This is a genomic window from Arthrobacter sp. 135MFCol5.1 (assembly GCF_000374865.1).
Lineage (GTDB): Bacteria > Actinomycetota > Actinomycetes > Actinomycetales > Micrococcaceae > Arthrobacter.
In genome coordinates this window covers 1-48,509 of record NZ_KB895472.1, presented here as the reverse complement: position 1 = coordinate 48,509, position 48,509 = coordinate 1, and the positions used below count along the sequence as shown (strand labels likewise).

Genomic DNA, 48,509 nt, shown 5'->3' with positions numbered 1-48,509 from the left:
GGTTGCGTTTCTTCAGCTCCCGCATCTCAGCCGACTCAGCGGCCGCCGGGCCAGCCCCGGAATCTTTACGCTCAGAGATGGCAATCCATCGCTTCAGCGTGGTGATCGAAAGCCCGAAATCCTTCGCAATCTGCGCCAGAGGCGCCTCACCCTTGCGGGCCACATCAATAACATCCTGGCGGAACTCCGCCCCATAAGGCGTGGGCATGGTCAACATCCTTCCACGAGCACAAGCTCGCTAGGTCAAGGAGTCAACAAAACCGGGGGCAGTCCCGTCCCTGCTGGCTAGGAGCACGGAAGGGCATGTCGGATCAAGGGCCCCAGGTGCCGCCCTGACTGCGGCGGGGAACGGCCCAGTGAAGAACAGAAGGATAAAGGCGAAGCAGGCTTGGCTGCAGGTCGCACAAAATTGTGGGGGAGCGGGCCACTACGATGCCCAGGAACGGGCTCGGCCTTCTGACACACCGAGAGCTTGGACCAAGCGCCGGGGATTGGGCCTACGGTCGTCCCGGCTCGAGAGACTCCGCGTTGCAGTTTGCAGTGATCGGGACCCGACGGGGTCAACGTTGCGCTAAGCCAGAAGTGGCAGGGTTCGATCTAAGAGCTTTTCCAAGACAACGTGGGAAATGAACGACCACACCTCATTCAAGCCCTGCCTGACGTGCGGCCTTACGTCAACTTAGGGTCTAACTCCATCTTGGAGCCGGCCCTAGCGGGGAAGGGGAAAGCCCTCGACCGGAGTCGGTCGAGGGCCTTCCTCACGTCCAGACTTGTGGAGGAGATGGAGGTCTACGGCTTGGAATTATGCGCCTGGATCCCGCTGTGGGGAGTCTCGGCGAGCAGGTGCTCGCCCTTCAGCACTTCGGGGTCTGCCGGAGCGACGGTGGCACGTCCGCCCCGGCTGCCGGTCTCGGGGAGTGTGAAGTAAACGACGAGGCAGAGGGCGACGATGGCGATCATGTATACCGCGACGAACATGGGCTGTCCGGCGCCGACGAACGCGGCGGCGATCAGTGGTGCGGTGCCGCCAAAGACGGCGATGACGATCTGGTGTGCGAAGCCGATTCCGGAGACCCGGACAGAGGCCGGGAACAGCTCGGCCTGGATTGTCGGGTAACTGACCGAATACGAAGTGACATACCTGACCCTTCACGTCGCCCGGATGGTCGAAGCCTTCCGGCTTCGCTGACATCCGCCGACCCAGGAGACGTTGTGAGGGTGGGGTGTGCTCCACACGCGGGAGCGTCCCGTTTTAGTTTATCCGTCGTTGGCATTTAGTTGACGTTTCCGGCGATGCTGATGGCAGAGGCATTCAGGCCGGCTTCCATCGTGTGGACCATCGTGCCCCTGCCTTTCCCTCCGGCGGCGTCCGGTGCCCTGGCCTAGTGCGCGGTGAATGCATTTCAAGCTGCTGCGCGCGGACGCAAAGGGCGTTAGCGGGGGAGGAGTCCCGCGAATTCATGGTTTTGGAAGACCAAGGGATCTTTGGCGTTCCCGGTGTTGAGGCCCAGGACCCTGGCCAGGACAAAGGCGTGGTCCCCGATGGGCGTGACGTTCTCGATTTGGCATTCCAAGGCCGCGACTGCGCCTGCGACCAGTGGGGCACCGTATGCTCCTTGGATCCAGAAGCTGTCATCGAAGCGGTCCGCGTCCTTTTTACCCAGCTTGCGGCAGAACTGCGCCTGTGTTGATGCAAGAGCGCTGATGCCCAGCACGGTGGCCTTGTTGAGTTGTGGCCAGCTGGAAGACTCGTGGCCGATGAAGAAGCCGACCAGGCACGGGTCCAGGGAGATAAAGACGAACGATCCGACGATCATTGCGGCACGGTCACCGGTGAGTTCAGACTGTCCGGCGACGACGGCGACGCTGGTGGGCACCATGGACATGGTGTCCCGCACGTGGGTGGGATCGAGAGTGCCGGGCCGTTCGGTAACGATAGTCATGGCTGCCTCCTTCGGTTACCGGTGTTGCTGGATGTAGTAGAGCTGCTCGGCGTCAATCCACACTTCGTATCCGTCGAGTTTGTCGATGAGGATGCGTGAGTCGACGCCTTCGGGTGCGAGCCACAGCATTCGGGAGTCGGGGGTGGCATCTTCGATGCGTGCGAATCTGACGTATGTGCCGTTTCGGCGGATTTCAACTGTTGCTGTTGTCGGGAGATGGAACCAGTCATCGAGCCGGTAGGACTGTGGCGGTTGGGGGGTGACGGTTCTGCGTTCGATCGGGAAGGACCCGGCCGCAGCATGGGCTGTTGGTGCGTTCATCACGGTTCCTCAGGTGGCGGCGGGCAGGGGTGGGGTCAGGTGCCACCGACCGCCGGGGAGCTGGCCGGTGGCACCTGAGAGGGGTTGGCGGGTCGAGCAGGCTTGCTGTGGTTCAGGCGACGGGTTGCGTGTCCGCGACCGGGACGGATGCCTGGTCCTTTTTAGCCGTGGTGAGGAGCCCCGCGGTGGATTCGGAGAGCCACCCAAGGCAGGCGCCGACGATCAAGGCCAGACAGGTGCCGGCCGCGTCGAAGGTGGCGCCAAAGTAGGCGGCGCATCCGGCAAACGCTCCGGGGATGAAGCAAAGGAGGCTCCAGCGGGCCTGGACGCACATGGCGAACGCTGCGACGGCGACGGAGATGCCGAGCGCGCCGGGGATGGGGAGGTTCGCCGCTCCCCAGACGATGATGGCGCCCCAGAGGACTCCGGAGAGGTTGGCAGGGATCGTTTTGAGGAGTGCGGCGCGTTTTCCGCCGGCTGCGAAGAAGCATGCCCAGGAGAGGAATCCGACCCAGGTTATAAGGCCCAAGGGTGTGCTGAATTGGGTCCAGAGCCCGGCGAGGACGCCGGCGGTGATTCCGATGATGACAAGGGGCTTCATGGGTAGTTCCTTAGGGTCAAAATGGCGTCATTGTCTTTTTGAAAAGGAAAGCTGAGGGAGTGTGAATGTGCAGGCTTCGCTGAAGTGCGCAGAACGCGGAGCGGGTGTCAGCTCTTTCGGGTGCGGGTGAATCTGGCGGTACGGCCCCGGCAAGGACGCCGGGGCCGTACTACGTGGGGAGTGTTTAGAGGTGGGTCAGGGCGAGGTCGGCGGGGTCCGCGTTGTCGGGAGTCGCGGGCGTGGGTTCCACCGGTGCGCGGTGGAACTCGCCGTTCTTCATCACTGCGGTGATCTTGTTGATGTCCTGCAGGATGGTGATGTCTTCGAGCGGGTTGCCGTCGACGAGGATCATGTCGGCGTAGAAACCGGGCAGGACCTTGCCGAGTTCGTTGGGCTTTTCGAAGAGTTCCCCGCCGAGGGCGGTGGCAGCGATGATGGCTTCCATTTCGGTGTAGCCGAAGAGCTTCACGAAGTGGTCCAGGTCCCGGGCGTAGGTTCCGCGGGGCGTCCAGGCGAAGCCGTAGTCTCCGCCGGGCAGCACGCGGATGCCGCGGCGGCGCATCTCCTGCATTGCCTTGACGGCGATGTCGAGTTCGCGGGCGTAGCCGGCCTGTTCGGCCGCCTCGTGGGAGTAGCCGAACGCTTCGGCGTCCTGGAGCGTTGCGACCAGCCAGTTGATGGCAGGGGCGACGAAGACGCGGTCCTTGGCGGCCTCGAGGAGGTCCATGCCTTCGTCATCAATGTAGGAGGCGTGGTAGATCATGTCGACGCCGGTTTTCAGGGAAATGAGCACAGAGTCGCGGCTGCGGGCGTGGGTGCAGACGCGCACGTGCCGGCGGTGCGCCTCGTCGACGGCGACCTGGAGTTCTTCTTCGGTGATGTAGGTGTCGGTGGCTGCCTTGGTGCCGGTGATTTCCTCACCGGAGATGCTGAGTTTGATCTGGTCCACGCCCAGTCCGATGGTTTCACGGACCACTTTGCGCATTTCCTCCACGCCGTCGGCGATCTGGGTGATGCCGGGCACGAGGTCCCCTGCGGTGGTCGCGATTTCCTGGCCGTTGGCCAGGTAGCGGGGGCCTGGGATCCGGCCGGCGTTGATGGCGTCGCGTACGACGACATCGAGCCGCTTCTTGGCGCTGGCCGCGCCGAAGCACATGGTGTACCCGTAGTCGATGTAGTACTTGGCTGACTCGACGGTGTGCAGCAGGTGTTCCTCGACGTTCATCGTTTCCAGGCTGTTGAGGTCGCCGTCGTTCCAGGTGAAGTGGGTGTGTGCGTCGCACAGTCCCGACATCAGGGTCTGGCCGCGGCCATCGATGACCCGGGAGCCCTCCCGGGGCAGGTTGCCCGTGCCCGGACGGACGTCGGTGATGCGCTCATCGACGACGAGCACTTCCCCTAGGAAGGGCTGGGCGCCGGTGCTGTCCAGGATGTTGACGTTGGTGAAGAGGGTTTTCGACATGACTTCGTTGTCCTTATCTTGAGCTGGAACGGTGGAGGTGTTCTTAGGGGGCTTTGCGGATCTGCATGGTGATGGTCTGCTGGCGGCGTGACTGACAGCCGGGGCTGGCGCTGCTGCAGGCACACGTCTTCTTCGTCTCCGGCTTGAGCGTGGAGCCGGTGAGGAAGTCCAGGACCGCGGCGGTGACGAAGTCCGGCGCCTCCGGCACCGTCCAGTGGCCGGTGCCCGGGGCGACCAGGAGTTCGGCCTGGCCCAGCTCCCCTGCGATGGCCTCGTTCGATTCCGGGGTGCTGACTTTGTCTTCGCTGCCGGTCAGCAGCAGCACCTTGGACTGGATCCTGGCCAGGTCCGGGTTGGTTGCTGAGGCCAGGGCTTCGCAGGCCTGCGCGTAGGCTTCCGGGTCCTGGCCCAGGAGCAGTTCACGCACGAAGGGGCGCACCAACGGGTTCCCGATCGCTGCATGATCGGCCGTGGCGGCGGTCGCGACGGTGTCGGCCACCGCGGCCATGCCCTTTTCGCGGACGAGGGCCGCCCGTGCCCGGGTGGCTTCCTTGGCCGCCTGGGCCTGTTCCCGGACCGCGCCCAGCAGGACGACTTCCCGGACCAGGTCAGGACGTGTTGAGGCCAGCTGCTGGACGATGAGGGTTCCCATCGAGTGGGCAACAAGGTGGGCGCGGCCTGTCGGGGTCTGGGATTCGATGACCAGGGCCAATTCAGCGGCCAGGGATTCCAGGCTAACTTCCCCCACCCGGGGCGAGCGGCCGTGTCCGGCGAAGTCGTAGCGGGTGACCCGGAACCGTTCGGCCAGTGAGGCGACGAGCGGTTCATAGAAGCTGGTGGTGCCGCCCAGTCCGTGGACCAGGACAACATCCTCGCCGGTGCCCGTGCTTTCGACGAAAAGGTGTTTCGTTCCGACGGCTGTCAGCCCTGCGGGGATGGTCGCGGTGCTCATCGGCCTTCTCCGATCCGGTTCCGCAGCGTGCCGAGCTTGCTGATGGTGATCTCGACGACGTCTCCGCTGGTCAGGAACCGCGGCGGAGTGAAGCCGATGCCGACGCCGACCGGGGTGCCGGTCGCGATGATGTCCCCAGGCTGGAGCGTGATGCCGGCGCTGATCGTTTCGATGATGGTGGGGATGTCGAAGATCAGGTCCGCTGTCGTGGCCTTCTGGCGGGTTTCACCGTTGACGGTGCAGAGCAGGTCCAGGGGGCCGTCGCCGACTTCATCGCGGGTTACGGCCCAGGGCCCCATGGGGCAGTGGGTGTCGAGGCTCTTGCCCAGGAACCACTGCTTGTGGTCTTTCTGCAGGTCACGGGCGGTAACGTCGTTGATGATCGTGTAACCCCAGACGTGGTCCAGCGCATCCGCCTTGCTAATGCCCCGGCCGCCCGCGCCGATGATGACACCGAGCTCGGCTTCGTAGTCCAGTTCGGAGGTGACGCCGGTGTGCGGGTCAACCTCCGCGCCGGTGCCGATGACCGTGGAGGGTGCCTTAGTGAACACCACCGGGTATTCCGGCTGGGGTGTGGCGCTTGCGGTTGCGTCGTAGCCGGAGTTGGCGAATTCCTTGGCGTGTTCGACGTAGTTGCGACCCACGCAGAAGATGTTGCGGCGGGGGAGCGGGATGGGGGCCAGCAGCTCGACGTCGGTCGCGGGGACTGCTTCTCCGGTTGAGGCGGCGAGCTGGGCAGCTGCGCTGTCCCAGTTGTCGATGAGTGAGAGCAGGTCCTGCCCGCCCGGCACTGCAGTCACCGTGGTGGCGTCGGTGTTGAGGACGCCGGTCTGCTGGGTGCCGTTGTGGCGAAACGTAACGAGTTTCAAAGTGATTCCCCTTCGAATCGATTATCGATAATGGATGAGCTGACTCTACATGACCGTGACTGGCATCACAAGCGATTATCGATAATTGCTTTTGGAGGAGGTGCGGGCCCTTCCGGGGGGGAGGAAGGGCCTATTCCTGGGGGAGGATGGAGTACTCGTGCTGGTGTTCGGTGACGAGCTTGGTGCAGAGGTCCGGTGTGCCGCTTTCGAAGGCTTCCAGGATCGGGACGTGGGCTTCGGCCGCTGCGTGCAGGTCGACGTGGCCGCGCACGACGGTGGCCATGGTGCGGGCCTCGACATACAGGGAATCCCAGATCTCCAGCATCAGCCGGTTCCCGGTCGCAACCACAACAGCCCGGTGGAAGTCGGTACTGTACTTGGCGATGCCGTGGGCGTCATTCGTCGCCGCGGCTTCGCGCATGCCGGCCAGGGCCTCCCGCAGCGGTGCCGGGTCGGCGTGCAGTGCCGGATATGCGGCGGCGGCGGCGGTTCCCTCGAGCGCGAGGCGGACGAAGTAGACTTCGGCGAGGTCATCCTGGGAGGCGGACCGGACGAAGGTTCCGCGGCGGGGGATGTTTTCGACCAGCCGTGTGGAGGACAGCTCCCGCAGGGCCTCGCGGACCGGCGCTTGGCTGACGCCGAATTCTTTGGCGAGCTGGAGCTCCACGAGGCGCATACCGGGAGGGTAGGTGCCGTCAACGACCCTGTCCACGATGGTGCGCTTGACCTTTTCCGAGAGGCTCTCGTTCTCAAATGCTGCTGATACCGCCATTTCCCCAGTCTTTCATGATGCTCTCGTGGCGCCCGTCCGTTCAGGCCGTTTCGGGGCATGTTCTGGATCTCGCGGTGCGGGCTTGGGGTCCCTGAAGGCCAGGCTGGGGACAATGGCCAGCGCTGCCAGGGCCGCGGCGAGGAGAAAGGCGCCGGCATATCCGGAACCGGGGCCGTTGGTACCGTTCAAGGCATTGAGGGCAGCAGCGGCGGCGGCGACGCCGACCGCCATGCCGATCTGCCGGGCCATGTTCACGATTGTCGAACCGTCGGCCAGCTCCGGACCGTGCAGTCCGGTGACGGTAGCCGTCTGCAGCGGGACGATGGTTGTGCCGAAACCCGCACCCGCAACCAGAATCGCGGCTGCCGTCAGCCACCCCGGCATTGCTTGGCCCGTCAGTGACAGTGCCCCCGCTCCGGCTGCCATGAGAGCCAACCCTGCAGCCAGCGGCGCGCGCGGGCCCGTGCGCCGGGTAAATCGGGTGGTGACCGGGGTGGCCAGCAGGATGCCGACGGCGTGCAGGGACCTCATGAGTCCGCTGTCCAGCGGGGACATCCCGCCGTGGCCCTGGAGATACAGCGGGAGCAGGAACAGCAGCGCCCCATAGGACAGGGCGGTCAGGAGGAAGGCGAGGTTGCTGCTCCAGATCTCCCGCTTGACGAGCAGCCGGACATTGAGCAGGGGATCTTCGCGGCGGAGCTGCCGCACGGCGAATCCGGCCAGGAGCAGCACTGCGGTGGCGATGGCGATCAGGGGCAGAGCGGCGGGGTATCCGTTTTCGGCTCCGGTAAGACCCAGCACCAAAAGCACAAGGCCTGCCGAGACAAGTACAAGGCCAACGCCGTCGAACCGGGCACCGGGGGTGGCCGGCCGTTGCGCCGGCAAACGCAGGCCGGTCAGAATGGCGGCGAGGGCGATGGGCACGTTAAGCCAGAAGACCCACCGCCAGCCGATGTCCTGCACAAACCACCCACCGATCAGCGGGCCCAGGACCGGGGCGAGGGCCGCCGGCACCGAAATGAGCGCGGAGGCCTTCGCCCGCTGGTCGGCGGGGAACGCGGCGAAAAGCATGGCCATGCCGATCGGGAGGATCAACCCTCCGCCGAGACCCTGTAGAGCCCGGAACGCGATGAGGACCGGCAGGGACCATGCCAAGGCAGTGAGGGCCGAGGCCATCCCGAAGATTCCCAGCGCGATCAGGAATGCCCGGCCCTGGCCCAGACTGCGGCTGATCCAGCCACTCATCGGCAGTGACACCGCGATCGCCAAAAGATAGGAGGTGATCACCCACTGGACCGGCCCAGGGCCGGCGTCGAACTCCTCCTGAAGGGTGGGCACCGCGATATTGACCACGGTGGTATCCAGCAGGTCCATGACGACAGCCAGGGTCACGGCCACGGCCGTCAGCCGGGAAATGCTTCTTTCAGGCATTAGCTTGGCGTTCCTTTCGGATCGGGATCCGCATTGTCGGACGTTGATCCGCCGCAGGCGTCCGATCGATGTGTGGTCAGTTATTCGGGATCGGATTTTGTGGTCTGCACAGTGCCGTGCGGGTGTTCCGGTGGTGAATAGATCGAGTAGAGCTTAGGGGGGACAGCGCCGACGGCTGTGACGTTGTGCCAGGTTCCGGCCGGAACAAAGATCGCATCGCCGTCCCGAGCGTCCCATTCATGGATCAGGTTCCCGGCTGCCGGACCCATCTGGACCTTGCCCTGTCCACTCTCCACCCGCAGGAACTGGTCCACGTCCTGGTGCACTTCCAGTCCGATGTCGTCCCCCGGGGCAATGGCCATGACGGTGACCTGCAGCCGGCCGCCCGTCCAGATTGTCCTTCGGTAGTCATCGTTGGCCTCCGTAGCACTCTCGATGTCCAGGACATAAGGCGCGGGACCATGGTCGGTGAGCGTGGGATCGATCTCTTCTTCAGTCACAAATCAATTATCCATTATCGATAATGTAGTATCTAGGTTGGTAAGGCTCATCTAAGGGAGGTAAGCAACAAATGACAGTGACAGCGGGGGAGTCCACCGTGAAGGATCCGGACTCCTCTTCCGGCGGCCCCCTGGTTGCCACGCCCTTGCGCGTCCGCGTCCGCGACCACATCGCGGCCAGGATCGTGGATGGGACCTACGTCCCGGGCCAGCGCCTGACAGAACTGGAGATAGCCCGGAGCCTGGGCACCAGCCAGACACCTGCGCGGGAGGCGCTGCGGGACCTTGCGGGCATGGGCTTTGTAGAGTCCGAACCCAATAAGGGCTGCCGCGTTCGGGAACTGGACAGCGAGGACCTGCGACAGGCCCACCCCGTCCGGGCCGCCCTCGAGGAAATCGCCGGACATTCCGCTGCACGTCATCTGAAGGGCAAGACAACGGACTTGGCCAGCGCGCTGGACGGAATGCGGGCCGCGCAGGAAAACGGCGATCTCATCGCGCTGTGCTTCCACAGCACACGCTTCCATCGCCACATCGTTGAAAGCGCCGGCAACGATGCACTCACCCGGGCCTGGAACGCCCTGGGAATCGAAATGCTCACCCTCGTAGGCGCTGCCCACAACCAGGTGGGCTTCCCCAACTCGGTGGAAGAACACGCCGCAATCATGGCAGCCCTCGAAGCGGGTCAAGCCGCCGCGGCGGCCCGCCTCTTGAAAAGCCATGCCTGCTCATACGTCACCAGGGATCCGGGTTCCACCGGCGCCCTGTGCACCACCCCGTAACTGACCAATTTGCCTTCACGGCCCGAACCCAAAGGAACATCGGCATGAGCACCTCGCAGACAGTACTGATTATCGGCGGAACCTCCGGCATAGGTCGCGACACCGCGAAACTGCTGGCATCACGCGGTGACGCGGTCATCGTTGCCGGACGCACGCAATCCCGCGCGCAGGCCACGGCCCGGGACATTGGCGGCGGCGCCGTCGGCCTCGAGATTGACCTCACTGACATGGACAGCATCCGGGCAGCCGCTGCGGCAACAGGCCCTATCGACCACCTGGTCCTCTCCGCCGCCGCCCTGGCCTATGCCCCTTTCCGGGAACTTGCCATCGACGACGCCCGGAACGTCTTCGAAGCAAAATTCTGGGGTTACTACCGCGCCGTCCAGGTCTTCGGGCCGTTGCTGCCGGACACCGGCAGCATCACTTTCTTCTCCGGCGTCGCCGCCGACCGCCCCGCGCCCGGCACGGTCGCCGTGACAGCAGTGAATGCCGCCGTCGAAGGCCTCACCCGTTCTCTCGCCGTCGAACTAGCTCCCGTCCGGGTTAACGCCGTCAGCCCGGGCATGACCGACACCGAGGGCTGGTCCCACCTCCCCGACGACCAAAAAGCAGCAGCTTTTGAACAGCAGGCCAAATCCTTGCCGACCGGCCGCATCGGACGTCCTGAGGATCTCGCCTCTACAGTCCTGCACCTGATCGATAACGGCTTCACGACCGGAACAATCCACCACGTTGACGGCGGAGCCCGCCTTGTCTGAGCAGCACCTCAGGGATCCGGACCAGCCCCGCCGGAAGGGCAGCGTGCTTGTTGCCGGGGCCGGGGGAGTGATCGGACGGCATGCCGCCGATGAGTATGCACGTCAGGGCTGGCAGGTTCGCGGCATCAGCCGGCGCCCCGTCCAGGGCGCCTATTGGGACCACTTGTCGGTAGATCTCAGCGATCCTGAAGCCTCCGCGTCAGGTCTGGCTGAGGCCGAAGACACAACGCATCTGGTCTTCGGCGCTTACGCCGAGCGCCCGACGTCCCGGGAGCTTTCAGAGGCCAACGTCGGATTGCTGCGCAATACCCTTGACGGCCTTTACAGCGCCGGTGCCCCACTGCGTCACGTCACCCTGTATAAGGGCGGAAAGGCCTACGGGGCGCATCCGGGTTACTTCAACACACCGGCCAAGGAGCGGGACCCGCGCCTCGTGCAGCCGAACTTTTACTACGACCAGGAGGACCTGCTGCGTCAAACCGCAGCGGAGCGCGGCTTTGACCTGACCATCCTGCGTCCCGAAGGGGTAGTCGGTTACGCTGTCGGCAACCCAATGAACCTGCTGATGGTGATCGCCGTCTACGCCAGCATCTGTCGTGAACTGGGCCAGCCGCTACGGTTTCCCGGCACGATTGCCGCCTTTGACGCCCTCTATCAGGTCACCGATGCAGGCCTGCTTGCCCGGGCCACAGTATGGGCGGGCTCGGATCCACAGGCCGCCGGCGAAGTCTTCAACATCACCAACCGTGACCAGTTCCGTTGGCGCCAGCTGTGGCCGGCCTTCGCCCGTCACCTCGGCATGGATTACGCCGAACCCCAGCCGGTGCCCCTGGCTGACGCGATGCCTCAGCTCAAAAACGTCTGGGAGCGGCTGGTGGCCCGGCACTCGTTGGTCCCGACTCCGTATGAAGACCTGGTCGGATGGGAATTCGGCGACTTCCTGCTGCGGTCCGGGTTCGACAACGTCTCCTCCACCATTAAGGCCCGCCAGGCCGGCTTCACCGACTGCCTCGACAGCGAAGACCGGTTCCTGGAACTCTTCCGTGAACTTGAGGCCGATCGGATCATTCCGCCCGTTGTGCTAAGCAGCCAGTCATCTGAAAGGTACGTGCCCTGATGGGAAATGCGCGGGAATGGTCCTGGGCCGCCAGACTGATCGTTCTCGCGGTCGCCGCAGCTACAGCGGTCAGCGTTATTTACCTGCCACAGGCCATGCTGACGGTGCTGGCGGCTGGTTTTGGCGTGGCCCCGGCAGCGGCCGGTGTCATCGCGACCAGCGTTCAGGCCGGTTACGCCATCGGCATATTCCTGCTGGTTCCCCTCGCTGACCGCGTTCAGCCCCGGCGGCAGGTCACGATTCAGTCGGTTCTCCTTGCCGCGGCCCTTGCGGTAACGGCGGTGCTGCCCGAGATTGTGGGAGTCACATTGGGATTCCTGGCAGTGGGCCTGGTGGCAAACATTGCCCAGATCCTCATCCCGGCCGCGAGCCGGTTAGCCCCCAAAGGGAAGGCGGGCGCTGCCTTGGCAACAGTGGCCGGCGCCCTGCTGATCGGAATTTTTGGCGGCCGGATCATCGCAAGCCTGCTCGTCCAGACCACCGGATGGCGGTGGGTCGTCTTGTCTTTCGCCGTCCTGGTCCTGGCCGTGCTGCCGTTCCTGCGCACTGCCCTGGCCACAGAGCTCCAGCTGCACGCCGCCGGCGGCAAGTACCGGCACCTGCTGGCCTCGACCCTTCAGCTGAGCCGGCGGAGCCCTGAACTGATCCAGTCTGCGCTGATGCAGTTCTTCGTGTTCGCCACCTTCAACTCCCTGTGGACGGTCACGGTGCTGCACCTCACCGGACCTGGATTCGGCTGGAGCGTCCTTTCGGCCGGCCTTTTCGGGGCCGTCGGACTTGCCGCCGGAATCGCTACCCCATTCAGCGGCCGCTTCGTTGACCGTTTCGGGCCCCTTCCGGTCGGTCTCGTGTTCTTGCTGGTCCTGCTCCTGGGCGTGCTGTCGGTGATCATAGATCCCTCGTCGGCCGTCCTGTTTGGTGCGAGCATGTTCGTCATCACCTGGGCCAACCAGACAGTCCTCTCCGCTAACCAGGCCCGGACCCTGGCGGCGAACCCGGTCCAATCAGCCCAGGCCAACACGGTCTTCATGTTCGCAGTGTTCCTGGGCGGCTCAGCCGGAGCCTTTACGGGCACGGTCGCCTTCAGCGCCGGAGGGATGCCCCTCGTCGGCGTGCAGGCTGGCGCCTTCGTTCTCATCGCCCTCGTTATCTGGCTCGCGTCCGCAACGCACCAGAAACGCACCACACCAAACCCTGGCAAGAAAAGGATCACAGCATGACCACCGCAGGAAACATCCAGCTGAATACCGGAGCGAGCATCCCACCGGTCGGATACGGATGCTGGCAGACCGCCCGCGCCGATATTGCCGCCGCCGCGCGCGCCGGATACCGCGCCTTTGACACCGCAACCTTCTACGCGAACGAACAGGCCGTAGGTCAGGGCATCCGCGACGCAGGGCTAACCCCCGAAGACGTCTTCCTCACCACCAAGGTATGGCGCGCCGACATGGGCTACGCTCAAACCCTGAAAGCGTTCGACACCTCACGCCGCCTGCTCGATGCCGACGTCATCGACCTCTATCTCATCCACTGGCCCCAGCCCGACTCCCGACTGGTCGCCGAAACCTGGCGGGCCATGGAAAAACTCCTGGAACGCGGAACCGTCCGCTCCATCGGTGTTTCAAACTTCGAAGCCGCCGATCTTGACCTCCTGGCCCAGCACTCGGACGTCACCCCCGCGGTAAACCAGATCGAACTAAACCCTCTACGGCAGCGCAAGAGCCTGGTCGCGGAAAATACCGCACGCGGCATCGTCACGACAGCCTGGTCACCGCTGGGTCAGGGCGGTCCCGTCCTGCAAAACAAGACACTGCTTCATCTGGCCGAAGACCATGACGTCAGCGTCGCCCAGATCGTCCTTCGCTGGATGCTCCAAAAGCGGATCGTGACAATCCCGCGTTCAACCAATCCCGCACGCATCGTCCAGAACCTCGACCTGAACGGCTTCACCCTAAACACGGCCGAGATGGAAGCCATCGACGCGCTCTCCGACTGACCCCGACACCTCAAGGACACCTCATGCCTACCGTTGGTCATTCCGACCTGACCATCTTTCCGATCGCCCTGGGCGGAAACACCTTCGGATGGACCTCCAATGAAACAGAGTCCCGCGCTGTCCTGGACGCCTTCACTGAGCAGGGCGGAAACTTCGTCGACACAGCAGACAGCTACTCGGCCTGGGCCGAGGGCAACACCGGAGGGGAATCCGAGACGATCATCGGAGACTGGATGGCACGGCGCTCCAACAGGTCTCAGGTCATCATCGGAACGAAAGTCAGCCAGCACCCCGGTTTTCCAGGCCTGTCCCGGAAGAACATCGTGGCAGCCTCCGAAGCATCCCTGCGACGGCTAGGCAGCGACTACATCGACCTCTACTATGCGCACTTCGATGACGAGACCACTCCTCTGGGAGGAGACCGTCGGAGCCTTCGATGATCTCGTTATTGCCGGAAAAATCCGTCACGTCGGCCTCTCAAACTACAGCGCGGACCGGATCAGGGAGTGGATCAGGATCGCTGACGAAAACGGCTATGACCGTCCCGTGGCCCTGCAGCCGCACTACAACCTGGTACACAGAACCGGCTTCGAGGGCGAACTCGCTTCACTGGCTGCTGCCAACGGGCTCGGGGTCATCCCCTACTGGTCCCTCGCTAGCGGATTCCTCACCGGCAAATACCGGACCCGTGAAGACCTCGTAGGCACACCCCGAGAACGGATGGCAGGCAGTTACTTCAGTACCGAAGGCTTGCGGGTCATCTCCGTCCTCGACGACATCGCACAGGAGAGAGGCACCACTATTGCGACAGCAGCTCTCGCATGGCTTCTCACCCGACCCAATATCGCCACCCCAATCGCCAGCGCCCGCACCGCGGAACAGTTGCCCGACCTCATGGCAGCACCCTCCCTGACCCTCACGGAACTGGAAATCCACCGCCTCGACGAGATGTCCTCCCTCATTCCGGCCTGATAAACAAAAGGGAGCGTTTCGCGGCCTGGTCGTGGCCCCGCCCGGCGGCTAGACGCAGGGCGGGGCAGTTTGGACTGGGAGAGCTTGAGCAGAAACCGTCACGATATCGGCCGGAAGTAGCCCTACCGAGCACTCCCTTGTCTGTTTTCAAAGGCTGATAATGCAGATTCCGTCAGCTTCGCGGACTTCGCTTAACTGCCTGATCAAAGACTGTGGACAATGTCCACACTCTGCGGTTCGGGCCGGGTGGTTTAGGGCCAGGATTGGCCCGTATTCCGCATGTTTTCGCGACTTCCCAGAGTTTGCGCGGGCGGGAATGTAGTTCGAGTCCCACCTCGGGCACAGCAGATCCCCTCGTCAGGGGGTCTTTTGCTTTAACGTGTTGACAAAACTTGGTCTCGTCGCATTGAGGGGTTGGTTCGCCCGGCTGTGGCCTGGCCGCCGAGGGGCCTGTGCAGGTTTGTGGGGCAGTCCCGGGACCAACATGCCTTTGCTGATTTCGAAAAAGTCGCAAGAGGCTCTTCTGGACCGGTGGTGGTTGCGGGGCCTGTCCGCCCAGATTGAGTAGGGCAGGAGCAACCAGCGAGCTCCGAGGGGCAACAGCGAGGCTGGCGCGGGTCGTGCAGTAAGTGCGGAGCCGACCCGGGCTCCGGTACGCCTTGTGCTTGTTCCACCCCACCAATCTGGGCTGCGAGTTGTCGCAAGCCAAAGCTAGTTGCAGGCAAAGTAAAACTTCGTATGAGGACCTCTAGAGACTTCGTGGCGTCAAGTTGGCTGTACGTCAACGGGGGGTGATCAACTCACCGGCTGCCGGAGACATCGAAGGTTCCTATTCTGTGTTCACACAGCCCCGTGCCTAGTGGTTTTCGGACCGCCTCAGCGGGGAATCAGCAGACTGATTTGTGTTCTGATTTCCTGCACGATCGTATCCCCGTCCAATCCGGCATTCACACTTGCTGCCATGGTGACAAACATGATGGCCGAGACGATACGCGCCTTCGTCGCAGCATCGGCAGCAGCCGGTGTGTTGCGGCCCAGTATGGCGGCGATGGCTTCCTCGGTTTGGGCGACGATGCTGAGGGCTTCAGAGTGGCGTGGCTCGGTGGGGTCGCCGAAGACCATTTCCCGGAGGTAGAAGCGTCCGTTGTCGATCTGGGTCCGGTTGCACTCCACGATCGGCCGCACGATGGCCATCACCGCGTCCAGGACATTCTGGATAACTGCAGCGTCAGCCCGTCCCCGTTGCAGGGCCTCGGCATAGTGGGCGTTTTGAACGAGGAGGAGGAGTTCGCCTTTGGATTTGGCATAAAGGAAGAGGGTTCCGGTACCAATGTCGGCTTTGTCGGCGATCTGCTGGGTGGTGACGTCCTCGACGCCGTGCTCAGCAAACAGCTCTGCGGCTGCGGCTGTGATGCGACCCAGCTTTTCCTGTTTGTTCCGCTCGCGCCTGCCGAGCGGCGGGGATGTGACGGGCATGATGGCTCCTCGAGCGTAACTGACTGGACTCAGTATTGAGTATATCGTCGAAACTGTGGAGGCCCGGGCTGCCCGGCAGCCGTCCTTACTGTTCGAATCGGGGGAGGATCTTGCCTCCCTTTACATACGTCAGTGCTGCTTCAACTTCGTAGGCGTGGATGGCGGAGGCCACTGGCGCCAGTTGACGTGAGAGGCTGTGGACGGTGGTGCTGCCGAAGAATGCGGTGCGCGCTGCCGGGTCGGCGAATCCCAGGATGATTGATGCGTGGAAGCGCTGGCCTGCCGGGTTGTCGTGGGCGACGTGGGGGGTGTCCCACATTTTCGCGATCCAAGGCATGAAGGACTGGGTTCGCAGTTCCTTCAGCGTCCGGGTGCCACCATGGCGGGCACAAGTCTGTTTCGTACGGTCCGCCGGAATTCGCCTGGGCGGCCACCCGGGCGGCGGCGCAAGTAGACGATTGCGCGGGCACCGACGGTCTCTGCTGGGGATGCGACGCTGTACCAGCGTGAAGTGTTGGGCGGCCCGGCGTAGAGAAGGGTACGGCGGAATACGTTCACTTCGTCTTTGTATGCCAAAGCGGTTTGTTTGCGCCCCAAGAGCGGCGCAAGTGGGGATTTGAACGTGACTTCGGCGATGCCGTCGATCTTCCGGTCCGCCGGGATGGCGGTTTCCACGCCCGTGGTTGCGGGCCAGAGGCCGAGGTTGTGTTCGGTGAGGTGGATCTGCCGGTACTCCTCCAGCCCCGGTGTGGCGGCGATAATGCCGGAGTGCGGGCCTTTCCAGTAGTCCATGCCGGACTGGCGGGGCTGATCGCTTCGCACCCACAGAAGAACCGAGGAAGTGAAGTGCTTCGTCACCCGGGGTTGGGCTGGTGCCGGTCAGGTGCCCATTACGGCCTACTCTCGCGGGTGTTGTCGTCAGGGGGAGAGGAATTCGACGACGGCGGGTGTGAACTTGTCGTGGTACTGGAAGATACCGCCGTGGCCCGAGTCGGGGTAGATGATCAGTTCGGATCCCTTGATGCGTTGGTGCAGTTCGTCGGAGAGCTTGGAGGGCACCATGCGGTCGTTGTCGCCGTTGGCGATGAGGGTGGGTTGGGTGAGGGTGGACAGGTCGGACGGGGCCGACCGGCCGTACTTTCGGATTGCGTTCAGCTGTGTCTGGAAGGCGCGGGGGCTGATTGGTTTGTCACGAAGATTAGTTCTTTCCTGAAGCCGTCGGACAAACGCCTTTGCGGCGGTCTTGCCGGCGGTGTTGCGGTTGAAGAAGAGGAATTCCTTGGGGTCGGACCGGGTCAGTGCCGCCCGCAGTATGTCCCAGTAGGTGGTGCCCACGACCTTGTCGATGTCCTTACCGCCGCGCGGACCGGTTCCGGTCAGCACGAGCTTGCGGACAAGATCGGGATGTTTGGTGACCAGGTCCTGGGCGACCATGCCGCCCAGCGAAAAGGAGAAGACATCAATCGTGTTGAACCCGAGGGTCTGGATGAAGGTGTAAGCGTCGTCGGCCATTTCTTCGATGCTGCCAGGGACGTGTCCGCTGGAAGCGCCGACGCCGGGCAGGTCGAAGGTGATGACGTGGCGGTTCCTGGCGATGGGATCGATGATCCGGGGGTCCCAGTTGTCAAGGGTGCCTGCCAGATGAACGAAAAACACGACGGGAATGCCGCCTTTTGGCCCGAGCTCGCGGTAGGCGTAACTAACACCTCCTGCGGTGATGGTCCTGGCGGGTGCCTGGGCGTATGAGGTGACAACGGGCTCGTTCGGGGCGCTGGTGTCTTCCATGGCGGTGTTTCTCCTGGATCTTGGTGTGAGTGGCTGGCTCTGGGTCACGTGGTGAGGGTGAGCACTGCTTTGCCCCGGAAGCCTCCCGCCGCGAGGGATTCCAATGCCTCCGGCGCCTGGTCGAAGGGGGACACTTTCCCGACGACGGGGCGTAATACTCCAGAGTCCACCAGTTTGCTGATCTGCCGCAGCTGGTTTCCGTTGGCGCGCATGAAAAGGAATTCATAGCTGACGCCGAGCTTTCTGGCTTGCCTCCGAATTTTGCTACTAAGACCGGTGATTGCCAGGCGCAGCAAAGGGTTGAGGCCGGCTGCGTGGGCGAAGGCCGGATCGGGCGGTCCTGCAATTCCGATCGCTTTTCCGCCGGGCTTGAGGATGCGCAGTGATTTCTGCAGATTCTGCCCTCCGAGGCTGTCGAGCACCAGGTCGTATCCGCTCAGAAGCTGCTCAAAATCCTCGGTGCGATAGTCGATAACGATGTCAGCACCGAGGTCCCGCACGAACCCGGCGTTGGAGCTGCTGGCTGTGGTTGCAACGGTCGCGCCGAGATGTTTGGCGAGCTGGATGGCGATGGAACCGACTCCGCCTGCGCCGGCGTGAATGAGGACTTTCTGTCCTGGCTTGACATGGCCACGCTCCACAAGCGCCTGCCATGCCGTGAGGGCTACCAGGGGGAGCGAGCCTGCCTCCGCCATGCTGGCGGACACGGGCTTGAGTGCAAGGTCTTCCTCCGCGACGGCAATGCGTTCGGCGAACGTCCCGATGCGATCCTGGTGTGGACGGGCGTAGACCTCGTCGCCGGGCTTGAATCCCGTGACCTTTGACCCGACTCGCAGCACGGTCCCCGCGACGTCGTTGCCAAGGATCAGCTGGAGTTTGTAGGGAAGGATCTGCTTGAACTCCCCAAGGCGGATCTTCTCGTCGAGTTGGTTCAGACCGGCGGCCTGCACCTGGACCAGCACGTCCCGTTCGCCGACGACAGGCTCGGCGACTTCGGCTTCGTGGAGGGCTTCCTTGTATTTGGTGATGACGAATGCCCGCATGCCGCAACGCTCCTTTTTTAGGTGACTACAATCAATTATGAGTACGCTCAGTTAAAAGTCAAGCATTCAAAGATGCGCCGTGGCGATGGTGCCCATCACCACGGCGCATCAACTACTAAGACTTCCCGGACGCAAGTTGGGGATAAAGCGCTTCGATGGGGGCGCTGAGGCCGGCCTTGAGTTGCACGGACGTCTCGTCGGCGAGGACCTCGTACTCACCGGCTTCGACAGCATCCAACACCGCGCTGACCAAATCGGCCGGATCCATCTTGGGGTCGGTGGAGTGCGCGGCCATCGCAGTATCGACGTAGCCCACGTGGACTCCGACCACGTGCACCCCTTCCGGTGCGAGTTCCAGGCGCAACGAGTTGGTGGCAGACCAGAGGGCGGCCTTTGTGGCGCTGTAGATGCCGCCGACGGCGTACCAGCTCATGGCGGAGTGGATATCGATGATCGCGGAATTCCCCTTCGCTGCCAGGATCGGCGCGAACGCGCGGGCGAGGAAGAGCGGGCCGAGGAAGTTTGTCTCCACATTGGTCCGGATCTCGGCGTCGGTGTGGCTAAGGATGCCGGGGGTTGTCACGGACGCTCCAGCGTTGTTGATCAGTACTGTGACATCACCCGCAGCCTCGACGGCCGCCCGTATTGAGGCCGGGTCGGTGATGTCGAGGGTCAGCGGGACGATGCGTTCGTCCTCCCAGGTGCGGGGGGTGCGGGCGGTGGCGTAAACCTTGCTGGCGCCCCGGGCGAGGACGCCGTGGACAAAGTGGGTTCCGATGCCGCCGTTCGCGCCGGTGACGAGGACGACTGCTCCATTAAGCGAGTTCATTTCGTGACTTTCTTGTGTTGATGTTCATCCGTGCCGGTTGGCGTGAATGGTGTGGGGTTAAGCGTCGGCAAGGGCCGGATAGTCGGTGTACCCGGCTGCACCGCCGCCGTAAAGGGTGCTGGGATCGATCGGATTCAACGGAACGTTTGAGCGCAGGCGCTCAACGATGTCGGGATTGGCCAGTGCGAAACGACCCAATGGGGCCACGTCCGCAAGGCCGGCCGCAACGTCGTCGGCTATCTGCTCGCGGTTGCGTCCGTAGCGGACGACGAGCACCGCCGTCGGCCATATGTTCCTGAGGGAGCGGAGCAGTTCGTCATCGCCTACATGGTGAAGGTGCAGGTATGCCAGGTTCAGGGTCGCGAGCTCGGCTACCAGGTGCCGGTACTGGGCGCGCACCATCTCGGTGTCGCCCTCGTTGATTCCGCCCAGTGGCATGGCGGGGGAGAGGCGGATACCCACTCTGTCGGCGCCGATTTCATCGGCCAGGGCCTTAACGAGTTCGATCACGAACCTCGACCGGTTTTCTATTGATCCGCCGTACGCGTCGGTGCGGTGGTTTGTGTTGGGGGAGAGGAACTGGTGGAGGAGATAACCGTTCGCTCCATGGATTTCAACTCCGTCGGCGCCGGCGGCGATGGCCGATGCTGCCGCGTTGCGGAAGTCAGCCAGGGTGGCATGGATTTCTTCCACGCTCAACGCCCTGGGTGTCGGCGTTTTCTGGGGTCCAGTCGGCGTGAGAATGTCCTGGCCTGCGGAGATCGCTGAGGGCGCCACGGGCTGACGGTGGTGAGGAGTGTTGTCCGGGTGGGACATGCGGCCCGCATGCATGAGTTGGATGAACACCGCCCCGCCGCGGGCATGGACTGCTTTGGTGACGCTTCGCCAGCCCTCCACATGCTCAGGTGTGTAGATTCCCGGCGTGTTGGCGTAGCCCTGTCCGTCTGCCGATGGCTGTGTGCCTTCAGTGATGATCAGGCCCAGTGAGGCGCGCTGCGCGTAGTACTCGGCCGCCAGGTCGCCTGGCGTGCCATCCGGGTTGGAGCGGCTTCTGGTCATGGGTGCCAGGGCCAGCCGATGGGAGAGGTTTAGGCGGCCAAGGCTCAGTGGTTGCCACAATGCGGAAAGGGTCACGGGTTAGTCCTTCGCGTTTCGATGTATCGAAGCGTCACCCCGCCCGGCCGATGTAAGGCCGCCGTGGACGCTAAAGCCAGCTAATGCGTCCTTAACTTGGTGACTACACTCATAACTGAGTGTGCTCAGGATATATTCCCATGAAATTCAGAAGGGCAGGAAACGAAGGAAACTGCGGGAAAGCTTCTTGGGTTCCAGGGTCAGCAGCCGCACGATCTGCGAACAATGAGTTCGGTGGTGAGTAGCTCGATCCCGCCGGCGGGTTCCTCCGGGGACAAGGCGGCCGCAAGGACCCGCTCGGCAATCCGGTCGATGGGCTGGCGCACGGTGGTCAGCTGCGGCCAGCTGAATTCCGATTCAGATGTCCCATCGAACGAAACAACGGCAATATCGTCCGGTATGGACAGGTTGGCTTCGTGAATGGCCCGCAGTGCGCCCACAGCAAGAAGGTCGGAGCTTGCGAAGATCGCTGTGGGCGGTTTCGGCAGCGCCAGCAGGCGGCGGGTTGCTTCATATCCGCCCTGGCGGGTGAAGTCGGTGAGTTCGGCCGGCCCCTCCGGCAGGCCTGCGTCGGCGAGGGCCTTTTTCCAGCCATTCTGCCGCGGGTCCGGGCGCGCAGGGTCAATATCCCTGCCCACCAATATGCCGATGTCTTGATGCCCGTGACCGATCAGGTGCTTAACGCCGATGGTGGCTCCCTGCTCAAAGTCGGTGCTGATGATTGGTATGCCATGGACGATGCTGGACTGGTCGATAAGCACGCGGCGAATACCCTGGACCTGCATTGCCGCGACCTCGCTCGGTGGCAGGACGGTTGCGAGGATGATCGCGTCAACCTGGCGGGATACGAGATTGACCGTATTCTGTCGCTCGGTCTCGGCGTCGGTCCGGGAGTTTGCCGTGAGGAGGGCGTAGCCGCGGGCTGCCGCCGCCTGTGCGATGGTATCCGTCAGTTCGGCGAAGTACGGGTTGGTGCTGTCCGGGACAATAATCCCCAGCAGGCGGGCGGAGCCCATGGTCAGGGCGCGGGCGGTTGCGTTGGGCTGGTACTGGAGTGCCCTGATGGCTTCCCGGACGCGTTCCGCTGTGGCAGCCGCAACCGGCTTGGGTCCGCCATTGATCACATAACTGACGACGGCGGTGCTGACGCCCGCATATCGGGCAACGTCAGTCCGTGTGACCTTTCCGGAACCTATTTGCATGCTTGCCATCAGGAACACCTTTCACCTCATTGTTGGATTGAGTCTACCCGGGTGGACTCAGTAACAAAGAACAAAATCCATCTATTTTGAGGGAAAAAAACTTGTCTCTTGCGGACTGCAGTCTACCCGCGTAGACTTCATTTTCAGCAGAGGGAAGTGACCCTTCTCACGCCCCGCCTGACGATATCCAGGCATCGAAACGCTTCCATATGTTCCACATTTCCCAGAGGAATCAATGATGATGACCATTTCAAAGTCCCGTCGCGGGGTACGGATCATTGCAGCCACGGCTGCAGTTTCCGTGGCGGCACTGACATTGGCCGGCTGCGGTGGACCGGATGCCGGCAACGCCGGCGCATCCGTCCAGGCGGGGTCCGGTGAGGGCACGATTAACGTCTGGGCCGTAGATGGCCAGGCGGCCGAGAATGACGCGTTGAAGAAGATCATCGCCAACTTCGAAACGTCGCAGAACAAGATCAAGGTAAATCTCAAGCTGTTTCCTTCGGACCAGTACACCAAGGCGGTCAACTCGGCGGCCCCGGGCGACCTGCCCGATGTACTCGACTTCGACGGGCCCACATTGGCCAGTTTCGTATACAACGGCAAGATGGCACCCTTGACGGGCTCCGTCTCCCAAGAGTCACTGTCCAATCAGACGGATTCCATCAAGGCGCAGAACACTGTGGACGGCGCCGTCTATGGCGTCGGCATGATGAATGCAGGCCTCGCCCTGTGGGGCAATAAGAAACTCCTTGATGCTGCGGGCGTCGCGTACCCGACCACGCCGGAGAAGGCTTGGACAGCTGAGGAGTTCACCGGGGTCCTGGATAAGCTCGCCGCCGTCGTCCCAGGGGGAAAGCCGCTGGACCTGTCTGAACAGTATGGCTTCGCCGGGGAGTGGGGAACGTGCTGTTCTGCCGGGCCGGTCATCTGGTCAGGCGGTGGCACGATGCTCAAGGACAACAAGGCAGCCGGTGCGTTGGATTCCGATGCCAACGTCAAGTCACTGACGAAGTTCGCATCGTGGAAAAAATACACGGATCCGAATGCTGACGGCCAGGCGTTCCCGAACGGCCGGGTTGCGCTGAGTTGGGTTGGTCACTGGACGTATCCCACCTACAAAGCCCTGGGCAGCGATCTGGTGTCAATTCCTTTGCCTAATTTCGGGAAGGGAACCAAGACTGCGTCGGGTACTTTCGCGTGGGGCATGGGCGCCTCCACCAAGAACGGCGCCGCGTCCGGGAAGTTCCTGGACTTCCTGATGTCCGACGAAAGCGTCCGCATCTACACCGACGCCAACGGAGCTCCCCCGGCGACCAAAACGGCTTTGGCAGCTTCGAGCCTCTACGGTCCCGGCAAGCAGCTGCAGTTGCTGGGCGACCAGCTGAGCAAGGCCTGCGGTCCCGAAGACCAGATCACCGAAACGTGTGTCAGCGTCACACGGCCGGTGACCGCCGGCTACCCCATCGTGACGGACCAGGTCGGTAAAGCAGAAGCCGCCATCTACGCGGGCAAGGACGCCAAGGAAGCCTTGAGCGCCGCCGCCCGTGCCATCGACCAGAACTTCGCCGACAACGACGGATATAAGAAATAGACCTCTGCAGCAGTCCGGCCGCCCCACTTCAGGGTGGCCGGACGCGGCGGACTCGCTCCCAGCGAAAGCCTCCATCATGACCACTCAAACCCGAAATATCCCGGCCCCCGCAGTGGCGCCGGCCAAGCGAAAGTCATCCGGCAGTCTTACCGGCCACCGGTTCGCGGGTCCACTGTTCGCCAGCCCGGCCCTGATCGGCCTTGCCATCTTCCTTGTGGCGCCGTTTGTGCTCGCGATCGTCCTGTCCTTCTACCGGGTGCAGCTCAACAGTCCGCGGCCCGCACGGTTCGTAGGATTTGAACAGTACACACGCCTGTTTACCGATCCTGACCTGTCCGCAGCCTTCGGCCATGCACTGCTGAACAACTTCACCTTCGCCGTCATTGTTGTTCCGGTGCAGACGGTCCTGGCCTTGGCCCTGGCGGTCCTGGTCAACCGCAAGCTGCGTGGCATGGTGGTCTTCAGGACTTTCATCTTCATGCCGTTGGTCTTTCCGCTGGCACTTACCGCCGTGATCTGGCGGCTCATCTACTCCCGCGGCGACGAGGGTCTCCTGAACGCCGTCCTGGGGCTGATCAGTGGCGGCGCGTTGTCCAGCCACGACTGGCTCGGGAGCCCCTCCACAGCGCTCGCTTCCATCATTGTCATGTCGATCTGGCAGAGCGTAAGTTTCCAAATGATCATTGTCCTGGCGGCCCTGCAGAGCGTTCCTGCCGAACTCTACGAAGCCGCATCGCTGGACAGGGCAAGCAAGTGGCAGCAGTTCTTGAACGTCACTGTTCCCGGCATACGCAACACCCTGATCTTCGTTGCACTCATCACCACCATCTTTTCGTTCAGGCTGTTCGACCAGGTCTACCTGCTGAGCCGTTCCGGCAGCGTTGACCGTGGTTCCACCGAGACCGTCATGACGCAAATCATCAACACAGGATTCGATAACAACAACGTGGGCCAAGCCGCTGCCATGACTGTCATCTTCATGCTGATCATCACCGTGATCGCTATCATCCAACGCGCCGCCGTGCGCCAGCGGGGAGGGGTCTGATGACGATGTCCAAGACTATGGAGCCGACCCGGCGATCCAGCAGCCTGAAACGCACCCGTCGCTGGCAAACAGCACTCCATTACCTGATCCTGACGGTTGTCGCGCTGTTCTTCTTCCTGCCCGTCTACTACCTGATTGTTGGCAGCTTCCGGCCATCCTCGGAGGTTCTGAGCGGCCTGAGCGGCTTCCTGCCAACCAACCTCTCCTTCGCCAACTACGCCGGCGTTTTCGACCACCTCAGTTCAGATGCCACCGGCCACTTCGGGCAGTTCGCGCTTGTTTCCATCGTCGTAACCACGGCCGTGGTTGCCGGCAGCCTGATCGTGAATTCCATGGCGGCCTACTCGTTCGCGAGGATGAAATGGCGCGGCAAGAACGTACTGTTCTTGCTGGTGATCATCCTGACCATCATCCCGTTCGAAGCCGTCGCTCTTCCCTTGTACTACATGTTTTCGGGACAGCGGGACACTGTCATCATCCAGGCGATCCCGTTCATAGCCAACGCGTTCTCGATTTTCCTCTTCTACACGTTTTTCCTGGATGTCCCAGGCGAAATCGAAGAGGCCGCGAGGCTGGACGGAGCCGGGCCTTTCAGGACGTTCTTCCATGTCATCATCCCCATCACCAAGCCGGCATTCGCCACAGTGGCCATCCTGACCTTCCTCGCCCAGTGGGGGTCGTACCTGTGGCCAGTCCTGATGGTCTCAGACCCGACCGTCCGGCCACTGCCGCTGGCGATAAGCATCTTCCAAAACCAGCAGCCTCCCGAATGGGGCCAGGTGCTTGCCTTCGGCACGATGTTTATCGTCCCGGTCCTGGCGGTCTTCCTGATCTTCCAGCGATGGTTCGTCGCCAGTATCAGCAGCTCCGCCATCAAGGGCTGACGCTCCGCGTCGACTCAACCGGCCCACCAAAACAAACAGAACGGATGCATTACCTTGGCCTTCAGCCTCAAAGACTCATGGGTATGGGACTTCTGGATCGCCGACGACGGCGCCACGTTTCACATGTACTACCTCCACGCCCCCAAGAGCCTCGGAGATCCGGCACTGCGGCACCGCAATGCCCGGATCGGGCACGCCACCTCAAAGGACCTTGTCACATGGGAACCTCAAGGCGTGGTCCTGCAGCCAGATGATCCGAAGGCATTCGACGCAACCTCCACATGGACGGGCAGCGTGGTTCAGGGCCCGGACGGGCTGTGGCGGATGTTCTACACCGGCGCTCGCTTCTACGACACCCACAACATCGAAGCCATCGGTGTTGCAACGTCCCCGGACCTTTACACCTGGACCAAGCAACCCGCCGTCGTCATCGAACCTGACGGCCGCTGGTACGAACGATACGGGGACAGCAGCTGGCCGGAAGAGGCATGGCGGGACCCCTGGGTCTTCGCCGACCCGGACGGCGACGGCTGGCACATGCTGATCACCGCCCGCACGAATGAAGGTGACGATGACAACCGAGGCGTCATCGGACACGCAGTCTCACCCGATCTCTCCTCCTGGGAAGTCAGGCCACCCCTCAGCCGTCCCGGCGCCGGCTTCGGGCACCTCGAAGTTCCCCAGACCCTGGTGCTTGACGGCAGGCATCTCCTCTTGTTCTCGTGCGGCGCGGAGACACTTTCCGCCGGGAAAGCGGCAGGGTTCGACGGCGGCGGCATCTGGAGCCTCGAAACCCGCCACCCCAGTGGTCCCTTCGACATCGCTTCCGCCGCTGTCGTCACCACCGCGCCGCTCTACAGCGGAAAGCTGGTGCAGGACCGGTCCGGACAATGGTTCATGATGGCCTGCCATGACGCCAACAGCGACGGCACGTTCGACGGCCTCGTGTCCGATCCCTTGCCGGTGCACTGGGATCCCGAACGGGGAGCCCTGGCCATCGTCCCGTCGCCCACGAACCCATGAGGACTTCCATGCCCGCCCGCCACCCTGGAGCGATCCTGCACCTGACAGCGGGTGGAGTGTCCGTTGTCCTGGACGCCACGGACGGCCAATTGCCCGCTATCGTGCACTGGGGCGAACAACTACCGGTGCTGACTGCCGAAGAAGCCCGGACACTGGTGGGCGCCAGTACGCCCGTCACAGGGTCGAGTACCATCGACGTCCCGCCCCGGCCCGGCCTCCTGCCCGGACAGGACTCAGGCTGGATGGGGCGCCCAGGACTACGCGGGTCCTTCGACGGTGTGGGCTGGTCACCGAAATTCAAGGTACACACCGTGGCCCTCGATGGCGCACCAGTGACCGGGTTCGCACCCACCGGAGCAGGCCGCGTGCTGGTCGGCGCAATCGACGACGCGCAACGGTTGCGCCTTGACCTGACATTGGACCTGCTTCCCGGCGGGCTGATGCGCAGCCGGGCGAAACTGACCAATTTGCACGAGAAAACGTATGCGGTCGACGAGGTCTCCGTGGCCTTCCCGGTTCCCGCTGAGGCAACGGAACTGCTCGATTTCGCGGGCAGCCACAACTTTGAACGGGTTCCACAGCGCGGAACCCTGCGCACAGGGACGCACCTGCGTGAGAACCGAAAGGGCCGGACCGGGTCTGACAGCGCCTTCATCCTCCACGCCGGAACTCCCGGATTCGGATTCGGCCACGGCGAGATCTGGGCGGTGCACACGGCCTGGAGCGGAAACCACCGGCATTATGCGGAGCGCTTCTTTGGCGACCAGCTGCTCGGTGGCGGCGAACTGCTTCTTCCAGGCGAGGTCCGGCTGGGCCCTGGAGATACCTATCAGAGCCCCTGGGTTTACGCCTCCTACGGGACAGGCCTTGACGCCGTCGCCAAGCGTTTCCATGCCCATGTGCGGAGCCGCACTTCTCCGGTCTCCGCCGATCGCCCCGTGACCCTGAACGTGTGGGAAGCCGTCTACTTCGACCACGAAGAAGAAAAACTCCTGGACCTGGCGGAACATGCAGCCGCCGCAGGCGTTGAGCGCTTCGTGCTCGACGACGGCTGGTTCGGTTCGAGGCGCGACGACACCTCGGGGTTGGGGGACTGGGTCGTCTCCCCGGACGTGTGGCCGGCCGGGCTCCACCCGCTGGTGGACCGCGTCCACGCACGTGGGATGCAGTTCGGACTATGGTTTGAACCCGAGATGGTCAACCCGGACAGTGACGTTGCCCGCGACCACCCGGAATGGATCATGGCGGCCCGCTCCGACTGGCCCATGGAATCACGCAACCAGCAGGTCCTCAACCTCGGAATCCCAGGGGCATACGAGCACGTCAAGAAGCAGATCCTCGCGCTCCTCGCCGAATACAAGCTGGACTACATCAAATGGGACCACAACCGGGACCTCATTGAGGCCGGAAACCAGCTGGAGGGTGGCCGTCCGGGTGTTCACCGGCAGACCTTGGCGTTCTATGCGCTGCTGGAGGAGATCCGTTCGGAACACCCCGACCTGGAGATTGAATCATGCTCCTCGGGAGGAGCGCGCATAGACCTCGGCGTACTCGAGCACACTGACAGGGTCTGGGTGTCTGACAACATCGATCCCCACGACCGGCAGACAATGCTCCGCTGGACCACGCAGCTGTTGCCACCCGAATACCTGGGATCACACATTGCATCAGGCCGTTCCCACACCACCGGCCGCCAACACGACCTTGCGTTCCGCGCCGGCACCGCCGTCTTCGGGCACCTCGGTGTTGAGTGGGACCTTACCATCGCCACCGACGAGGAACTCGACCACCTGCGCCGGTGGATCTCCTTCTACAAACACGAACGTGCACTGCTGCTCACCGGCGACGTGATCCGCATGGACGGCCCCGATTCCCAAGTGTTTATTCATGGAGTCGTCAGTCCGGATCGCTCGGAAGCGATGTTCGCGCAAGCCGCCTTGGACAGCCTCTACCCGGACCCGGCCGGGCGCCTCCGCTTCCGCGGACTCGACCCGACAGCGAGGTATAAGGTGGCGCCGGTCTTTACAGGACCCACCCCATCCGGACTGGTGCCGCCGGAATGGTGGGGCCAACCAACGTCCGGCGGGGTGCCCATTGCGCGGACGTCGCTGCGGGCGACCGTCCAGGACGACGTGACTTTTCCGGGCGCTGTGTTCGCAGGCAGTTCACTGGAAAAGGTGGGCGTCGCCTCACCAAGAATCCACCCCGATCAGGTGGTCCTGTACCGGCTTTCCTTGGTCGACTAAGCCAGCCGGGCGCAGACGGAACTTTGGCGGCGGCCTTCTCCTCAGCGCCGTCGTCGAAGCGCGCCCCGCGTGCCGAACAGCGGCGGGCAAGTTGAGGACGCCAGTGATGGAGCTAAACGAGGAGCTCCGCGTGCCTTTAGCGTCTAGACGGAGCTTGATTCCCGTCGCTCTGAGGGTTCTGTCGATTGCTGTGGCCGGGCCGCCGCGGTGCCCGCCGTGCCCTCCCGAGATGATGCGCCCCACTGCGCGGACCTGTTTCTTTCCTGCCGCACGGCTATTTGCTGGCGCCGGCGGTGAGGCCTTCTCGCAGGGTTCGTTGGCCGAAGATGAACACGACCAGTGCCGGCAGCATGGACAGGATCACGCCGGCGAGGACCACCGAGATGCTGCCGGTGCCGAGGTTGCCCTGGAGCGTGACCAGGCCGAGGGGAAGGGTGAAATTCTGTTCGCTGATGGTGAGGATCAGTGGCCGGAAGAACTCGTTCCAATGGAAGTTGAAAGCGAGGATCCCGACGATCGCCATGCCGGGGACGGCCAGGGGGACATAGACCGAACGGAAGATCCGCCACGGCCCCGCACCGTCCAGGGCTGCTGCTTCGGCGAAGTCGTTCGGCAGGCCAAGGAAGTACTGGCGCATCAGGAAGGTGCCGAATGCTGTGGGAATGGCCGGCAGGATCAGGGCCAGCAGGGTGTCGGACAGGCCCATTCCACGGATCAGCATGAACACCGGGACGATGGTGACCTGCATCGGGACCATCATGGTGGCCAGCACCAGCGAGAAGATGGCGTTCTTACCGCGGAAGTCCAGGCGGGCGAAGGCGTAGCCGGCCAGGGTGGCCGACGCCATCTGGCCAAGTGCGATCAGGCCGGTCACCAGGGCGCTGTTCAGGACCAGGAGGCCGACGTTGATCTGCTTGAACACTTCCTGGTAAGCCGTGAAGTCAGGGTTGATGGGCAGGAAGGAGGGCGGCAGGTTGAACGATTCCGACGGCGTGCGCAGCGAGGTGGACAAGGTCCACAGGACAGGGCCGAGGGTCAGCGCCGCTGCCACGGCCAAGGCTGCGTATCTGCCGACAGTGCCGGCTGATGGCAAGCGGCGGGGCGTACGGGTGGCGGGCGGTTCGGCGGTGGAACCGGAAGGCAAGCCGGTCCCGGTGTGCAGGGTCTGGCTGGACATGGCGGACCTCACTGGTAGAAGACGAAGCGGCGGCTAAGGCGGAACTGCAGGGCGGTGACGGCAAGGATCAGCACGGTGAGTACCAGGCCTATGGCGGAGGCTTTGCCGAACTCCAGTTGCTGGAAGGCGGATTCGAAGATGACCATGACGGCGGTCCGGGTGGAGTCGCCGGGGCCGCCGTTGGTCAGGACATAGGGCTGGTCGAAGACCTGCAGGGCGCTGATGATGGCCATGACGGACGCCACGAGCACCGTCGGGCTGATCAGCGGAAGGGTCACGTTGCTGAACTGTTTCCAGCCCGTGGCACCATCCAGGTTCGCTGCTTCATGCAGTTCTTTCGGGATATTGGTCAGGGCGCCGAGAAAGAGCAGGAATGAGAACCCGAAGTTCTGCCACACGTAGACCAGGACGACGACGGCGGCGGACGCCGCAGGGCTTGTCAGCCACGGCACAGCGGGGATCCCGACGAGAGACAGGAGCCAATTCACCACGCCGAATTGTTCGTTGAACATGTACCGCATGAAGATGGACACCGACGCGGCGGACAGGACCAGGGGAAAGAAGAAGGTGGAACGGAGGAATACCCTCAGCCAGGAGGGCATCCTGGCCTGAAGCATGGAGGCCAGGCCAAGGGCGATGCCGAGTTGAAGGACTACCGCCACAATCACAAACCCGATGGTGTTCAGGAAGGACACGCGGACGGTGGGGTCCTGTGCCAGCGAGGCGAAATTGGCGAACCCGACGAACTGCGGTGCCGAAACGATGTCCCAGCGGAAGAACGCGAGGACCAGCGAAGCAATGATCGGCAGGAAGGTGAAAAGGGCCATCCCGATCACCGTAGGAGCAAGGAAAGTCCTTGCAAGCCACCGCTCGACAAACGACCGGCGCACGGCCGGTGGCTTCACTGGTGGCCGCGGGACGGTGGACGTGGTGGTCATGAATTCCTCCTCAGGGCCAGTTCGAGGTCACGTTGAAGGTTGCCCATCGCGGCCCGTACATCGGCGGAGCTGCCGCTGACCGCGGTGGAGACGTTCTTCATCAGGGCAGTTTCGACGGCCGCCTGCTGCGGCGGGGCGGGGATCGGACCGGAGGTGGGGAACCTGTCCAGGGTGTCGTAGAAGACTTTCCAGTGCCGCGGCCCGGTGGCGGCGTAGAAGGACTCGTTGACCATCGAACGGCGTGTGGGGGTGGTGTTCGGTTTGGGAATGGCCAGCTGCATCGCTTCGCGGCTGGAGCAGAACTTCACCCATTCCCAGGCCGCGTCCTTGTCTTTCGCGGTGCGCATGATCGCGTAGCCGGCAGCACCGAACTGGTGCCGCTGGGTCCGCCAGCGCGGGAAGAACTGCACGTCGAACTGATCGGCGGTCATCCCGGCCTCGTGCAGGCCCTGCGCCCAATAGCCACCGGCCGGCGTCGTGCCGATGCGGTTGTTGCCGAACAGGCCCACCAGGGCGTTGCCGCCACCTGATTCGGGACGTACGCCGAGTCCTTCGGCTACGAGCTCGCGCAGGTAGTCGAAGGTTTCAATGACGCGCCCGTCCTCGGCGTTGGGGGCCAGCCACTGGTACCCGCCACCACGGGTGCCGCGGGCAGGGTCGGTGGGGTAGAAGCGGTCCCAGAGCCAGTCCCCGCCGGGCGCCTTCGTTTCGGACAGGAAGCTGGTGTCATTGGCGTAAAGCCACGGGACCACCCCGCCGAAAAGCCGGTTGGTCCAGTAGTACGGGGTGAAATCGGAGGGGCGGGCTTTACGCAGGGCCCGTAGGGTGGAGCTGAAGTCGTCCTTGGTCCAGTCGTCCCTCGGCCGGTCAAGGCCGGCCTGCGCGAAGGTGGTGGTATTCAGGTACATGTTCGCCGCGTTCCAGTCCAGGGGAAGCTGGTACAGGCTTCCCTGGTACATGAAGGCTTCCAGCAGGCTCGGATGAACGTCATTAAAGTAGTCGCTCATCGCCGCGGCGTCCCGGCGGACATATCCATCCAGAGGCTCGGCCAGCTTGTCGGCGAACAACTGGGCGCCTTCGGTGGCGACATAGACCACATCCGGTGGCGTTCCCGCGGCCACCATGGTCAGGATCTTGGAAAAGAAGTCCTTCCAGTCCGCACCCTGAATCGCCTGCAGCCGCACTGGGATGTCGGGATGGGCGGTGGTGAAAGCCTGGATCAGGCCCTGGCGTCCCGCCGCATCCGCTGCCGTTCCCAGAATGGCGATGTTCAGGGCCTTGCTGCCGCGGCCCGGAATGTCGGCGCCGGTAAGTCGGGGCCAGGCCCCCACAGTGGCCCCCGCCACGGCGAGCCCGCCCAGGCCCAGCATGGAACGCCGGGTGAGTTGCGCAAACCTGCTGCTGGACCGCAGCGAATGCGCAGGGGCTTGGTACTCCGGTGTCTTCTCAGACGTCATTGTTGGCTCCTCCTAACAGGGTAGACGGCGTCCTTTACGTTTGTTGCCCGCGGGGTCGTTTTGTTTATGCCTGGTCGCATGCGAAAGCCCGTGGTGCGGAGGCGTGTGCTTCGACAGCAGCTGTCAGTTCGTCAAGGGTGGGTGGGTTGGCCCCGGCGCGCTGCACGGTGATGGCCGCTGCTGCGGCTGCCGTGCGTCCCAGTTGCTCCATGACGGCGGGGGCAAAGCCCCCGGCGCCGCGGGTGAGCAGGCCCAGGATCAGTGCGGCCATGTAGGAGTCGCCGGCGCCGATGGTGTCCGCCACCGTCGCTTTGACGGCGGGAATGGTGATGCTCGCGGACGGCGAGGTGAATTGGGAGCCGGCAGCACCTTTGGTTATCACCGCCAGCTTGGCGCCCAGGCGGAGGATGTGCTCAGCGGTTTCTTCCAGTGTTTTCGCGGGGTAGAGCCACTGGGCGTCCTCGTCGCTGAGTTTAACGACGTCGGTCAGTGCGCCGATTGCTTCGAAGGTTGCCTTCGCTTCGGCGTGGCTGCCAAGCAGCGATGGCCTGATGTTCGGGTCGTAGGTGATGGTGCAATGCTTGTGGGCTTGTTCGAGCAGGCTTTTGACGGCACCGGCCCCGGGGTTGAGGAAGGTGGCGATGGAACCGGTGTGCAGGACTTGGGGGAAACAGGCAGGCGTTGCTCGTGGCAGCTGCCAGCGGATGTCGAAGTCGTATGCGGCGGATCCGTCGGGTCCGAGGGTTGCGGTCGCTGTTGCGGTGCGGGTGAGGGATTTTGATCCAGGCAGAAGTGTTACCCCTGCCCGGTGGAGGTGGTTCTCGATAGTTCTTCCCCGCTCATCGGGTGCAATGGCCGTGAGCAAGCCCGTGGTGACCCCCAGGAGACCGAGGCCATAGGCGACATTGGCGGGCGATCCGCCAGGATGCTCAACCTGGCTGTCCGGGGCGGTGACCACATCGATCAGCGCTTCGCCGACAACGACGGCGTCAAATGGCTGCTGGGCGTCTGGGCAGGCTGCTTTGAGGTAATCCATATTTTTCTCTCGGGCAGTGTTGATTGGGGAGCGGCTAAGTCGTCGCGTTGATCTCGTTGATCGTGAGGTCACTGAAGGTGGCCGTTCCATCGTTGGCGTAGAGCCGGATGTTGTTGTCACCTTCCAGGGGAAACACCCGGTGTGAGTGCACCACCCGTCCGTCTCCGACGAACATTTCGACGCTGGTCCGGTCCACCAGGAGACGGAGTGTAAGACGCCCTGCCGAGGGATCGATGGGTGTCTGGCTTTCCCCGCCGGTGGGGTTGATGGTGGGCCGCCGGTTGACGTAAGCGAAGGGGCCGCGGAGGAATGCACCGGCGGCGACGTGCCGGCCCCCACCGGCTGCACGGCAGACCTCAAGGCCGATGTTGGACGGAGGGGCCGCCGGGTCCCATACAAGTTCACAGGTCAGGTCATAGGCCAGTGAACTGATATCGAGGTCATGGGTTCCCGTGACCTCGACGTCCCCGAGGCGGTGGGTGCGTTCGATGTGGTTGGCCAGGCCGGTGGTGGGGGTCGAGAGGAGGCTGTAGCTTCCGCCTGCCTTCTTGAGCCGGATGTCGCGCACGATCATGTCATCACCGTTGTACGCGTCGGTCGCCAGGGTGGGGGTGTTGTGGGGGTAGTCCCAGAAGTTCGCCCAGCCAAGCGCCCTGCGCAGGGTGGCATCCTCCGCGCCGGAGGCGTCGTGGTGGGGGTAAGTCACTGCTCCGTAGAAGTCATAGCCGTAGTCCAGCCACTCCGGCTCGGCATGGTCCGGAGCAAACGTGATTCCGTTGAAGGCTCCTGTCCAATAGGCGTATGTTGCCGGCAGTCCTCGGCCTTTGCCGTTGGCGCTGGTGCCCAGGATCCAGTGCGAAGTACCGTCGTCGGCGGTCATGCGGAAAAGGTCCGGGCACTCCAGCAACCCAAGGTCCGTCCGGACGAACTCGCCGACCCGCCGCCAGGAACGCAGGTTGGCAGATGTGTAGAAGCCGAGCTTCTGCCCTTCGGCGTTGACCATGGACCACTGCCTGCGGTCTTCGTCCCAGATGACTTTCGGGTCGCGGAAGTCCTGCACGCCTGGGTTTGGAAGTACCGGCGCCGTCCCACCAGGTTTGAACGAACGCCCACGGTCAGTTGAGTACCAGAGGTATTGCGCCTGGCGGCCTTGGGGTGCCTGGGTCACGAGGGCTATGACGGCGTTTTCACCGTAGCCGGCAGTGTTTCGTTCGTCGATGACAAGGCAGCCTGACCAGCAGTCGCCGTTGCCGTTGCTGAACTTGGGGATGGCCACGCCACGGTCGCGGAAGGAGACGTGGTCGGTGGTGGTGGCACGGCGCCACGATGTGCCGCCGCCGCCCTGGAGGTAATCGGCGTTGTAGAGGTAGTAGTAGTGGTATTCGCCGTCGATGTAGATGGGCCGCTGGGGGTCGTTCTTCCAGTTGTCGGGGACGCTGAAGTGATAGGTCGGGCGCATACGGGTTGGTCCTTTGCAGGGCGGCTTGGCCGGTGCGTTGTCTGGGGCGTTCAGGCGTGCCGCTGCCGCTGACTGGGCGAATGGTGTTGCTAGTGCGAGCGATCCGGTGAGGGCAGCGGCCCCGCTTCCGGTCAGGAGGGCACGCCGGGATACGGCGGGTGAATCTTCCATCAGTTACCTCTCGGCGGGCAGCGACGGTGCTGCCAGGGCGTGACTGTTGATGTTTGGACGTGGAAACGGGAACGTCAGTCTCCAGGCTCCGGTTCTGTCGCCAATGCATGGCCGCCGGCGCCGGCGCGCGGGCGGTAGAGGTGGCAGCGGACCCAGTGGCGGTTCAGGGGGTCGCCCACCTGGTGCCGGACGGGTTCCTTGGATGAGCAGCGCTGCTCCGGGTCGTTCTCAAAGGCGCAGCCGGCGGAAGCCATGACGGCTTGCCGGAGCTGGGCGCGGTGGATGGGGTCGTAGGATCCGGCCCGCGCCGGGTCGGGGACGGCTGAGACGAGCAATTGGGTGTAGGGGTGGGCCGGGTTGGCCAGCAGGTCCAGTGATTCACCTTCTTCCACGATTTCGCCGGCGAACATGACGGCCGTCCGGTCCGCCAGGTACCGGGCGGAGGCGAGGTCGTGGGTGATGTAGAGCATGGAAATGCCCTGCTCATCGCGCAGTTTCCGCATCAGGTTCAGCACGCCGATGCGGACCGAAACGTCCAGCATGGAAGTCGGTTCGTCGGCGAGGATGACGTTTGGCTCCACGGCCAGGGCCCGCGCGATCGCGACCCGTTGACGTTGCCCGCCGGAGAGCTCATGGGGGTAGGAGTCGAGCATGTCGGCCTGAAGCCCGACGGTGGTCATGAGCTCTTCGAGACGGCGCCTGGTCTGCTCTTCGGAACCGCGTTGGCGGGTGCCGCCTTTGCCGTGGATGGTGAGGGACCGGCGGAGGAAGTGCTCGATTCGGTGGGCGGGATTCAGCGAGCCAAAGGGGTCCTGGAAGACCATTTGCAGCTGGGACCGGAACTCCCGTGAGGCCTGGAAACGGTCACGTTTGAGTACGTCGACCCCGTCGACCAGGATGGCCCCTTCGCTCGGTTTCTCGAGCCGGGCGACACAGCGGGCCAGGGTGCTCTTGCCTGAACCGGATTCGCCGACCAGTGCCACGATCTCTCCGCGACCGATGGTCAGGTCGACACCGTGGAGCGCCCGGACCGCCTGGCTGGAGAACAGGCCGCCGATGTGGAAGGACTTACCAAGTCCGCGCACCTCCAGGGCAGGAGTCAGGGACGAAACATCCGGCCGTGCCGGGGAGAGGACGGCGTGGCTCATTGTGCTGCTCCTTCAAGGACGGCGGCTTCGGCGTCGGCATCAAACGGTGCCACGAAGTGGCCGGGCGCAATTTCGGCGAGGTCCGGGATGTTCCGGAACTTCACGCCGTCGGGCAGGCCCTTAAGCGGGATCCGCGGGCCGGTGAGCGGCGGGAACGCGCCCATGAGGGCTTGGGTGTAGGGGTGTCCTGGGGCGGTGTAGATGTCGTGGGCTTTGGCCGTTTCCACGATCCGGCCGCCGTACATGACGGCCATCCGGTGGGAGAGTTCCACCATCAAGGACATGTCGTGCGTGATGAAGAGGACGGAGAAGCCCAGTTCGCGCTGCAGATCCTTGATCTGGGCCATGATCTCCTGTTGCACCACCACGTCCAGTGCGGTGGTGGGCTCGTCAAGGATCAGCAGTGACGGCTTCAGGGCGACAGCCATGGCGATGACGGCGCGTTGCCGCATGCCGCCGGAGAGTTGATGCGGGTACGACTTGAGGCGGGCGGGGTCCATGCGGACCAGTTCCAGCAGCTGCGCCGCGCGTCGAAGGGATTCTTTGCGCGGGTAGCCGGCGTGGGTGGTGAAGATGTCAGCCATCTGTTCCCCGATGGTGAGCACGGGGTTCAGCGAGTTCATGGCGGACTGGAACACCATGGCGACGTCCTGCCAGCGGAAACGGCGCAGCTCGTCCTGGTTCATGGCGAGGACGTCCTTGCCGCCGAAGGAGATGCTGCCGGCGGCGATCTTCGCCGGGTCCTTGAGCAGCCGCATGATGGAGTTGGCGATGGTTGATTTTCCGCAACCGGATTCGCCGGCCAGCCCGAAGACCTCACCGGCGCCGATGCTGAAGGAGACGTCGTTCACGGCCGTGGTCGAGCGGGAGTCGCCGACGTATTTGACGGTGAGGTTCTTGACGTCGAGGACCGGTTCATGGGAGCCGAAGGAGGTTTGGGAGACGGTCACTGTGCGGCGCCCCTTTCGGTGGTGGCGGGTTTGCGGATCTTCCTCAGCCGGGGGTTGGTTACTTCGTCGACGGCGTAGTTGATGAGGGCCAGGGCGAATGCGACCAGGGCGATGCAGAGGCCGGAGGGGATGAAGACCCACCAGCTTCCGGTGAGCAGGGCGCCTTCGTTTCCGGCCCAGAAGAGGTTGTTGCCCCAGGAGACAGTGCTGACGTCACCCAGTCCAAGGAATTCGAGGCCGGCCTGGGCCCCGATGCCGTAGATGACGCAGGCGAGCAGTGTTCCCATCACGATCGATGCCATGTTCGGCAGGATTTCGCGGAACATGATGCGGCCGGCGCGCTCACCGGAGACGACGGCGGCAGCGACGAAGTCCTTGGATCGGATGGATAGGGCCTGTGCCCGGAGTACGCGCGCTGATCCGGCCCATCCCGTGACGGTGAGGACCAGGATGACCGTGCCCAGCCCCGGGGGCAGGAAGGCGGCCAGGATGACGAGCAGCGGCAGGCCGGGAAGGAGGAGGAAGACGTTGGTCAGCAGCGACAGTGCTTCGTCGATGAATTTGCCGAAATAGGCTGATGCCAGGCCAACGAGGATTCCGATGAAGGTGGATGCGAACCCGACGGTAAGCCCTACGAGCAGGGAGCTTCGGGCGCCGTGGATGGTCAGGGCGAGCACGTCCTGGCCCTTGGCGGTGGTTCCGAGCCAGTGTTCGCTGTCTGGTTCCAGTGAGGCCATCCCGGTGATCCGGGAGGGGTCGTCCGGGAACAGTACCGGCGCGGCCAGGGCCAGGACGATGAAGACGAGCATGATGGCCATGCCGGTCATGGCCTTCTTGTTGGTGATGAGTCCGTGGATGAAACCACGGTTGGTTTTGCGGGCAGCTTTTGCTTCAGTTGGCTGCTGGAGGATAACGCTGGTCATGGTCGGTCCCTTGGTTACTGGGTACGCACTGCTCAGTTGCTGCGCACGCGGGGGTCGAGGCGGACGTAGAGGATGTCCACCAGGAAGTTCGCCAGCAGCACGGCGGCGGTGATGGTCAGGAACAGGCCCTGCATAAGCGGGTAGTCGAGGCCTTGGACGGCGTTGAGGAGCTGGTATCCGACGCCGGGGTAGGCGAAGACCACCTCGGTCAGGAGGGCGCCGCCGACGACGAAGCCCAGGCCCATGCCGAAGCTGGTCACCGAGGGCAGCATCGCGTTCCGGGCTGCGTAGCGGAGCATGATCCGTCCGGGGCGCAGGCCCTTGGCTTCGGCCATGGTGATGTAGTCCTCGGAGTTCGTGGCAATCATGGTGTTCCGCATGCCCAACATCCAGCCACCGATGGAGACCAGCACGATGGTCAGCGCCGGTAGCACGAGGTGGGCGCCGACGTCACCGATGAACTCGGCAGTGAACGCCGGCTCCAGGCCGTCGGTGAACGCGTGGCGGATGGGGAACCAGCCGAGCACGACGCCGAACAGGTACAGAGCGCCCATTGCCAGCCAGAAGTAAGGGAACGATCCGATAAAGACCAGCACGGGAGGCAGGGCCGAGTCGAGGGCGCTGCCGCGGCGCCAGGCTGCCAGGATGCCCAGCAGGTTGCCCACGACGGCGGCAATCACCAGCGCGGTTCCGCCAAGCAGGAGGGTCCAGCCGATTTGGGATGAGATGACTTCGGTGACGGGGGTGGGGAAGCGCGTAATCGATACCCCCATCTGTCCGGTGAGGATGTTCTGGAGGTAGCCGGCGTACTGCTCCCAGATGGGCCGGTCGTCCACGCCAAGCAGCTTGCGCAGGGCTTCGAGCTGTTCGGGCTGCATTCTGTCCTGGGTGCGGGCAAACATGCGTGATACGGGGTCCCCGGGCATGAAGCGGGGGAGCAGGAAATTCAGGGTAATGGATGCCCAGAAGGCGATCAGGTAGAAACCCAGTCGGCGCAGGATGAAGCGCACGGTTTCCCTCCAATTCGGGAGTGGTCAAGATTGTGGGTACGCCCGACGGCCGGCTGATGGCATGTGCCAGGCCGTCGGGCGTGTGGTGCCTTGAGGGCCAGATGGGCCTCAGGGGCGGGGGACTACTTGCGCGGTTCCAGGCTGGTCAGCACCAGAACCGTGGTGGGTGCGCGAACCGAGAGGGTGGCGTAGGGGTTGTCCTGCGTGGGCCAGCCGGTGAAGCGGGTGTCATTGTATGCACCCCATTCCGGGCCGGAAAACAGCGGCCCCACTGGTGCGGCGTCGTTGTATTCTTCCTGCAGCTTGTTGGCAATATCCTTTTGCCTGGACTGGTCAGTCGCTGCAGCGAAGTCGCTCAGCAGGGCATCAGCTTTGGGGTCGCCGAAACGGTGGTAGTTATCAGAGGCCTTGGTGCCCACCGGCTTCACCGATGCGGAGCCCATGGTGGTGTTGAAGTACTTGTACGGGCTGGGATCGTTGGCACTCCAGACGATGCCGGAGTCGAAATCACCCTTTTCGTACCCTGCCACCACGGCAGCCCAGTCCGGAGAGTCCACCTTCGCGGTTACGCCGACCTCCGCCAGGTTCTGGGAGATCACGTTGGCCACGGAGAGCCAGTCGGACGAGGTAGCACCCACGGAAATCTTGAACTCGAACGGTTTGCCGTCTTTGAGCGTGCGCTTGCCGTCGGGGCCCTTGGGGTAGCCCGCCTTGTCCAGCAGGTCGTTTGCCTGCTGGACGTCGTGCTTGGTCCACGTGCAGTTGTCCTTGACCTGGGTGTTCTTCCAGGTCTCGTAGTTGCCGGAAAGGCCGGTGCAGTCGGCCGGCTGCGCGTAGCCGCTCATGCCGATCTTGGTGACCTGGTCCCGGTCCACGGCCATGCTCAGCGCCTTGCGGACATCAACATCGTTGAAGGGCGCCTTGGTGGTGTTGAGCTGCCAGTTGATCATGGCACCGGTCGGAGGGAACCAGTAGTGCCGGTGGTCCTTGTCCTTCGAGACGAAGGTCTTTTCGATATTCGGGATGTACTGGGGCGCCCAGTCCACGTCGCCGTTGGCGGCGGCGAGGTTGGCGCCGTCGTTCCCGGCGAACGCGAGCATCTTGATGCCGGCAATCTTCTGCTTGTCCGGCTGCCAGTAGTTGGGGTTCTTCTTCAGCACGAAGGACTGGGCCTGGAAGTTGTCCACCTCGGTGTACGGTCCGGTGCCCACAGGTTTGGCGTTGGCGTCCTTTTCCGGATCGGCCAGCGCGGACCAGATGTGCTTGGGCAGGATGCTGAGCTGGCCGACGTCGTACAGGGCGGGGGACCAGGGCTTGTTGAAGTTGAAGGTGACCTGGTTGCCTTGCGCCGTCACGCCGTCGAGATACTCGTAGCCGCCCTTCAGCTTCTTCTGCAGCTCGAACGTGTACGCGACGTCGTCGGCAACGAACGGCTGGCCGTCGGACCACTTCACACCATCACGCAGGGTGAACGTGATGGACTTACCGTCGTCCGCGGCCTTCCAGTCGGTGGCCAGCCACGGCACCGTATTGCCCTTGGCCGGGTTGAAGACCAGGAGGGACTCGTAGATGGACTGCTGGACCATGGGGTTGACGGTCGGCGCGAACGGGTTGAAGTTCTGCACGAACGTGCCCATGTCTTCACGGGGAATGGTGAGGAACGCGCTGGCGTTGGCTGCGGCGTCGGTGCCGCCGGACTTGTTGCCGGTGGCGGCGCAGCCGGTCAGCAGCATCGCGCCTACCGCCAGTCCGGCCGCGGCAATGCGGGCGGACTTGAGGAACCTGGTTTGTGTCATGATGGGGTTATCTCTTCCTGTCTTCATCAGCAAGGTGAAGGGTGGGTTGGGGTTTTGCTCTTCGACGTTGATTTCGCGGTCAGACCGAAGAGCGTTCTAACAGCGGACAGTCGACCAACTGCTGACTGGCAGTGATCGGCTGTCCGGCTGTAAGGGCGGCGAGCGTCTGGACTCCCAGAGCGCCCATCTTTTCGAACGGCAACGCAACAGTGGTCAGCTTGGGCCTGAGGTAGGCCGCGATGAGTTCCTGGTTGTCGAAGCCGATCACGGCGATGTCACCGGGGATGGCCAGGCCACGTTCCTTGATGGCGTCGTAAGCCCCCATGGCCATACGGTCATTGAGGCAAAACAGGGCGGTGGGCCGGTCCTTGGCCGGGTACCGGTCAAGGATCTGACAGGCAGCGTCGTAGCCTCCGTCTGCCGTCGCATACCCGGCCGCCACGAGTTCCGGATCAAGCTCCAGGCCGGCGTCGGCCAAGGCCTCCCGGACGCCCTGCAAACGCCCAACAGCTGCCGGGATGCGGGGGTCCAGGTTGATCACACCGATCTTGGTGTGGCCGGCCTTGAGGAGGCGTTCGACGGCGACCCGTCCGCCCGCGCGTTCGTCAGGGACGATTGAGGGCAGCTTCCCGTCCAGGTCGAAACAGTTGACGAGCACCGTGGGCACTTCGTGCGCGCTGGGGGGCACATGGACGCCACGGTGGTGGGTTGCGGCGTACAGCAGGCCTTCCACCCGCTGCTCCAGCAGCTTTTCCACAGCAGCATCCTCCATCCCCTGGTTGGGGCCGGCCGCATCACCCTGGTCCGACGGGGCGATCAGGAGGAACCGGCCGTCACTCCAGGCCTGGTCCTGGGCACCTTTGATGATGTCCACGGCGAATGGGGCCGTGACGATCTCGGTGACGATCCCGTACCAATCGCTGCGCTGGGATGCCAGCGCCCTCGCCCCGGCATTTGGACGGTAGCCCAAAGCTTGAACCGCCTCAGCGATGCGGACCCGGGTCTCCTCCGAGATGCTGGCGTCTTCACGGTTGTTCAGCACGAATGAAACAGCTGTCCGGGATACTCCGGCATGCTTGGCTACGTCATTCATGGTGACGCCACGCTGCCGGGCAGTGCCGGGTTTGTCGGGGGAGGTGGTCTTCGCCATTGAATGCTCCAGAGGTCTTCGTTGAGCTGGGGTTGCCCGTGCTAATACGGAGGCAATGGGGTGAATCTAAGCCTGGTAACTCGCGTTACTTTCGGGCTGTGATCTAAGTTACCCGCGTTACTAGATGGTGTCAATACATTTCTTCAGCTGCTGCTGTTAGGGGCGGTCCTTGAAGGACTCGACCTTCCCGGGGTCTCTTTCGATGACGGGGCCGAGGATGTCATCGATCCTCAGGAGCATTTCCTGGTCGAGTTTCACTCCTGCGGCACGGACGTTGTCCACGAGCTGATCGGGCCGGGATGCTCCCACGATGGCTGCCGAGACGTTGGGGTTTTGGAGTACCCATGCAACCGCGAAAGCCGCCATGGACAGTCCCGTCTCTTCGGCCAGGGGCTTCAATTCCTGGACGCGGATGAGGATGTCCTCGTTGAGAAAGCGGTGGTCATTCTTCAGCTTGCCGTTGTCGCCTCGGAAGCGGGAGCCTTCCGGGGCCGCCGCGCCGGGGGTGTATTTGCCGGTGAGGACTCCCTGGGCGAGCGGAGACCAGCAGATCTGGCCAATGCCCAGTTCCCCGCTCAGGGGAACGATTTCCGGTTCGATGACGCGCCACAGCATGGAATACTGCGGCTGGTTGGAGATGAGCTGGACCCCAAGGTCCCTGGCAAGGGCAACGCCGGAGCGGATTTCGTCCGCCGTCCACTCCGACACCCCGATATAGTGTGCCTTCCCCGCCCGGACAATATCGGCAAAAGCCTGCATGGTCTCTTCCAGCGGAGTCTCGTAGTCATACCTGTGCGCCTGGTAGAGATCCACGTAGTCAGTCTGGAGCCGGCGCAGCGAGGAGTTAATGGACTCCATGACGTGCTTGCGGGACAGGCCGCGGTCGTTCCGGCCATCCCCGGTAGGGAAGTAGGCCTTGGTAAGGATCTCCACGCTTTCACGGCGTGTTCCCTTGAGCGCGACACCCAAAGCTTCCTCCGCCCGGGTTCCGGCATAGGCATCGGCAGTGTCAAAGGTGGTGATGCCCAACTCCAGTGCCTGTTTGACGCATTCCGTCGCGGCGGCCTGGTCGATCTGCTCGCCGTGGGTGACCCAGTTTCCGTAGGCGATTTCGCTGATGTACAGGCCGGAGGCTCCCAATTTGCGGTATTCCATTAGGCATCAGCCTTTTCGAAGTTGGTGAGTTGGAGCACTGCGTCGGCTGTGCCGCCGGTGGAGTAGAGAGTGAGGGAAGTTTGGGCTTGATCCGGGAAGATCAGTTCGGTCACCGAGACGAGCCCATCGTTGCCGAAGACCTCCACTGAGCAATGGTCGACGAAGATCTGCAGGCGGTAGTTGCCATCCTTGGCTGCGGCAATGGGGGCGCGGCTGGTGGAGGCGAAGGCTTCATGGAAGTCGGTGTCGCCGGAGTGGGTGCGGTCCACGATCAGGTCCCCGCTGCCGGCGTGGATCCCGATTCGTGTCCCGACCGTCCCGTCCGCTGACCCTCTGACCACAAGCCCGAACTCCTCGGCGTCACCAGGGGAGAAGGTGATGTCAATAAGCTGTACCGCAGTGCCGCCCTCAACGGTTGCGGGGCCGTTCAGGGCCAGCCGCTGCTCGGGACCGGGTGTCGAAGTTGCCCTCGCCTCCGGTACGGGGCGCTGCAGGAGCCGGGGTTGCCCGTTCACGGAAACGAGGGACACGTCCCGGACCAGGCTCATGGGGCTGCGCCAGGGCGAGGTGGGGATGTGGTTGGCATACTGCCAGTTGTTCATCCAGCCGATCATCAGCCGCCGGCCGCCCGGGACGTTGCTGAACGAGACCGCGGCGTAGTAGTCCCGGCCCCAGTCCAGCCACTGGTAGTCGGGTAGGCGCTCAGGGTCCTGCATCCCCGCGGTGAGGGTTGTCTCGGAACTGAACGTGACGCCGTCGAACTCTCCCACGAAGTACTGCCCGGCGGACCCGCCGTTGGGGCCGCCGGGGTTCATGTTCACCGTCAGGACCCATTTCATGGCTGAGGAGTCACCGTCCAGGGGCAGCTCGAAAAGGTCCGGGCATTCCCAGATGCCTCCCGTGCCATTGGCGGGGCCGAAGGTGCTGAGATATTCCCAGCTCTTGAGGTCTTGTGAGCGGTAGAGCAGGACGGTGAAATCATGGGCCTCCACCGCCACCATGACCCAATAGCTGCCCGAAGGGCCGTCGTAGCGGAATACCTTGGGGTCCCGGAATTCCGGCGAGTTCCGGGTCAGGACCGGGTTGCCGGCGTACTTCGTCCAGGAGTATCCGCCGTCCGTGCTCCACGCGAGGGACTGCGCCTGCGTGCCCTCGTGGAGGGAGCCCGGCTTGTACGCGCTGGTGTAGATGGCCACCAGGGGAGCCTTACCGTCCGCGCCGAATCCGCTGGTGTTTTCGGCGTCAACCACAATGCTGCCGGAGTAGATTTCCTCGTCGTCATCACAGGGAATCGCTACCTGTTGCTCCGTCCAGCTGACCAGGTCAGCAGAAGTCGCATGGCCCCAGGACATATTGGCGTGGACGTTTCCGAAGGGGTTGTTCTGGTAGTACAGGTGGTAGGTGCCCTCGTGGAAGACAAGCCCGTTCGGATCGTTGAGCCACGTGTCTTTGGCGGCAAAGTGCATGGCCGGCCTGTAGGTCTCAACGGTGGTGGTAATGCTGTTCATTGTTCTCTTTTCATGGCCGTGACTGCGGTCCGCGGACCTGTGGAGCGGGCGTGTGTTGGCGTAAAGGGAGCACCGCGAAATCGAACTGGCTGCAATTGCAGGAGTCGGGGTGCTCTCAGGTTCATCGCGTGGGGAGAGCGCCTGGCTCGACCTGAAGAAAGAATCTGGTTTGTGTCATGATGAGCTGTCTCTTCCTTTCTTCATCAGCAAGGTGAAGGGTGGGTTGGGTTTTGCTCTTCGATGTTGATTTCGCGGTCAGACCGAAGAGCGTTTTAGTACCGGACAGTCGATTACTGCCGGATGGCAGTGGTCGGCTGTCCTGCTGCATAGGTTGATGAAATTCCTAAGTGTTTGTTCCTAAAGACCCACGTCTACGAGGCTCCTTGGCGCCCCGTGTGCAGCAATAGCTGCCTGGCGAAGCAATGTCTGAGAAGTTCCGTGCCCGGCTTTGGGAGGCGGTGTCCGCCATTGGATGCTCCAGAAGTCTTCTCTCTAACTGGACCTTGGCCGCTAGTGGTCTGGTCTTACTATTAGTAACTCGCGTTACCTTGGTGCGTGATCTAAGTTACCCGCGTTAGCTGTTTGGTGTCAAAGGGTTTTTCCACATGTACGCCGTCGCCCACTGCATGGGGGGCGTTGCCGGGAATGGCAGATTTCCCAATCCCGGCACCGTATTCGTGAGATACGTGCCAGCCTGTCGTTGACTGGAACGGGGTCGCGTACAGCCCTGGACGGGCGTCCCGGCGGCTCGTCGCTATAGCCGGTAGCCCTGAGAACCTCGATGGGCCTCATGTTCCGGCACGCCTGGCAGTGGCAGCATCGGCGCGGGTAGCCCAAGAGAGATGGACTTAGGCTACTTTTGGTCGGTACCCCGGCTGGTCGGTCGCAGCGCGCCGTCACATGAGTCTTCGAGAAAATGGACTCTGACACGATGTCAGCGCGGAGAATCAGAGGCATGACCGATATCTCAAAGCTCATGCCCATCGGCCACTTCTCCTCGCTCAGCAGGATCAGTGTCAGGATGTTGCGGCATTACGACGCGAACGGAGTCCTCGCTCCGGCTGTTGTCGATCGAGCCAACGGCTACCGCTGGTATGCCCACGACCAGCTCCGCGAGGCAAGCGAAATCCGGCGGCTCAGGGACGTGGGCTTTGGTGTGTCTGCCATAGGGGCGCTCCTTGCTGCCCGGGGGACCCCCGCTTACGCACAAGCCCTGTCCGCTCAGCGAGCTGCCCTTGCCGAGGAATCATCAGCCGCCCTGCGACGGCTCGTAATCATTGAACGAATGCTGGACCAACAACGTCAGGAGGACGCCATGTCTACCATCTCGGCCCAACTCACCACGTTGCCCGAGCAAACCCTCATCACCCTTCGCGGGAGGGTGCCCGACTACACTGCCGAGGGCGAACTATGGGCCCGGTTCACGCCTGAGATCTCAGCCCAAGGGATTCGCGTCACGGGGGCTGGCGGGTGCATCGAACACGACGGTGAATACCGCGAGCATGACGTCGACGAGTCGGTCTTCCTTGAGGTAGCGCCCGATACCGAGGCCGCGGAGCCACTGAGCGTGCTGCACTTTCCCGCACGTCGCGTGGTGGCCGCTACAGTCACCGGGCCGTACACGGATGCGATTCCCCGGGCACATGAAGCGATCGCAGCGTTCATGGCCGAAAACGATTGGCGGCCGGCAAGGGAAGATGACGACCTCGCGACGCACCACTTCAACATTTATCGCAACGATCCGAGCCAAACGCCCGAAGCCGAGCTCGTGACCTCAGTGTTCATGCCTGTCGTGGAGGCATAGTCATATGCGTTCTCTGAAGGCAGCCAGGTGATTCGGGTGAGCGATCCAGTCGAACCCTGAAGGAAGCAGCGGCGAAGAGGAACCCGTGGCACGAGTCATCTTGCGGCATTCTCTTCGGCGAGTCGGGCTTGGGCGCCAGAGGAGTTTAGTTCTGTGCTTTGTCGTGGGTGAATTCGAGCCGCTGTACCTTGCCCATGATGAGGTAGCCAAGCAGAGCGACGGCTCCGTGGGCGCCGACGAACCAGAGGGCGACGTCGAAGTTCCCGGTGGCCGCGATGACGAATCCGATGACGATGGGGGTCACGATGCCGGCGATGTTGCCGAAGGCGTTCATGATGGCGGCGGAGACGCTGTTGGCTTCCTTGGGGGCCATGTCGGTGGCGAATGCCCAGCCCAGTGCCGCAACCCCCTTACCGAAGAATGCGAGAGTCATGAGCGTCACGATGAGGGGAGTGCTGTCGGTGAATGGGCAGAGCATGATCAGCATGGCCAGTGCCATGCCGGCAACCGACGGAATTTTCCGTGCCGCCGTGAGGGGGACTCCCCTGCGTAGGAGGAGGTCGGAGATGAATCCACCCAGTATGCCGCCAGCGAAGCCTGCGAGGGCGGGGATGGCCGCGATGAAACCGGCCTGCATGATGTTCAGGTGCCTGCTGCTGACCAGGTAGATCGGGAACCAGGTGATGAAGAAATAGGTAAGGGCGTTGACGGCGTATTGTGCCACGTAGAGACCCCAAAACATGCGGCTGGTAAAGAGCTGCTTGAACTGGGACCGGGTGATTGTCGCCTTCCGCTGGGAGAGGGTTGCCGATTCGTCGAGGTCGACCAGGCCTCCTCCTGCCCGGATGGTTTCGATTTCTGTGGCGGAGACGCGTTTGTGCCTTGAGGGGACGTTCATCCAGCGAAACCAGACGACGGCCATGGCCAGGCCAAGTGCGCCCAGGACGTAGAACCCGATGCGCCAGCCGAAGCTGAAGGTCATCCAACCGATGATGGGGGCGAACATCGCTGTGGCGAGGTACTGGGCGGAGTTGAATACTGCCGTGGCTTGACCGCGCTCGCTGGTGGGGAACCACATGGTGGTAATACGTGCGTTAGCAGGAAAGGCAGGGGCCTCCACAAGCCCGAGGAACAGGCGTAGGGCGAACAGGATGCCCACCGATACCAGAACCGGTGTGGAGATCAGGCCGACGAAGCCCACCACGAGAGTGGCCGCGGACCAGAGCGCGAGGCTGAGCCCGTAGGTCTTTTTGGCTCCGAACCGGTCCAGCAGGTATCCGCCCGGAAGCTGCCCGACGACGTAGGCCCAGCTGAAGGCTGAGAAAACAAACCCGAGCTGGACTGATGTCATCCCGAGTTCTTTGGTCATGTCTGTTCCCGCGATGGACATGCTGCTGCGGTCTGCGTAATTCACTACCGTGACGAAGAAGATCAGCCCCAGCACAAGGAACCGTGTATGGGACTTGGTGCGTGCAGGACGTGCTGGTCCGGCTTCCTGGGTGGTGGATTGGATGATGGGATTGGACATCGACGTTCCTTATCGTGAAAAAAGCGCGGGGGTCGGGTTCACTGCGGCGTCAGTGGGCCGGGCCGGGACATCCGAACACTCGTGGGTTTAGTTGTCGGTGCTGCGCTGTGTGGCGCAGGGGATGCCGGAGCGTTGTGTGCTTCGGCCGTGTCGCCGTGGGCGCGAACGGTGGCAAGCGTGGGTTCTGTGGGCGCCGGCAACCGTGCGCGCCCGGAGCGGAGGTTACGCGCCGAAGGCCACGCTTTCGGTTGTCCAGGCGCGGGCTTGGTCGCTGAGGGTGATGCCGAGGCCGGGGCGGTCCGGGACGATCATCCGGCCGTCTTTGGTTTCGAGGCGTTCGTTGAACAGCGGGTCGAGCCAGTCGAAGTGCTCTACCCAGGGTTCGCGGGGGTAGGTGGCGGCGAGGTGGAGGTGGATTTCCATGGCGAAGTGCGGGGCTAGGCCCAGGCCGCGTTCGTCGGCGAGGGCGGCGAGTCGGAGGAATTGGGTGATGCCGCCGACGCGTGGGGCATCGGGTTGGATGATGTCGCAGCCGTTGGCGTTGATCAGGGCTTTGTGTTCG

Annotated in this window: 47 protein-coding genes; 13 read left to right on the top strand and 34 right to left on the bottom strand. The window is 63.3% G+C overall.

Features of this window, described 5'->3' with window-relative positions:
* From C563_RS0119935 to C563_RS0119880, 11 genes are all read right to left on the bottom strand, one after another.
* The coding region (locus C563_RS0119935) for a transposase (RefSeq protein ID WP_018763843.1) at positions 1 to 208 on the bottom strand (208 nt) is incomplete at its 3' end.
* Positions 209 to 789: 581 nt separating this feature from the next.
* On the bottom strand, positions 790 to 978 hold the full coding sequence (locus tag C563_RS22700) for a hypothetical protein (RefSeq protein WP_018763842.1): 189 nt from the start codon (positions 976 to 978) through the stop codon (positions 790 to 792).
* 455 nt (positions 979 to 1,433) lie between these two features.
* Positions 1,434 to 1,943, bottom strand: a complete 510-nt coding sequence (locus C563_RS21705) for a flavin reductase family protein (protein WP_018763840.1) — start codon at positions 1,941 to 1,943, stop codon at positions 1,434 to 1,436.
* A gap of 15 nt (positions 1,944 to 1,958) precedes the next feature.
* Positions 1,959 to 2,264 carry a hypothetical protein gene (locus tag C563_RS0119915; RefSeq protein WP_018763839.1) on the bottom strand — a complete coding sequence of 102 codons (306 nt, stop codon included), beginning with the start codon at positions 2,262 to 2,264 and terminating at the stop codon, positions 1,959 to 1,961.
* Positions 2,265 to 2,376: 112 nt separating this feature from the next.
* Positions 2,377 to 2,865 carry a DUF1097 domain-containing protein gene (locus tag C563_RS0119910; RefSeq protein WP_018763838.1) on the bottom strand — a complete coding sequence of 163 codons (489 nt, stop codon included), beginning with the start codon at positions 2,863 to 2,865 and terminating at the stop codon, positions 2,377 to 2,379.
* Between the two features lie 184 nt (positions 2,866 to 3,049).
* The gene (locus C563_RS0119905) at positions 3,050 to 4,327 is read right to left on the bottom strand and encodes a metal-dependent hydrolase family protein (protein WP_018763837.1); all 1,278 of its coding nucleotides are present in this window, start codon (positions 4,325 to 4,327) and stop codon (positions 3,050 to 3,052) included.
* Positions 4,328 to 4,370: 43 nt separating this feature from the next.
* Positions 4,371 to 5,279, bottom strand: coding sequence for an alpha/beta fold hydrolase (locus tag C563_RS0119900; protein WP_018763836.1), 909 nt, complete (start codon positions 5,277 to 5,279; stop codon positions 4,371 to 4,373).
* The gene (locus C563_RS0119895) at positions 5,276 to 6,148 is read right to left on the bottom strand and encodes a fumarylacetoacetate hydrolase family protein (protein ID WP_018763835.1); all 873 of its coding nucleotides are present in this window, start codon (positions 6,146 to 6,148) and stop codon (positions 5,276 to 5,278) included. Before C563_RS0119895 ends, C563_RS0119900 begins: the two co-directional genes overlap by 4 nt.
* A gap of 130 nt (positions 6,149 to 6,278) precedes the next feature.
* A complete protein-coding gene (locus tag C563_RS0119890; RefSeq protein WP_018763834.1) occupies positions 6,279 to 6,920 on the bottom strand; it encodes a GntR family transcriptional regulator in 642 nt (213 codons plus the stop codon).
* Positions 6,921 to 6,932: 12 nt separating this feature from the next.
* Complete coding sequence (locus C563_RS0119885; protein WP_018763833.1) at positions 6,933 to 8,351, bottom strand: DHA2 family efflux MFS transporter permease subunit; 1,419 nt, start codon at positions 8,349 to 8,351, stop codon at positions 6,933 to 6,935.
* Between the two features lie 80 nt (positions 8,352 to 8,431).
* Positions 8,432 to 8,851 carry a cupin domain-containing protein gene (locus C563_RS0119880; protein ID WP_018763832.1) on the bottom strand — a complete coding sequence of 140 codons (420 nt, stop codon included), beginning with the start codon at positions 8,849 to 8,851 and terminating at the stop codon, positions 8,432 to 8,434.
* A 71-nt stretch (positions 8,852 to 8,922) separates the two neighbouring features.
* Between C563_RS0119880 and C563_RS0119875 the strand changes: the two genes are divergently transcribed.
* The 7 genes from C563_RS0119875 to C563_RS22965 are packed head-to-tail and all read left to right on the top strand — an operon-like array spanning position 8,923 to position 14,476.
* Complete coding sequence (locus tag C563_RS0119875; RefSeq protein ID WP_018763831.1) at positions 8,923 to 9,633, top strand: GntR family transcriptional regulator; 711 nt, start codon at positions 8,923 to 8,925, stop codon at positions 9,631 to 9,633.
* A 44-nt stretch (positions 9,634 to 9,677) separates the two neighbouring features.
* Positions 9,678 to 10,391: an SDR family oxidoreductase gene (locus C563_RS0119870; protein WP_018763830.1), complete on the top strand. Its 714-nt coding sequence runs from the start codon at positions 9,678 to 9,680 to the stop codon at positions 10,389 to 10,391.
* A complete protein-coding gene (locus tag C563_RS0119865; protein ID WP_231369937.1) occupies positions 10,384 to 11,508 on the top strand; it encodes an SDR family oxidoreductase in 1,125 nt (374 codons plus the stop codon). Before C563_RS0119870 ends, C563_RS0119865 begins: the two co-directional genes overlap by 8 nt.
* Positions 11,508 to 12,728: an MFS transporter gene (locus C563_RS0119860; protein WP_018763828.1), complete on the top strand. Its 1,221-nt coding sequence runs from the start codon at positions 11,508 to 11,510 to the stop codon at positions 12,726 to 12,728. Before C563_RS0119865 ends, C563_RS0119860 begins: the two co-directional genes overlap by 1 nt.
* Complete coding sequence (locus tag C563_RS0119855; RefSeq protein WP_018763827.1) at positions 12,725 to 13,504, top strand: aldo/keto reductase; 780 nt, start codon at positions 12,725 to 12,727, stop codon at positions 13,502 to 13,504. The genes C563_RS0119860 and C563_RS0119855 overlap by 4 nt, the downstream gene beginning before the upstream one ends.
* Before the next feature lie 23 nt (positions 13,505 to 13,527).
* A complete protein-coding gene (locus tag C563_RS22970) occupies positions 13,528 to 13,944 on the top strand; it encodes an aldo/keto reductase (RefSeq protein WP_331271257.1) in 417 nt (138 codons plus the stop codon).
* Positions 13,898 to 14,476: an aldo/keto reductase gene (locus C563_RS22965; protein WP_018763826.1), complete on the top strand. Its 579-nt coding sequence runs from the start codon at positions 13,898 to 13,900 to the stop codon at positions 14,474 to 14,476. Before C563_RS22970 ends, C563_RS22965 begins: the two co-directional genes overlap by 47 nt.
* Positions 14,477 to 15,352: 876 nt before the next feature.
* On the opposite strand, the gene C563_RS0119845 is transcribed toward C563_RS22965, so the two are convergent.
* The 8 genes from C563_RS0119845 to C563_RS0119815 all read right to left on the bottom strand — a co-directional run bounded on the left by C563_RS0119845 (position 15,353) and on the right by C563_RS0119815 (position 21,954).
* Positions 15,353 to 15,952: a TetR/AcrR family transcriptional regulator gene (locus C563_RS0119845; protein ID WP_018763825.1), complete on the bottom strand. Its 600-nt coding sequence runs from the start codon at positions 15,950 to 15,952 to the stop codon at positions 15,353 to 15,355.
* An 85-nt stretch (positions 15,953 to 16,037) separates the two neighbouring features.
* Positions 16,038 to 16,271, bottom strand: a complete 234-nt coding sequence (locus tag C563_RS22695; protein WP_196803375.1) for a hypothetical protein — start codon at positions 16,269 to 16,271, stop codon at positions 16,038 to 16,040.
* A 41-nt stretch (positions 16,272 to 16,312) separates the two neighbouring features.
* A complete protein-coding gene (locus C563_RS22690; protein ID WP_231369936.1) occupies positions 16,313 to 16,774 on the bottom strand; it encodes a hypothetical protein in 462 nt (153 codons plus the stop codon).
* Positions 16,775 to 16,870: 96 nt separating this feature from the next.
* Complete coding sequence (locus C563_RS0119835) at positions 16,871 to 17,737, bottom strand: alpha/beta fold hydrolase (protein WP_018763824.1); 867 nt, start codon at positions 17,735 to 17,737, stop codon at positions 16,871 to 16,873.
* A gap of 44 nt (positions 17,738 to 17,781) precedes the next feature.
* Positions 17,782 to 18,780: an NADP-dependent oxidoreductase gene (locus C563_RS0119830; protein WP_018763823.1), complete on the bottom strand. Its 999-nt coding sequence runs from the start codon at positions 18,778 to 18,780 to the stop codon at positions 17,782 to 17,784.
* A gap of 115 nt (positions 18,781 to 18,895) precedes the next feature.
* Positions 18,896 to 19,609, bottom strand: a complete 714-nt coding sequence (locus C563_RS0119825) for an SDR family oxidoreductase (protein WP_018763822.1) — start codon at positions 19,607 to 19,609, stop codon at positions 18,896 to 18,898.
* 57 nt (positions 19,610 to 19,666) lie between these two features.
* On the bottom strand, positions 19,667 to 20,743 hold the full coding sequence (locus C563_RS0119820; RefSeq protein WP_026265160.1) for an alkene reductase: 1,077 nt from the start codon (positions 20,741 to 20,743) through the stop codon (positions 19,667 to 19,669).
* 200 nt (positions 20,744 to 20,943) lie between these two features.
* Positions 20,944 to 21,954, bottom strand: coding sequence for a LacI family DNA-binding transcriptional regulator (locus C563_RS0119815; protein WP_043424493.1), 1,011 nt, complete (start codon positions 21,952 to 21,954; stop codon positions 20,944 to 20,946).
* A 229-nt stretch (positions 21,955 to 22,183) separates the two neighbouring features.
* Here C563_RS0119815 and C563_RS0119810 point away from each other — a divergent pair, with 229 nt between their 5' ends.
* The 5 genes from C563_RS0119810 to C563_RS0119790 all read left to right on the top strand — a co-directional run bounded on the left by C563_RS0119810 (position 22,184) and on the right by C563_RS0119790 (position 28,737).
* Positions 22,184 to 23,539 carry an extracellular solute-binding protein gene (locus C563_RS0119810; protein WP_018763819.1) on the top strand — a complete coding sequence of 452 codons (1,356 nt, stop codon included), beginning with the start codon at positions 22,184 to 22,186 and terminating at the stop codon, positions 23,537 to 23,539.
* A 76-nt stretch (positions 23,540 to 23,615) separates the two neighbouring features.
* Positions 23,616 to 24,584 (top strand): carbohydrate ABC transporter permease, encoded by a 969-nt coding sequence (locus tag C563_RS0119805; RefSeq protein WP_043424492.1) that lies wholly within the window; start codon positions 23,616 to 23,618, stop codon positions 24,582 to 24,584.
* Positions 24,584 to 25,468, top strand: coding sequence for a carbohydrate ABC transporter permease (locus C563_RS0119800; RefSeq protein WP_018763817.1), 885 nt, complete (start codon positions 24,584 to 24,586; stop codon positions 25,466 to 25,468). Before C563_RS0119805 ends, C563_RS0119800 begins: the two co-directional genes overlap by 1 nt.
* Before the next feature lie 54 nt (positions 25,469 to 25,522).
* Positions 25,523 to 26,491 carry a family 43 glycosylhydrolase gene (locus tag C563_RS0119795; RefSeq protein ID WP_018763816.1) on the top strand — a complete coding sequence of 323 codons (969 nt, stop codon included), beginning with the start codon at positions 25,523 to 25,525 and terminating at the stop codon, positions 26,489 to 26,491.
* A gap of 8 nt (positions 26,492 to 26,499) precedes the next feature.
* Positions 26,500 to 28,737 (top strand): alpha-galactosidase, encoded by a 2,238-nt coding sequence (locus C563_RS0119790; RefSeq protein WP_018763815.1) that lies wholly within the window; start codon positions 26,500 to 26,502, stop codon positions 28,735 to 28,737.
* Positions 28,738 to 29,011: 274 nt separating this feature from the next.
* Here the strand turns inward: C563_RS0119790 and C563_RS0119785 are convergent, their stop codons facing one another.
* From C563_RS0119785 to C563_RS0119725, 13 genes are all read right to left on the bottom strand, one after another.
* The gene (locus C563_RS0119785; protein ID WP_018763814.1) at positions 29,012 to 29,914 is read right to left on the bottom strand and encodes a carbohydrate ABC transporter permease; all 903 of its coding nucleotides are present in this window, start codon (positions 29,912 to 29,914) and stop codon (positions 29,012 to 29,014) included.
* Positions 29,915 to 29,922: 8 nt separating this feature from the next.
* Positions 29,923 to 30,852: a carbohydrate ABC transporter permease gene (locus C563_RS0119780; protein ID WP_018763813.1), complete on the bottom strand. Its 930-nt coding sequence runs from the start codon at positions 30,850 to 30,852 to the stop codon at positions 29,923 to 29,925.
* On the bottom strand, positions 30,849 to 32,309 hold the full coding sequence (locus C563_RS0119775) for an extracellular solute-binding protein (protein WP_018763812.1): 1,461 nt from the start codon (positions 32,307 to 32,309) through the stop codon (positions 30,849 to 30,851). Before C563_RS0119775 ends, C563_RS0119780 begins: the two co-directional genes overlap by 4 nt.
* A gap of 64 nt (positions 32,310 to 32,373) precedes the next feature.
* A complete protein-coding gene (locus tag C563_RS0119770) occupies positions 32,374 to 33,345 on the bottom strand; it encodes a PfkB family carbohydrate kinase (RefSeq protein WP_018763811.1) in 972 nt (323 codons plus the stop codon).
* A 34-nt stretch (positions 33,346 to 33,379) separates the two neighbouring features.
* The gene (locus tag C563_RS0119765; protein ID WP_442852945.1) at positions 33,380 to 34,975 is read right to left on the bottom strand and encodes a glycoside hydrolase family 32 protein; all 1,596 of its coding nucleotides are present in this window, start codon (positions 34,973 to 34,975) and stop codon (positions 33,380 to 33,382) included.
* Between the two features lie 74 nt (positions 34,976 to 35,049).
* The gene (locus tag C563_RS21690; protein ID WP_018763809.1) at positions 35,050 to 36,123 is read right to left on the bottom strand and encodes an ABC transporter ATP-binding protein; all 1,074 of its coding nucleotides are present in this window, start codon (positions 36,121 to 36,123) and stop codon (positions 35,050 to 35,052) included.
* On the bottom strand, positions 36,120 to 37,073 hold the full coding sequence (locus C563_RS0119755; RefSeq protein ID WP_018763808.1) for an ABC transporter ATP-binding protein: 954 nt from the start codon (positions 37,071 to 37,073) through the stop codon (positions 36,120 to 36,122). The genes C563_RS21690 and C563_RS0119755 overlap by 4 nt, the downstream gene beginning before the upstream one ends.
* Positions 37,070 to 37,996: an ABC transporter permease gene (locus C563_RS0119750; protein WP_018763807.1), complete on the bottom strand. Its 927-nt coding sequence runs from the start codon at positions 37,994 to 37,996 to the stop codon at positions 37,070 to 37,072. The genes C563_RS0119755 and C563_RS0119750 overlap by 4 nt, the downstream gene beginning before the upstream one ends.
* Positions 37,997 to 38,028: 32 nt before the next feature.
* A complete protein-coding gene (locus tag C563_RS0119745) occupies positions 38,029 to 39,006 on the bottom strand; it encodes an ABC transporter permease (RefSeq protein WP_018763806.1) in 978 nt (325 codons plus the stop codon).
* 122 nt (positions 39,007 to 39,128) lie between these two features.
* Complete coding sequence (locus C563_RS0119740) at positions 39,129 to 40,802, bottom strand: ABC transporter substrate-binding protein (protein ID WP_018763805.1); 1,674 nt, start codon at positions 40,800 to 40,802, stop codon at positions 39,129 to 39,131.
* A 79-nt stretch (positions 40,803 to 40,881) separates the two neighbouring features.
* Entirely contained in the window at positions 40,882 to 41,952 is a 1,071-nt protein-coding gene (locus C563_RS0119735; protein ID WP_018763804.1) for a LacI family DNA-binding transcriptional regulator, read from the bottom strand.
* Positions 41,953 to 42,108: 156 nt separating this feature from the next.
* The gene (locus tag C563_RS0119730) at positions 42,109 to 43,107 is read right to left on the bottom strand and encodes an aldo/keto reductase family protein (protein ID WP_018763803.1); all 999 of its coding nucleotides are present in this window, start codon (positions 43,105 to 43,107) and stop codon (positions 42,109 to 42,111) included.
* Positions 43,107 to 44,615 (bottom strand): glycoside hydrolase family 32 protein, encoded by a 1,509-nt coding sequence (locus tag C563_RS0119725; protein WP_018763802.1) that lies wholly within the window; start codon positions 44,613 to 44,615, stop codon positions 43,107 to 43,109. The genes C563_RS0119730 and C563_RS0119725 overlap by 1 nt, the downstream gene beginning before the upstream one ends.
* A gap of 955 nt (positions 44,616 to 45,570) precedes the next feature.
* On the opposite strand from C563_RS0119725, the gene C563_RS0119720 reads away from it, so the two are divergent.
* On the top strand, positions 45,571 to 46,419 hold the full coding sequence (locus C563_RS0119720; RefSeq protein WP_026265155.1) for a MerR family transcriptional regulator: 849 nt from the start codon (positions 45,571 to 45,573) through the stop codon (positions 46,417 to 46,419).
* 145 nt (positions 46,420 to 46,564) lie between these two features.
* On the opposite strand, the gene C563_RS0119715 is transcribed toward C563_RS0119720, so the two are convergent.
* On the bottom strand, positions 46,565 to 47,947 hold the full coding sequence (locus C563_RS0119715) for an MFS transporter (protein WP_018763800.1): 1,383 nt from the start codon (positions 47,945 to 47,947) through the stop codon (positions 46,565 to 46,567).
* 222 nt (positions 47,948 to 48,169) lie between these two features.
* The coding region (locus tag C563_RS21685; protein ID WP_018762786.1) for an enolase C-terminal domain-like protein at positions 48,170 to 48,509 on the bottom strand (340 nt) is incomplete at its 5' end.

Excerpts from the sequence above, each read along its gene's own strand:
- C563_RS0119735 (WP_018763804.1), bottom strand. The coding sequence starts at position 41,952 with ATGGCGAAGACCACCTCCCCCGACAAACCCGGCACTGCCCGGCAGCGT.
- C563_RS22695 (WP_196803375.1), bottom strand. The coding sequence starts at position 16,271 with ATGTGGGACACCCCCCACGTCGCCCACGACAACCCGGCAGGCCAGCGC.
- C563_RS0119790 (WP_018763815.1), top strand. The coding sequence starts at position 26,500 with ATGCCCGCCCGCCACCCTGGAGCGATCCTGCACCTGACAGCGGGTGGA.
- C563_RS0119825 (WP_018763822.1), bottom strand. The coding sequence starts at position 19,609 with ATGAACTCGCTTAATGGAGCAGTCGTCCTCGTCACCGGCGCGAACGGC.
- C563_RS0119740 (WP_018763805.1), bottom strand. The coding sequence starts at position 40,802 with ATGACACAAACCAGGTTCCTCAAGTCCGCCCGCATTGCCGCGGCCGGA.
- C563_RS0119890 (WP_018763834.1), bottom strand. The coding sequence starts at position 6,920 with ATGGCGGTATCAGCAGCATTTGAGAACGAGAGCCTCTCGGAAAAGGTC.
- C563_RS0119835 (WP_018763824.1), bottom strand. The coding sequence starts at position 17,737 with ATGGAAGACACCAGCGCCCCGAACGAGCCCGTTGTCACCTCATACGCC.
- C563_RS0119715 (WP_018763800.1), bottom strand. The coding sequence starts at position 47,947 with ATGTCCAATCCCATCATCCAATCCACCACCCAGGAAGCCGGACCAGCA.
- C563_RS0119720 (WP_026265155.1), top strand. The coding sequence starts at position 45,571 with ATGACCGATATCTCAAAGCTCATGCCCATCGGCCACTTCTCCTCGCTC.
- C563_RS22970 (WP_331271257.1), top strand. The coding sequence starts at position 13,528 with ATGCCTACCGTTGGTCATTCCGACCTGACCATCTTTCCGATCGCCCTG.
- C563_RS0119750 (WP_018763807.1), bottom strand. The coding sequence starts at position 37,996 with ATGACCAGCGTTATCCTCCAGCAGCCAACTGAAGCAAAAGCTGCCCGC.
- C563_RS0119815 (WP_043424493.1), bottom strand. The coding sequence starts at position 21,954 with ATGGCAAGCATGCAAATAGGTTCCGGAAAGGTCACACGGACTGACGTT.
- C563_RS0119800 (WP_018763817.1), top strand. The coding sequence starts at position 24,584 with ATGACGATGTCCAAGACTATGGAGCCGACCCGGCGATCCAGCAGCCTG.
- C563_RS0119870 (WP_018763830.1), top strand. The coding sequence starts at position 9,678 with ATGAGCACCTCGCAGACAGTACTGATTATCGGCGGAACCTCCGGCATA.
- C563_RS0119780 (WP_018763813.1), bottom strand. The coding sequence starts at position 30,852 with ATGACCACCACGTCCACCGTCCCGCGGCCACCAGTGAAGCCACCGGCC.
- C563_RS0119765 (WP_442852945.1), bottom strand. The coding sequence starts at position 34,975 with ATGGAAGATTCACCCGCCGTATCCCGGCGTGCCCTCCTGACCGGAAGC.
- C563_RS22965 (WP_018763826.1), top strand. The coding sequence starts at position 13,898 with ATGACGAGACCACTCCTCTGGGAGGAGACCGTCGGAGCCTTCGATGAT.
- C563_RS0119725 (WP_018763802.1), bottom strand. The coding sequence starts at position 44,615 with ATGAACAGCATTACCACCACCGTTGAGACCTACAGGCCGGCCATGCAC.
- C563_RS22700 (WP_018763842.1), bottom strand. The coding sequence starts at position 978 with ATGTTCGTCGCGGTATACATGATCGCCATCGTCGCCCTCTGCCTCGTC.
- C563_RS0119730 (WP_018763803.1), bottom strand. The coding sequence starts at position 43,107 with ATGGAATACCGCAAATTGGGAGCCTCCGGCCTGTACATCAGCGAAATC.
- C563_RS0119875 (WP_018763831.1), top strand. The coding sequence starts at position 8,923 with ATGACAGTGACAGCGGGGGAGTCCACCGTGAAGGATCCGGACTCCTCT.
- C563_RS0119910 (WP_018763838.1), bottom strand. The coding sequence starts at position 2,865 with ATGAAGCCCCTTGTCATCATCGGAATCACCGCCGGCGTCCTCGCCGGG.
- C563_RS0119885 (WP_018763833.1), bottom strand. The coding sequence starts at position 8,351 with ATGCCTGAAAGAAGCATTTCCCGGCTGACGGCCGTGGCCGTGACCCTG.
- C563_RS0119775 (WP_018763812.1), bottom strand. The coding sequence starts at position 32,309 with ATGACGTCTGAGAAGACACCGGAGTACCAAGCCCCTGCGCATTCGCTG.
- C563_RS0119805 (WP_043424492.1), top strand. The coding sequence starts at position 23,616 with ATGACCACTCAAACCCGAAATATCCCGGCCCCCGCAGTGGCGCCGGCC.
- C563_RS0119900 (WP_018763836.1), bottom strand. The coding sequence starts at position 5,279 with ATGAGCACCGCGACCATCCCCGCAGGGCTGACAGCCGTCGGAACGAAA.
- C563_RS0119860 (WP_018763828.1), top strand. The coding sequence starts at position 11,508 with ATGGGAAATGCGCGGGAATGGTCCTGGGCCGCCAGACTGATCGTTCTC.
- C563_RS0119770 (WP_018763811.1), bottom strand. The coding sequence starts at position 33,345 with ATGGATTACCTCAAAGCAGCCTGCCCAGACGCCCAGCAGCCATTTGAC.
- C563_RS0119855 (WP_018763827.1), top strand. The coding sequence starts at position 12,725 with ATGACCACCGCAGGAAACATCCAGCTGAATACCGGAGCGAGCATCCCA.
- C563_RS21705 (WP_018763840.1), bottom strand. The coding sequence starts at position 1,943 with ATGACTATCGTTACCGAACGGCCCGGCACTCTCGATCCCACCCACGTG.
- C563_RS0119915 (WP_018763839.1), bottom strand. The coding sequence starts at position 2,264 with ATGAACGCACCAACAGCCCATGCTGCGGCCGGGTCCTTCCCGATCGAA.
- C563_RS0119845 (WP_018763825.1), bottom strand. The coding sequence starts at position 15,952 with ATGCCCGTCACATCCCCGCCGCTCGGCAGGCGCGAGCGGAACAAACAG.
- C563_RS0119810 (WP_018763819.1), top strand. The coding sequence starts at position 22,184 with ATGATGACCATTTCAAAGTCCCGTCGCGGGGTACGGATCATTGCAGCC.
- C563_RS0119905 (WP_018763837.1), bottom strand. The coding sequence starts at position 4,327 with ATGTCGAAAACCCTCTTCACCAACGTCAACATCCTGGACAGCACCGGC.
- C563_RS0119830 (WP_018763823.1), bottom strand. The coding sequence starts at position 18,780 with ATGCGGGCATTCGTCATCACCAAATACAAGGAAGCCCTCCACGAAGCC.
- C563_RS21690 (WP_018763809.1), bottom strand. The coding sequence starts at position 36,123 with ATGAGCCACGCCGTCCTCTCCCCGGCACGGCCGGATGTTTCGTCCCTG.
- C563_RS0119785 (WP_018763814.1), bottom strand. The coding sequence starts at position 29,914 with ATGTCCAGCCAGACCCTGCACACCGGGACCGGCTTGCCTTCCGGTTCC.